The organism is Kitasatospora sp. NPDC008115 (genome assembly GCF_042957205.1).
Classification (GTDB): Bacteria; Actinomycetota; Actinomycetes; order Streptomycetales; family Streptomycetaceae; genus Kitasatospora.
Genome location: NZ_JBIBHU010000007.1, coordinates 167641 through 225311, shown reverse-complemented (window position 1 = coordinate 225311; position 57671 = coordinate 167641). Strand labels below are relative to the sequence as shown.

The following is a 57671-nucleotide window of genomic DNA, read 5'->3' as shown; positions in this document are numbered from 1 at the left end:
CTCTCCGGGGAGGGCAGCTCGGCGCCGACCATCAGCTCGGCGAGCTGGCGGGCGGTCACGCCCTTCGGGTCGGCGTCGCCGACGGTGGTGCCGCGGCGGATGACGCTGATCGCGTCGGCCACCGAGAGCACCTCGTGCAGCTTGTGCGAGATGAAGATGACGGTGACGCCCTCGGACTTCAGCTCCCGCAGGTTGTCGAACAGCGCGTCGACCTCCTGCGGGACGAGTACGGCCGTGGGCTCGTCGAGGATGAGGATCTTGGCCCCGCGGTAGAGCACCTTGAGGATCTCGACGCGCTGGCGGTCGGCCACCCCGAGGTCCTCGACCAGGGCGTCCGGGCGCACGCCCAGGCCGTACTGGTCGGAGATCTCCTTGATCTTCTCCCTGGCCTTGGCCCCGATCCCGTACAGGTGCTCGCCGCCGAGGACGACGTTCTCCAGGACGGTCAGGTTGTCGGCGAGCATGAAGTGCTGGTGCACCATGCCGATGCCGCGCGCGATGGCGTCGCCCGGGGTGTTGAACTCGCACTGCTCGCCGTTGATCGCGATGGTGCCCTCGTCCGGCTTCTGCATGCCGTAGAGGATCTTCATCAGCGTCGACTTGCCGGCGCCGTTCTCGCCCATCAGGGCGTGCACGGTGCCGGTGCGGACGGTGAGGTTGATGTCGTGGTTGGCCACGACGCCGGGGAAGCGCTTGGTGATTCCGCGCAGTTCGACGGCCGGTGTCGCCGTCCCCGCGCTGGGGTTACCGCCCGTATTCGGGGCGGGGTCGGATGCGGTGATGGCGGTCTCCTGGTGGTCTGGAGGCGCGTCGTTGCGCTGGAGGGCCAAAAGCGGGAAAAGGTTCGGGGACGGGTCGGGGCCCGGGGGTACGCACTGAGCGCACCCTTCCGGGCCCCTCCCTATGTTGCGTCCATCATGGCGCTGCCGGGCAGGCGGCAGCGGCAGCGACGTCCGGTCGAGCCCTGGAGCCTTACAGCTTCGACGGGTCGGTCGGGACGGTGGTCTGGCCGCTCTTGATGGCGGCGGCGGCCTCGTCGAGCTTGCCCTTGATGTCGTCGATCTTGCCGCCGGTGGTGGCGAGCGAGACACCGTCGGCCTTGAGGTCGAAGTTCTTCACACCGGTGAAGGGCTGGCCCTTCTTGATGGACTCGACGTACGCGAAGACGGCGTTGTCGACGTTCTTGACCATCGAGGTCATGATGCTGTTCTTGTACTTCGCCAGGGCGGGCTGGGCGGCCTGGTCGGAGTCGACGCCGATGGCCAGGGCGCCGGCGTTGGCGACGGCCTCGATGGCACCGTTGCCGGAGGAGCCGGCGGCGGTGTAGATGACGTCGGCCTTCTTGTCGAGCTGGCCCTGCGCGGCCTCCTTGCCCTTGTCGGGCGCGGCGAAGCCGGAGAAGTCCGGCGGGGTGGTCAGGTAGGTGACCTCGACCGGGATGTTCGGGTCGACGGACTTGACGCCCGCGCGGTAGCCGGCCTCGAACTTCTTGATCAGCTCGGACTGCACACCGCCGATGAAGCCGACGTGCTTGTTCTTGGACTTGAGGGCGGCGGCCACACCGGCCAGGTACGAGCCCTCCTGCTCCGAGAAGGTCAGCGAGGTGACGTTGGCCGGCTGGGTGTCGGAGGCCGAGTCGATGATCGCGAACTTGGTGTTCGGGTTGTCCTTGGCGACCTTCTCGACGGCGGCCTGGTAGACGAAGCCGACGGCGATGATCGGGTTGTAGCCCGCGGTGACCAGGTTCTTGAGGCGGGTCTCCTTGTCGGCCTCCGCCTCACCGGTCTTGGCGTCGGCCTCGGTGACCGCGACACCCAGCTCGCTCTTGGCCTTGTCCAGGCCGCGGGCCGCGGAGTCGTTGAAGGACTGGTCGCCACGGCCGCCGATGTCGTAGGCCATGCCGACCTTCATGCCACCGTCGGACGAGCCGGAGGAGGCGGTGGTGTCGTTGCTCTTTGCGCCGCAAGCGGCGAGCGAGGCGATGCCCAGGGAACCCGAGAGCACAACCGCAGCGAGCTTAGTAGAACGGCGCAAGGGAGTATCTCCTTCTCACACGCACCCGTTTAGCGTGGTCGGACGCCACCGTAACGCGCGTAGAACACGGTTGTGTTACGGGCCGCCGGAGCATTCGGGTTGTTATCAAACCGTGGTCTCACGGCCGCTCCGACGCTCCTTTCCCGTTCGCCAACGGTGCTGAAAACTGGCGCAGCCCAGTGTACGGAACCCCGAATAAACGGGGCATTCACGGCGAAACCGGACACCTTTGAGGAGTGTCCGGTTCCCGTGGCCACACACGGTGTGACGGTGTCAGAGCGTGCCGGGCTCCAGCGCCAGCGCGGTGAACAGCTCCACGCCGATCGCGATCGCCCGCTCGTCCACGTCGAAGCGGCCCTGGTGCAGATCGCGCACGGTGGTGTCGCCGGGGGCCCGCACGCCGAGCCGGGCCAGCGCGCCGGGGGCGTGCTCCAGGTACCAGGAGAAGTCCTCCCCGCCGAGCGACTGCTCGGTGTCCTCGACCACCTCGGCGCCGTCCTGCCCGAAGCGCGCGGTCATCGCGGCCTCCAGCAGCCCCACCGAGACCGCCTCGTTGACCACCGGCGGCACGCCCCGGTGGTAGTCGAGCGTCCACTTCGCGCGGTAGGTCTCGGCGAGCCGGGCGATCAGCTCGTGCAGCAGGTCCGGCGCCTCCCGCCAGCCGGCCAGCTCCAGGCAGCGGACGGTGCCCTCCAGCTCCGCGTGCTGCGGGATGACGTTGGGCGCGGAGCCGGCGGCGATCCGGCCCCAGACCAGCGAGACGCCCCAGCGCGGGTCCATCCGGCGGGCCAGCGCGGCCGGCAGCTCGGCGGCGGTGCGGGCGACCGCGGTGACCAGGTCGGTGGTCAGGTGCGGGCGGGCCGTGTGGCCGCCGGGGCCGTCCAGGTGGAGCACCAGGCGGTCGCAGGCCGAGGTGATCGCCCCGACCCGCAGGCCGACCCGGCCCACCTCGACCTTGGGGTCGCAGTGCACGGCGAAGATCCGGCCGACGCCCTCCATCCCGCCGGCCGCGATCACGTCCAGCGCGCCGCCGGGCATGACCTCCTCGGCGGGCTGGAAGACCATCCGGACCGGGCGGCGCAGCTCACCGGTGCGGGCCGACTCGGCGAGCACCAGCGCGGTGCCGAGCACCACCGAGGTGTGCACGTCGTGGCCGCAGGCGTGGGCCCGGCCGGGGACGCTCGAACGGTAGGGGACGTCGGTCTTGGCGTCGTCGATCGGCAGGGCGTCGATGTCGGCGCGGAAGGCGAGGAACTCCGCGCCGGGCGGGGCGGACTCGGGAACGATGTCGACGAGCATTCCGGTGCCGCCCGGGAGGACCCGGGGGGCGAGGCCGGCGGCGGCCAGGCGGTCGCGCAGCAGGCCGGTGGTTCGGAACTCCTGGCGGCCCAGCTCCGGGTGCCGGTGCAGGTCCCGCCGGAAGGCGATCAGCTCGGGCTCCAGCTCCCGTACCCGGTCGCGGAGACCGGCGGCGGGGCGGGCAGCGGTGAGGGTGACGGCCGACTGGGCGGACTCACGACGGTTCATCTCAACAAGGGTAGGCCTGTTGGGGGGATTTGGCCCGACTTCCCGCAAAGAAGTCCCCGGATGGGCGCATACCGGCCGCGCTGGTGGGTATGACATCTTGTTTCAGCCGCCTTCCCCGTGGTGCCTGCCCTGTGCAACGACCACCGACGATCAACGTCACGGCGCGCTCCACCGGCCGGTTGACGGTGGTGCGGACGGCCCCGTGCGCGTTCCGGACGCGCCGACAATGGCTCAAAAGCGTTCAACCGGGACGTGCCGGCCCCAGACCTCGCGCAGCGCGTCGCAGACCTCGCCGACCGTGGCCCGCGCGGCCAGCGCCTCGCGCATCGGGTACAGCACGTTGTCCCCGCCCCCGGCGGCCCGGCGCAGCGCGTCCAGCCCCCGGACCACCGCGGCGCCGTCCCGCTCCGCCCGCAGCCGGGCCAGCCGGCCGGCCTGCCGGGCCTCGACCGCCGGGTCCACCCGCAGCGGCCGGTACGGCTCCTCGGCCGCCGACTCCCCGGGCTCCAGCCGGAACCGGTTGACCCCGACCACCGTGCGCGCGCCCGATTCGGTCTCCCGCTGGATCCGGTAGGCGCTGCGCTCGATCTCCGCCTTCTGGTACCCGGCCTCGATCGCGGCCACCGCCCCGCCCAGCTCCTCGACCCTCGCCATCAGGCCGAGCGCGGCGGCCTCCACCTCGTCGGTCAGCGCCTCCACCGCGTACGAGCCGGCGAACGGGTCGACGGTGGCGGTCACATCGGTCTCGTGGGCCAGCACCTGCTGGGTGCGCAGGGCGAGCCGGGCGGCCTTCTCGGTGGGCAGCGCCAGCGCCTCGTCGAAGGAGTTGGTGTGCAGCGACTGGGTGCCGCCGAGCACCGCGGCGAGCGCCTGCACCGCGACCCGGACCAGGTTCACCTCGGGCTGCTGGGCGGTGAGCTGGACGCCGGCGGTCTGGGTGTGGAAGCGCAGCCGCTGGGAGCGCGGGTCGCGGGCGCCGAACTCCTCGCGCATCACCCGGGCCCAGATCCGGCGGGCGGCGCGGAACTTGGCGACCTCCTCCAGCAGGGTGCTGCGGGCGACGAAGAAGAAGGAGAGCCGGGGCGCGAAGTCGTCCACCGCGAGCCCGGCGGCCAGCGCGGCGCGTACGTAGGCGATGCCGTCGGCCAGGGTGAAGGCGATCTCCTGCGCGGGCGTGGCCCCGGCCTCGGCCATGTGGTAGCCGGAGATCGAGATGGTGTTCCAGCGCGGGATCTCGGCGCGGCAGTACCGGAAGAGGTCGGCGACCAGCCGCAGCGAGGGCTGCGGCGGGAAGATGTATGTGCCGCGGGCGATGTACTCCTTCAGCACGTCGTTCTGCACCGTGCCGGTGAGCCGGGCCGGCGGGACGCCCTGGGCCTCGCCGACCAGTTGGTAGAGCAGCAGCAGGACGGCGGCCGGGGCGTTGATGGTCATCGAGGTGGAGACCTCGCCGAGCGGGATGCCGGCGAACAGCTCGGCCATGTCCTCCACGCTGTCGACCGCCACCCCGACCCGGCCGACCTCGCCGGCGGCGAGCGGGGCGTCCGAGTCGTAGCCCATCTGGGTGGGCAGGTCGAAGGCGACCGAGAGGCCGGTGGAGCCGCCGGCGATCAGCCGCCGGTAGCGGGCGTTGGACTCGGCGGCGGTGCCGAAGCCGGCGTACTGGCGCACGGTCCACGGCCGGCCGGTGTACATGGTCGGGTGGATCCCCCGGGTGAACGGGTACTCCCCGGGGCGGCCGAGCCGCTCGGCCCGGTCCCGGCCGGCCAGGGACTCGGGGCCGTACACCGGTTCGAACGGGAAGCCGGACTCGGTGCGGCGCGGTCCGGCGGGCGGGTCGGCGGTCACGAGGTCCTCCGCGGGGGTCGGCGGGCGGGTCCACTCCCTTCGCAATGTAGCGCCGGAGGCCTTGAGATGATCGGCTGAACCGACCGGGATATCTCAGGAGTGGCTATGACCGAGCAGAAGGTGGCCGTCGTCACCGGTGCGAGCAGCGGGATCGGCGCGGCGACCGCCCGCCGGCTCGCGGCCGAGGGCTTCGAGGTGGTGCTGACCGCCCGCCGGACCGAGCGGATCGAGGAGCTGGCCGAGGAGACCGGCGGGCGGGCGTACACCCTGGACGTCACCGACCGGGCCGCCGTGGACGCCTTCGCGGCGCGGGTCGGCCGGGTGGACGTGCTGGTGAACAACGCCGGCGGGGCGATCGGCGCGGAGAGCGTCGAGACCGGCGACCCGGCCGACTGGCTGGCCATGTACCAGGTCAACGTGCTCGGCGTGCTGCACATGACCCAGGCGCTGCTGCCGGCCCTGCGGGCGAGCGGCGACGGCACCGTCCTGGTGCTCTCCTCGACGGCCGCGCTGGCCGCGTACGAGGGCGGCGGCGGCTACGTGGCGGCCAAGCACGCGGCGCACACCATCGCCGCGACGCTCCGGCTGGAGCTGTGCGGGGAGCCGATCCGGGTGATCGAGATCGCCCCGGGCATGGTGAAGTCCGAGGGCTTCGCGGTGACCCGGTTCCGCGGCGACGAGGAGAAGGCCGCCGCCGTCTACGCGGGCGTCGCCGAGCCGCTCACCTCCGAGGACATCGCCGACACCGTCGCCTGGGCGGTCACCCGGCCGTCGCACGTCAACATCGACCTCCTGGTGGTCCGCCCCCGCGCCCAGGCCGCCAACCACAAGGTGCACCGCGAGCAGCACTCCTGACGCTCCGTAGCGGCGGGAACGGGGAGGGCGCTGACACCGAGGCGTCAACGTCACAACTTGATAGCTCGTTCGGATGAAATCCGCGCGCGCCCTCCCCAACTGATGAGCGCTCAACTACCTTTGAGCCACAGCCGGACGGGCATTGGACGCCATTCCGCAGCCTCATACTTCACCTGGCTTCACCGCCGCGTCATCCACCGCTCCACCGCCCCCATCACCGGCACCTTCCCGCCCTCACGAGGAGGACCCGCTGGCCAGCGACATCCCGTCACCGCGGCTCGACCCCCGGGACGAACCGACCCTCCTCGGGTTGCACCGATTCAACGAGGCCGACGCCGGAGCCGCGGAAGAGGCCCTGCTGGCCTGCTGCGGCAGTCACCGGTGGGCCCTGCGGCTCACCGCGCACCGGCCCTACCCCGACATAGAGTCCCTGCTCGCCGCCGCCAGCGAGGCCTCGTACGACCTGCGTCCGGCCGACCTGGCCGAGGCGCTGGCGGACGAGAGCTGGATGCCGCAGCCGCTCCTCGGCATGCGCGCACCCGGCAGCCAGGCGGCGCACACCGCGCTTCGGGCGGCACACGCCGCGTACGAGGCCCGGTTCGGCCACGTCTTCGTGGTCTGCCTGGAGGGCATCGACGCCGAGGAGATGCTCGACGCCGTCCTCGGTTCCATCCGCACCCGTCTCGCCAACGACCCCGACGAGGAGCGCCTGGTCGCCGCCGACGAGCTGCGCCGGATCGCCCTCACCCGCCTGGAGCACCTGGTCGCCACCCATTCGGGGGCCGCGGCCCGCTGACACCGGGGCGCTCAGCCCCGCTGGGCCGCGCGCAGCCCGGCCACCTGTCGCCGGACGACCCGCTCGTCCGGCGCGGGGGCCGGCTCGGCGCCGACGCCCACCGTGCTGAACACCACCAGCGCCGGACCGACCCTGGCGAGGACGGCGCGCTGCGCGAGCACCACCCCGCCCGATTCATTCGTCAGGGTGAAACCCGTCACCTCGTCGGCTCCCTCGGGCGTGGGCGTTTCGTTCCGGCTCAGCCGGTGCGTGGTGCGGGTCACGCCCCGGCCCTTCTCCGCCGGGGGCGGCGGCGCCGTCGAGGCGAACTCCGCGCACGGGACGAACAGCCCCTCCAGCTCGTCCAGCAGCCGGGCCGCCCGGTCTCCCCGGTAGCCGAGCAGCCCGCCGTAGAGGCTGCCCGCCGGGTCGGCGGCCAGGGCCACGCTCAGATCCGTCTCCGCGTACGGCACCGCCGGGACCGGCCCCTCGGAGGCCGGGCCGTCCGCCCGGCCGGCGGCGGAGGCCGGGGCCACCGCGTCCAGCAGCGGCTGGCAGGCCGGCTTGTCGGCGGCCTCCCGGCCGCCGTCCGGGCCGGTCCCGCCACGCCCGGGCGTGATCACCGTCACGGTGAAGCCGGGGCCGAGGTCGGCGTCGGTCACCGCGGCGGCCCGCAGCTCGGCGGCGGACAGCTCGCGGGACGGGACCCCGGCGGGCGCCCGGTCGGCGGAGCCGCCCGCGGGGGCGGCGCAGCCGGCGGCGAGCAGCAGGGCGGCGGACAGCAGCAGGATTCGGGGAGGGCGCGGAGCGGGGTGCGGCACGGGGGCCTCGGCGGGGTGTCGGGGCGGACGGGGCCGCCCACGGTAGCGCGACTTTGCGCGACGGATTCGTCACCTTGTGTCGCAAATCGCTCTCCGGTTCCCGCCCAACTAGGCCAGAAGTGCCTGTTTGATCACACCTCGGGCCCCCGGAGGCGGTTCCCGACAGCGCGTCGATAGGATGCTCGCGGCCGGTGGACCGTACCCGGCCGGGCTGACCGACACCGAAGCCGGCCGAGCCCCCAATCGCTTCCGGAGGGTTTTTCCGTGCCGGCTGGAACGCTGTACCGCGGCCGGGAAGGCATGTGGAGCTGGGTGGCTCATCGAGTCACCGGCGTCCTCATCTTCTTCTTCCTGTTCGCCCATGTCCTGGACACCGCCCTGGTGCGGGTGTCGCCCGAGGCGTACGACACCGTCATCCAGACGTACAAGACGCCGCTCGTGAACCTGATGGAGTACGGCCTGGTGGCCGCCATCCTGTTCCACGCCCTGAACGGCCTGCGCGTCGTCGCCGTCGACTTCTGGTCGAAGGGCCCGAAGTACCAGAAGCAGATGCTCTGGTCCGTGGTCGGAGTCTGGGTCGTCCTCATGGCCGGCGCCTTCTACCCGATCCTGCAGCACACGCTGACCTCCTGGTTCGGGAAGTGATCTGAGACATGTCCACGGAAATCTCCGACGCTGTGGTGGTCCCCTCCGCGCAGGCGCACACCGGCAAGGGCCTCGGCACGGGCAACCCCGCCGACGCCTTCGTGATCGAGCCGGCCCGCCAGCGGACCAAGAAGACCCCGCGCCGCACCCGCACCAACTTCGAGATGCTGGCGTGGCTGTTCATGCGCCTGTCCGGCATCGTCCTGGTGGTGCTGATCCTCGGCCACCTGCTGATCATGCTGGTGCTCGACGGCGGCGTCTCCAAGATCGGCTTCGCCTTCGTGGCCGGCCGCTGGGCCTCGCCGTTCTGGCAGGTCTGGGACCTCACCATGCTCTGGCTCGCCATGCTGCACGGCGCCAACGGCATGCGCCAGGTCATCAACGACTACGCCGAGAAGGACTCCACCCGGCTCTGGCTGAAGGGCCTCATGGGTACCGCCACGGTCTTCACCGTGCTGCTGGGCACCCTGGTGATCTTCACCTTCGACCCCAACATCTGAGCCGGCAGCACCTAATCGGTCATCGGCAGAGGCCAGAGGCGAGTTAGAACCCCCATGCAGATTCATCAGTACGACACCGTCATCGTCGGCGCCGGCGGCGCCGGCATGCGCGCCGCCATCGAGTCGACGCAGCGCAGCCGCACCGCCGTCCTGACCAAGCTCTACCCCACCCGGTCCCACACCGGCGCGGCCCAGGGCGGCATGTGCGCCGCCCTCGCCAACGTCGAGGAGGACAACTGGGAGTGGCACACCTTCGACACGGTCAAGGGTGGTGACTACCTGGTCGACCAGGACGCCGCCGAGATCATGTGCAAGGAGGCCATCGACGCCGTCCTCGACCTGGAGAAGATGGGCCTGCCCTTCTCCCGCACCGAGCAGGGCCGGATCGACCAGCGCCGCTTCGGCGGCCACTCCCGCAACCACGGCGAGGCCCCGGTCCGCCGTTCCTGCTACGCGGCCGACCGCACCGGCCACATGATCCTGCAGACGCTGTTCCAGAACTGCGTCAAGCACGGCGTCGAGTTCTTCAACGAGTTCTACGTCCTCGACCTGCTGATCAACGAGGGCAGGACCGCGGGCGTCGTCGCGTACGAGCTGGCCACCGGCGAGATCCACGTCTTCCAGGCCAAGGCCGTCGTGTTCGCCTCCGGCGGCACCGGCAAGATGTTCAAGGTCTCCTCGAACGCCCACACCCTCACCGGTGACGGCCAGGCGGTGGCCTACCGCCGCGGCCTGCCGCTGGAGGACATGGAGTTCTTCCAGTTCCACCCGACGGGCATCTGGCGGATGGGCATCCTGCTCACCGAGGGCGCCCGCGGCGAGGGCGGCATCCTGCGCAACAAGGACGGCGAGCGCTTCATGGAGCGCTACGCCCCCGTCATGAAGGACCTCGCGTCCCGTGACGTCTGCTCCCGCGCGATCTACACCGAGATCCGCGAGGGCCGCGGCTGCGGTCCGGACGGCGACCACGTCTACCTGGACCTGACCCACCTGCCGCCGGAGCAGCTGGACGCCAAGCTCCCGGACATCACCGAGTTCGCCCGCACCTACCTCGGCATCGAGCCCTACACGGACCCGATCCCGATCCAGCCCACCGCGCACTACGCCATGGGCGGCATCCCGACCAACGTCGAGGGTGAGGTGCTGCGCAACAACACCGACGTCGTCCCGGGCCTGTACGCGGCTGGCGAGGTCGCCTGCGTGTCCGTGCACGGCGCCAACCGCCTGGGCACCAACTCGCTGCTGGACATCAACGTCTTCGGCCGCCGCGCCGGCCTCGCCGCCGCCGGGTTCGCCGAGGCGAACGAGTTCGTGCCGCTGCCGGAGAACCCGGAGCAGCTGGTCCAGTCCATGGTCGACGGCCTGCGCGAGGCCACCGGCACCGAGTCCGTGGCGCAGATCCGCAAGGAGCTGCAGGAGACCATGGACACCAACGCGATGGTGTACCGCACCGGCGCCACCCTGAAGCAGGCCGTCGAGGACGTCGCCGCGCTGAAGGAGCGCTACAAGAACGTCTCCATCCAGGACAAGGGCTTCCGTTACAACACGGACCTGCTGGAGGCCATCGAGCTGGGCAACCTGCTCGACCTGGCCGAGGTCCTGGCGGTCTCCGCGCTCGCCCGCGAGGAGTCGCGCGGCGGTCACTACCGCGAGGACTTCCCGACCCGTGACGACGTGAAGTTCATGCAGCACACCATGGCGTACCAGGAGGTCGCCGAGGACGGCAGCACCTCCATCCGCCTTGACTACAAGCCGGTCGTGCAGACCCGCTACCAGCCGATGGAGCGTAAGTACTGATGAGCACTCCGACCGTGGAGAAGCACTCGGCCGCTCTGGACGCGGTCGAGGCCGGTGGCACCAAGCTGATCACCGTCACCTTCCGGATCCGCCGGTTCAACCCGGAGGAGCTCCCGGAGCCGGTGTGGGTCGACTACCAGCTGGAGATGGACCCGAAGGAGCGCGTCCTGGACGCGCTCAACACGATCAAGTGGGAGCAGGACGGCACCCTCACCTACCGCCGTTCCTGCGCGCACGGCATCTGCGGCTCCGACGCGATGCGGATCAACGGCCGCAACCGGCTGGCGTGCAAGACCCTGATCAAGGACGTCAACCCGGAGAAGCCGATCACGATCGAGGCCATCAAGGGCCTGACGGTCCTCAAGGACCTGGTCGTGGACATGGACCCGTTCTTCCAGGCGTACAAGGACGTCATGCCGTTCCTCATCACCAAGGGGAACGATCCGACCCGTGAGCGCCTGCAGTCCGCCGAGGACCGCGAGCGGTTCGACGACACCACCAAGTGCATCCTGTGCGCCGCGTGCACGTCGTCCTGCCCGGTGTTCTGGAACGACGGCCAGTACTTCGGCCCGGCCGCGATCGTCAACGCGCACCGCTTCATCTTCGACTCGCGCGACGAGGGTGCGGAGCAGCGTCTGGAGATCCTGAACGACCGTGAGGGCGTCTGGCGCTGCCGGACCACCTTCAACTGCTCGGAGGCCTGCCCGCGTGGCATCGAGGTCACCAAGGCGATCCAGGAAGTGAAGCGCGCCCTGGTCACCCGCCGCTTCTGATCCCGGAGCGGCACCCCGTACGACGAAGGCCCCCGTCCGCTCCGGACGGGGGCCTTCGGGCTGGTCAGGCCAGGACGCCGAGGTCCTTGGGGTTGGTGAGGCCCCGGTAGGTCAGCAGGTGCCGGTCGGCGGTGACGGCCCACAGGTCGGGCACCGTGTCGCCGTCGCCGTCACCCGAGCTGCCGAGCAGCGGGTAGGCGTCCACGGTGAAACCGGTGGCGACCACGCCGGCCGTCGGGTCGGCGAGGGCGGTGAAGTCGAAGGTGCCGTTGGCCAGCTTGGGGATCGCGTAGGCGTGCAGCGCGCCGGTGGCCCGCTCGCGCGCCCAGAGGGCGAGGTCGCCGGCGCCGTCGCGGCCGGGGGCGACCAGGTCGTAGCCGGTCCAGGAGCCGCCGGAGGTGAGCTTGCGGGCGGTGGTGAGCGAGGAGTTGAGCCCGGGGTTGGGGAACAGCCAGAGGTCGCCGTTCTCGACCGTCAGCAGCGAGGGGTTGGGCTGGGTGTTGAGCGAGCCGAGCGCCACCAGCTGGTCGGCCCGGCTCCAGTCGCGCGCGAAGTCGGCGGGGCAGGTCATCGTGATGCCGGCGGCGTCCTTGCAGGAGAAGGGCCGGCGAACCGTGACCGGGGACTGCGAGAAGGCGCCGGAGTCGGTGTTGTTGTAGAAGTACAGCGCGGACGATCCGGGCTTGTGCATCAGCACGTCGTCCATCGGGGCGTGGCCGCGCCAGCCGCGGTGGGCCAGCTGGAAGCCCGTCCAGGAGGTCTGGTCGGGTGCGGCGTTCGCGGAGACCACCGAGGTCGGCGTGGCGGCGGCGGCCGCCGCGCTGATGATCTGGAGGTTTCCGGCGGTGTCCGGGAGCAGGATGTCCGGCACCCCGTCGGCGTCGACGTCCCCGAGCGCCTGCGGCGGGTTGGGGTTGGAGGGGGCGTAGAAGGTGTAGGTCGCGGTCTGGCTCACGTTGCCCGCGTTGTCGACGGCCTCGACGGTGAGGATGTTGGTGCCCCACTGCGGGACCTTCAGGGCGAGGGTGCCGGTGCCGTCCGGGCCGGGCACGACGGCGCCGGCGCAGCCGCCGCCGACCCCGATGGTGCTGTTGAGCGCGTAGCGGTAGCAGGCGATGCCCGAGGCCTCGCCGTCGGCCGGGACGGGGTCGGCGCCGGTGAGCAGGAAGGTGCCGGTCTCGCCGGCGTACTTGAGCGGGGTCTGGCCGGAGCCGGAGGCCGGGAAGTCGGTGGAGGAGACGCCGGCCCCGGGGCCGGCCAGGTCCAGCTTGAAGTGGCAGTCCGGGGAGGCCGCGGAGGTCTCGGCGCCCTGGAGGGCGCGGGCGTTCCAGGCGTAGGAGTGGCCGTCGGCGAGGCCGGGGACGGTGGTGGTCGCGGTGCCGCCGTAGGCCTGGCCGACGCCGTCGAACGCGGTGGTGCCGGTGGTCAGGTCGCGGACCGAGAAGGCGGCGGAGAGGCTGCCGGCGGTGTCCGAGGCGACGTCCGCCCGCAGCGTCGGGCCGCCGGAGGTCAGGCCGATCCAGCCGGGTGCGGTGGTCGTGTCGCAGGCGTCGGTGGTGGTGCCCGCGGAGAGGTTCCGGGGCTGCGGGGAGGCGGTGGTGCCGGTGACCCGCGGGCCGGTGGTGTCGGCGAGGGCGGCGGGCGCGGCGAACAGGCCGGCCGTCAGGGCGACGGCGACGGCGCCGCCGAGCGGGCGGAGACGGGCAGGCTTCATGGGACCCCCTTGCTTGCCGATCGAACGAATATTCGATCGTGGTCGAGCGAAGAGGATCCTGCCAGGGCGTCAGGTGCGCCGCAACCAGGTAAAACGCGTCAGCCGGCGGCGGCTTCCCGCCGCGTCGCGCGCAGGCCGCGGACGCCGAGGAGGCCGATCGCGACGCCGAGGACGAAGGAGGTCACGGCGAGGAGCAGGTGGATCCAGAAGAAGGCGGTGGGCTGGGAGTGGTCGCCACCGGTGAAGGCCTGGCCGCCGGAGTCCTTCCAGAGGTTCTTGACGAAGGTGGTCCAGATGATCATGGACCAGACGCCGAAAGCGGTCAGGAACCAGGAGGTGCGGCGGCTGAGCTTCATGGGTGGTCCTCGGTACGGCGGGGAGGTGAAGACGGTGTGCCCTCCCAGTATGCGGGGACCTCCGTTCGGCGTACGGTGGGGCCCTCCTTGCGGTCCGGCGGGGCAAGGGGCGGACGGCGGGGGCGCGGACTGGGTACCGTCTGGTGGTGCCCATTCGCTCGAAGCTCGCACGCCTGCTCGCCGCGTCCGCCGCGGCCCTCCCGCTCCTGACCGCCGCCCCGGCGGCCGTCGCGGCCCCGGCGGAGGCGCCGCCACCGCCGGCCGTGGTCGGCGGGGAGCGACTGGGGCTCCCCGGGGTCCAGGTGAGCCCGCTGGCGGGGGCCCCGGCGCTGCCGGCGGACCTCACCGGGCAGTCCTGGATCGTGGCCGACGCGGCGTCAGGGGAGGTGCTGGCGGCCAGCAGTCCGCATCTGCGGCTCGCCCCGGCGTCCACCCTGAAGATCCTGTTCGCGGACACCGTGCTGCCCAAGTTCGACCGCGAGACGGTGCACAAGGTGGCGCCCGAGGAGATCCAGGGGATCGGCCCGGGCAGCAGCCTGGTCGGCATCAAGGAGGACCTGGACTACAAGGTCGAGGACCTCTGGCGCGGGGTGTTCCTGAGCTCCGGGAACGACGCGGTGCACGTCCTCGCGCACATGAACGGCGGGGTGCAGCGGACCGTCGCCGAGATGCAGGACCGGGCCACCGCGCTCCAGGCCCTGGACACCAAGGTGGTCTCGCCGGACGGCTACGACGCGGAGGGCCAGGTCTCCTCGGCGTACGACCTCACGCTGTTCGCCCGGGCCGGGCTGCGCAACCCGGACTTCCGGGTGTACTGCGCGACCCGCGACGCGCAGTTCCCGGGGGCGGTGGACAGGAACACCGGGCAGCGCGGCAGCTTCGGGATCGCCAACACCGACCGGCTGCTCGGCAAGTACCCCGGCCTGATCGGGGTGAAGAACGGTTTCACCACCAACGCCGGCTCCACCTTCGTCGGCGCCGCCGAACGCGGCGGGCGCACCCTGCTGGTGACGGTCATGCACCCGTCCACGTACCAGAAGGTGTACGACGAGACGGCGGCGCTGCTGGACTGGGGGTTCGCGGCGGCCGGCAAGGTCACCCCGGTCGGCAGGCTGGTCGAGGAGGGCGAGGCCGTGGCGCCGACGCCGACCGGCCAGGCCGGCGGCACGGCCGGGGCGCCCGCCCCGCCGCCGCACCCCGCGCCGGGCGCCTCCGCCCCGGCGACGGCCGAGGCCGCCGCGCGCGCGGACGGCGGGGCCGCCGGGGCCGGCGGGAGCGGCGGCGCACTCGGGCCGACCGGCTGGGTCGCCGTCGGGCTGGCCCTGGCGGCGGGCGGCACGGGCGTCCTGCTGCTGCTCAGGCGGCGCGGCGCCGCCGGCGGCTGAGCCCCGCGCTCACTCCTCCCCGGAGCGGTCCCGCGCAGCCTCCCCGGCCTCCTTGTCGGCGGCCTCGACCAGGGCCCGGGCGCGCTCCCGGGCCCGCTCGCGGGCCGCTTCCGGGTCGGCGGTGGCGGTCCAGGCGACGCAGTACATCAGCAGCCGGCAGACGAAGTTGATCCAGAGCAGCAGCGCCACCGGCACGCCGAACGCGCCGTAGAGGCTCCGCCCGGCGACCGAGCCGAGGTACGAGGAGAGCAGGATCTTCAGCAGTTCGAAGCCGACCGCGCCGATCAGCGCGGCCTGGAGGACGTCCCGCCGGCGCTGGTGGCCGATCCTCGGGAACGGCGCCAGCAGATAGGCGAAGAGCAGCATGTCCGAGGCCACCGCGACCAGCAGGCCGGCCGCGGTGAGCAGGTAGCCGGCCGAGCCCAGGCCGGCCCAGTCGGCGATCCGGCCCGCCAGCGTGGTGCCGGCGGCCGAGGCGCCGAGCGAGACCAGCGAGACCGCGCCCAGGCCGCCGAGCACCACGAAGTCCCAGCCCTTGCGCAGCAGCGGGTTGCCCTCCTCGTCGGGCAGCTGCCACAGGTCCCGGATCGAGGTCCGCATGGTGTCCACCCAGCCGAGCCCGGACAGCACCAGCAGCACCCCGCTGACCAGGCCGACCGCGCCGGCGTTGGCGACCAGCGAGGGCAGGTTGAGGGCGTCCGAGATGCCGGGCAGCTGGTCGGAGATGCGGTGCTGGATGTCCTCCACCCGGCTGTCGCTGAGGGTGGCGACGGCGATCGCCAGCGCGACCGTCAGCAACGGGAAGAGCGCGAGGAAGCCGAAGAAGGTGACCGCGCCGGCCAGCCGGTTGCCGCGCAGCGCGGCGAAGTGCTGGTAGGCGCGGTACGGGCGGCTGCGCAGCACCCGCGCGACGAGCGGGCCGATCACCGGAAGGCGGGTCAGGAAGTCCACCGTCCGGTTATACCCGCGTGTCCCCCGAACGGGCGTCAGGCTCGGCGGGGCGGCCCGGCGGGACGGCTCAGCGGCGGACCATCCGGCGGGCCCGGGCCAGCGCCCGGACCGCCTGGTAGGCGGTGTAGCGGCCCTGGCCGAGCAGTTCGGTGCGCAGCCCGGCCACCCCGCCGGACGGCCGGTAGCCGGCCGGGCGCAGCCGGGCGCAGTGCCCGGCCGCGCGGCGGAAGAACTCCCGGCGGTCGCCGGGCGGCACCCGGCCGGGCCGGGAGACCACGGTGTTGAGGTGGTGCAGCATCCGGCCGTAGACCACCGGGCGCCAGCGCTCCAGGTCGGGGCGGCCGTCCAGGAACGCGAAGACCAGGTCGTACTGGCCGAAGACGTCGAAGTGCTTGCGGCTGGCGGTGGCGAGGATGTTGCCGCCCTCCTGGCGCTGGCGGTAGTGGACGCCGACCCGGTCGAGCAGGGTGATGCTCCGGGCGGCGAGCAGCGCCGGGTACGTCCAGGGGGTGTCCTCGTAGTAGCCCGCCGGGAAGGTCAGGCCCTGGGCGGTGACGAAGTCGCGGCGGTAGGCCTTGTTCCAGACCACCTGGAGCAGTTCCAGCAGGTCGGGGCGGTCGGCGAGGTCGAAGACGTCGCGGGAGGGGGCGCCGAAGACCCCGGCCGAGGCGGCCCGCACGATCCGGCCGTCGGCGTAGGTGCGGGCGTAGTCGTAGACCAGGACGTCCGGGTCGCCGCCGGACCTGAGCCGCTCCTCCACCGCTTCCAGCAGACCGGGGGTCAGGGTGTCGTCGCTGTCCAGGAAGAGCACGTAGTCGCCGGTGGCGGCCGCCAGGCCGGCGTTGCGGGCCCGGCCGAGGCCGACGTTCTCCGGCAGGTGCAGCACCCGCACCCGGGGGTCGCGGGCGGCGGCCTCGTCCAGCAGGGCGCCGCAGCCGTCCGGGGAGCGGTCGTCCACCGCGATCAGCTCGAAGTCCGGGCCGTCCTGGCCGAGCACCGAGGCGAGGCACTCGGGGAGGTACTCCTCGACGCGGTAGACCGGGACGATCACACTGAAGCGGGGCATGGCCCCAGGGTAGTGGGGGCGGCGGACCGGGTCCCCGGCGGGCCTTTTGGGCGGACGGTAGGATCGACGGGCACGTACGCACCGATCAAAGTGCGGTCAGACCCCGAACCGGGCTGCCACGCTCCTTCCCGAGAAAGGCCTGCGTAGCCGATGGCTCCCCGCCTCTCCATCGTCGTCCCGATCTACAACGTCGAGCGCTACCTCGTGGAGTGCCTCGACTCGATCGCCGCCCAGACGTTCACGGACTTCGAGTGCGTCATGGTCGACGACGGTTCGAAGGACACCAGTGCCGCCCTCGCCGAGGCGTACGCCGCCAAGGACTCCCGCTTCCGGCTGGTCCGCCAGGTCAACAAGGGCCTCGGCGCCGCCCGCAACACCGGCATCCGGCACATCGACCCGGACGCCGAGTTCCTCTGCTTCGTCGACAGCGACGACTCGATGCCGCCCAGCGCCTACGAGCTGATGATCAACACGCTGGACGAGACCGGCTCGGACTTCGCCACCGGCAACGTGCTGCGGTTCCGCGCGATCGGCTACTACCAGTCCGGCGGCCACAGCCGCCCGTTCGCCAAGACGGCGCTGAAGACCCACATCACCGAGATCCCGTCGCTGGTCACCGACCGCACCGCGTGGAACAAGGTGTACCGCCGCTCCTTCTTCGACGCGGCCGGCATCCTCTACCCCGAGGGCATCCTGTACGAGGACGCCCCGGTCAGCGTGCCGCACCACTACCTCGCCAAGAGCGTGGACGTGCTCTCCGAGCCGATCTACCACTGGCGCGAGCGCGAGGTCGGCGAGATGTCGATCACCCAGATGCGCACCAACCCGAAGGGCCTGATCGACCGCGTCACCTCGGTCGAGCTGGTCCGCGGCTGGCTGAAGAAGCAGACCGAGCCGCGCTTCGCCGAGTACCTGAAGTCCTACGACGAGAACACCCTCGTCGAGGAGATCCCGATGTTCTTCTGGTCCGTCGTGGACGGCGACAAGGAGTACCGGGAGGCCTACATCCGCTGCGTCAGCCGGCTGCTGCGCTCGATCGGCCCGGAGCAGGTCAAGAAGCTGCGCGCGCCGCTGCGCCTGAAGTACCACCTGACGCTGCAGGGCCGGATCGACGAGTTCGTCGAGCAGATCAAGTACGAGGGCGAGAGCAACGGCGGCGTCATCGCCAAGGGCCTGCTGCGCCCGTACGCCGACTACCCGTTCCTGCGCGGCGGCCGCAAGAGCGTGCCGCCGGGCCTGCTCAGCCTGCGCAACTCCACCGTCATCCGCAGCCGGCTCTACGAGTCGCACTGGGAGGGCGGCCGGCTGCGGCTGACCGGTCACGCGTACCCGGAGCAGCTGGGCGCGGCCAACAAGCACGACATGGTCCGCACCCTGGTGCTGCGCGAGGCCAAGGGCCGCCGGGTCATCGCGGTGCCGATGAAGACCCAGTACAGCCCCGAGGCCACCGCCACCAACCACCACGACCTCTACAACTGCGACTGGGCCGGCTTCACCGTCGCCATCGACCCGGAGAAGCTCAAGCACCGCGGCCAGTGGAAGGACGGCAACTGGCGCGTCCTGGTCGCCGGCGCCGGCAAGGGCGGCGTCTACAAGGGCCGGATCTGGGCCGGCTGGGCGGACAGCGCGATCTACCTCCCCTCGCACTGGGTCGAGCCGGACGTGCGGATCGTGCCGTTCGTCCGCGACGGCAGCGTCTACCTGCGGGTGGAGAACGTGCGGGTGCGGGTGACCGGGCTCGCCGCGCAGGGCGACACCGTCGAGGTGTCCGGCGCGGCCCGCTCGGGCGTCCGGCTGGCCGGGGCGAAGCTGCGGCTCACCCACGTCGAGTCCGAGCGCGAGCTGTTCTTCCCGGTGAACGCGGGCACCCCGGTCGGCGGCCTCCAGCAGTTCCGCGCCTCCTTCCCGGTCCCGGAGCTGACCGAGGTCCGCGAGAGCTGGGCGGAGCTGGACCCGCTCGCCGAGGAGCGCGCCCGCGACCGCTGGGACACCAGCCTGGTGCTGGCCGACGGCACCGCCGTGCCGCTCGCCTGGGACGACCGCAACGCGCCGGAGCAGCTCAACCTGGTCCTCGACGCGGACGCCGAGCCGGTGCTGCGGCGCGCCCTCTACACCAAGCCCTCCCCCGGCGGCTACCTGCAGTTCCTGGACCAGCTGCTCCAGCCGATAGTGCACCAGGTCACCGCGCGCGGCGCGGACGGCTTCCTGCTCAGCGGCACCTTCCCGCTGCCCGGCACCCACCGCTGGGAGCTGGTGGTCCGCCACCACTGGGGCGAGGAGCAGCACGTCTACCCGGTGGAGATCGCCGACGGCCGGTTCCGCACCACGCTGCCCGCCGTGCCGACCGCGTCCTTCGCGGGCAACGTGCCGCTGGCCCAGGGCGGCTGGAACGTCTCGTTCCGCCCGGTCGGCGTCACCTTCCACCCGGACATGGCCAACTACGCGCTGATCTCGCCCGAGTGCTGGGGCGCGCTGCCGCTGGAGGTGGAGGCCCGCGGCAAGCGGATCGTGCTGGAACGCCGCCACCACGACGGCCTTCAGCTGGAGTCGGAGAACATACTGCTTCCGGAGGAGCGCAGCGGCTGGCGCCAGCGCCAGCTGCGGACCGTCGACTACCCGGCCTCCCGCCGGCTGCCGCTGCGCGACACCGTGCTCTACAACGTCGCGCTCGGCGGCCTCTACGCGGACTCGCCGCGGGCGATCCACGAGGAGCTGGTGCGCCGCGGCCTGCCGCTGGAGCACCTGTGGGGCACCGACGACCTCCAGGCGGACCTGCCGCAGTCGGCCGGCGCCGTCCGGCTCTGGAGCCCGGAGTGGTTCGAGGCGCTGGCCACCGCGAAGTACGTGGTCACCAGCGCGCACCTGCCGGACTTCTTCGTCCGCCGGCCCGGCCAGATCGTCCTGCAGACCTGGCACGGCTCGCCGCTCAAGCAGCTCGGCCATGACTTCGAGAAGGTCTGGTTCACCGACGCGCACTACCTGAAGGGGCTCGTCAAGGAGGTTCCGAACTGGAGCATCCTGCTGGCCGGCAGCACCTGGGCGGCCCCGGTGCTGCGCCGCGCCTTCGACTTCAAGGGCGAGATCCTGGAGAGCGGCCTGCCGCGCAACGACGTGCTCTTCTCCCCGGACAAGGAGAAGACCGCCGAGCGGGTGCGCGAGCGGCTCGGCCTGCCCGAGGGCAAGAAGGTCGTGCTGTACGCGCCGACCTGGCGCGAGGACCGGCGCCGCCACTACGGCGGCTACCAGCTGAACCTCCAACTGGACCTGGCGGCGGCGCAGGCCGCGCTGGGCGAGGACCAGGTGCTGCTGGTCCGCCGGCACTCCAACGTCCGCGAGCAGATCGCCGAGGCCGGCAACGGCTACGTCTGGGACGTCAGCAGCTACCCGGACATGGCCGAGCTGCTGCTGGTCGCCGACGTGCTGGTGACCGACTACGCGGCGTCGACCTTCGACTTCGCCGCGACCGGCAAGCCGGTCCTGTTCTTCACCTACGACCTGGCGCACTACCGCGACAACCTGCGCGGCTTCTCGCTGGACTTCGAGGCGGACGCGCCCGGCCCGCTGCTGGCCACCTCCGAGGAGCTGGTCACGGCGCTCGGCCGGGTGGACGAGGTCGCCGCCGAGTACGCCGGGAAGTACGCGGCGTTCCGCGCCAAGTACTGCGACCTGGACGACGGCCGCGCCGCCGCCCGGGCCGTGGACGCGATGCTGAGCCGCGAGGCCTGACCGGCCGCCCGCCGGTGCCGGAGGCGCCCGACGCGAACACCGCGCCGGGCGCCTCCGGCGTTTTCCGGACCGGCCTCGCGCGACATTCCGGAATTTCGAACTGGCGTTTCCGGCGGGAACTTTTCAGCTAATTACAATGCCATTCCCAAATTGACCTCGGATGCTTTTCCGGGTGAGATGGAAATTCTCGCCGAGAAAGGTCCGTGGAAATGGCTGTCCTCACCCGGTTCGTCCTCCCGCACGCCGCGCCCCGCTTCGGCGACCCCCGCTTCGGCGCCCCGCTGCCGAGCGAGGAGGAGAACGCCGCCTTCGGACTGCTGCGCGCCCGCTGGAACGGCCGCGGCCTCGAACTCACCGGCTTCGCCCGCCCGGACGACCGGCCCACCGCGCACCCCGGCTCCGCCTGGACCTGGCTCACCCTGCGCCGCGGCGACCACGACGCGCCCGTCCACGTCCCCACCCGGCCCCGCCGGTTCCCGGAGATCACCGACGACAGCGCCCAGCCCGAGCACAACCACGACTGGGCCGGCTTCACCGCCCTCGTCGAACCGCGCCGGCTGCGCACCGCCGACGGCTGGCTGCTCGGCGACTGGAGCGTCGAGGCCACCCTGTTCACCATCGGCCGCCCCACCCGGCTGCGCCGCCAGTACGGCGGCCTCGCCCCCTACTGGTGCGGCTCCGGCGAGTACCCGCCCGCCCGCTGGGTGGACCACGACGTCCGCCTCCAGCCCCAGTTCACCGACGGCCGGCTCGTCCTGCGGCTCGAACGCCCCGCCATCCGCCTCCACCGGGCCGTACCCGCCCCCGACGGGATCGGCCTGCACCTCACCAGCGCCGACCCCGGCCAGGCCCGCACCGTGCTACGGCTGCGCCACCGCGAGAGCGGCACCGTCCTCACCGAGCCCGCGGTGCGCACCGGACGGACCGTCACCGCCCACCTTCCGTACGCGCTGTTCACCGCCGACGGCCGCGGCACCGGCGAACTGGAGCACTGGGACGCCGACCTGGTCGACCCGGACGGCGCCGTCGAACCGCTCGTCCTGGACGAGCGCACCGGGCCGGTCGCCGGCCAGCACCCGCTGCCCGGCGCCGAGGACCGGGTGCTGCACCTCAAGCACCTCGCCGACGGCCGGCTCCAACTGTGCGTGCGGCCCGCCGCCGGCTGGGTCGAACGGTTCGCCGCCCGGGCCGGCGGCTTCGAACTCACCGGCCGCTGCCCCGCCCCCGGCCCGCTCGAACTCGTGCTGCGGCACACCGGCAGCGGCACCGAGGTCCGCCACCCGGTGGAACTCGGCCCCGACGCGCGGTTCACCGTCCGGCTGCCCGTCACCCGCACCGGCTCCGACGGCGCCGCGCTGCCGCTGCGCAAGGGCCTGTGGGAGGCCGCACTGCACCCCGTCGACGGCTCCGGCCCGGCCCGCCCGCTGACCGCCCCCGCCGCCGTCCTGGCCGCGCTGCCCGCCGCCGCCCAGGCCGGCGGCAAGCGGATCGTGCTGGAGCGCCGCTGGCACGACACCCTGCTGCTGGACTCCACGCCCGTCCTCAGCGCCACCGAGCGCAGCGCCTGGACCCAGGCCCGCCAGCGCACCGCCGGCTACCCCGCCGCCCGCCGCGAGCCGCTGCGCGAGGCCGTGCTGTACGACGTCTTCGGCGGCCGCGGCTACGCCGACTCACCGCGCGCCGTGCACACCGAACTCGCCCGCCGCGGCACCCCGTTGGAGCACCTGTGGGTGGTCGACGACGCCCAGGCCGAGCTGCCCGCCGGGGTCCGCGCGGTCCGGGTCTGGAGCCCCGAGTGGTACCGGGCGCTGGCCACCAGCCGCTACCTCGTCGGCAACACCCACTTCCCGGACTTCCTGCAGCGCCGCCCCGGCCAGGTCGTCGTCCAGACCTGGCACGGCGCCCTGCTCAAGCGGATCGCCCACGACGTCGACAACGCCTGGCTCGCCGACCAGGGCTACCTCGCCGCGCTCGACCGGGAGACCCCGCATTGGAGCCTGCTGGTCTCCCCCAGCCCGTTCGCCACCCCGGTCCTGCGCCGGGCGTTCCGCTACGGCGGCGAGATCCTGGAGTCCGGCTACCCGCGCAACGACGTGCTGGCCCGCCCCGACCGGCGGCGGGCCGCCGCCGTCCGCCACCGGCTCGGCATCCCCGAGGGCCGGCGGGTGGTGCTCTACGCGCCGACCTGGCGGGAGGACCGGCCGCGCCCGGACGGCGACGGCTTCCGGCTCGACCTGCGGCTCGACCTCGACCGGGCCCGCAAGGCGCTCGGCGACGACCACGTCCTGCTGCTGCGCCCGCACGCGCACGTCCGCGAGCCGCTGACCGGCACCGGGGACGGCTTCGCCGTCGACTGCGCCGACTACCCGGACGTGCAGGAGCTGCTGCTGATCACCGACGTCCTGGTGACCGACTACTCGTCGATCGTGTTCGACTTCGCCATCACCGGCCGCCCGGTGCTGTTCTTCACCTACGACCTGGCGCACTACCGGGACAGCCTGCGCGGCTTCGCCTTCGACTTCGAGGCACAGGCCCCCGGCCCGCTGCTCGACGACTCGGCGGCGCTGGTCGAGGCGCTGCGCGAACTCGCCGACACCGGGGGCGCCGTGCCCGCCGGGTACGCCGAGCGCTACCGGCGCTTCCAGGAGGTGCACTGCGCGCTGGACGACGGCGGCGCCGCCCGGCGGGTGGTCGACCGGATGCTGGAGCTGGGCGGCCGGGCCGGGCGCGCCGGTCAGGAGAAGCCGTAGCTCCGCCAGGGCCGCCAGACCTCGTCCGCGTCGAACCGGGAGAGGCCGAACCCGGGCACCGGGAAGACCGCGTGGAAGGAGCGGGCCTGCTCGTGGGCCTGGTCCAGCACGTCGTCCGCGAGCCCGTGCGCCACCGTCACATGCGGGTGGTAGGGGAAGGCCAGCTCCCGGGCCAGCGGGCCGGAGCGGATGTCCGCCTCCAGCAGCCGGCACTCGCGCTCGCCCTCCTCGACCCGGACGAACACCACCGGGGAGACCGGGCGGAAGCTGCCGCCGCCGCGCAGCACCATCCGGAACGGCCGGTGCGCGGCGGCCACCGCCGCCAGGTGCTCCTCGATCTTCGGCAGCATCTCGGCCGGGACCTCGGTGGGCGGCAGCAGCGTGACGTGCGTGGGTATCGACCGGGCCAGCGGATCGCCGTGCCCGGCCCGCGCGTCCTGGATCGCCGCGCCGTACGGATCCGGGACGCTGACGGACACGCCGATGGTGAGGGTCTCCGGGAGACCCTCACCACCGGGCAGGCTCGTCAGCGGAGTCACCGCTTGGCGGCCGGGAGGAAGCCGATCCGGTCGTACACCGCGGCCAGCGTCTCGGCCGCCACCTCACGGGCCTTCTCGGCGCCCAGCGCGAGGACGCGGTCCAGCTCGGCCGGGTCGTCCAGGAAGACCCTGGTGCGCTCCTGGAAGGGCGTCACCCACTCGCTGAACAGATCGGCCAGCTCGGTCTTCAGGGCCCCGTACATCTTGCCCTCGAAGTGCGCGACCAGCTGCTCGATCGACTGCCCGCTCAGGGCGGAGTGGATCCGCAGCAGGTTGGAGACGCCGGCCTTCTCCTGCTCGTCGTAGGAGACCACGGTACCGGTGTCGGTGACGGCGCTCTTGAACTTCTTGGCGCTGGCCTTCGGCTCGTCCAGCAGGCTGACCAGGCCCTTGGCGGAGGACGCCGACTTGCTCATCTTGATGGCCGGGTCCTGGAGGTCCTGGATCTTGGCCGTCTCCTTGAGGATGTACGGCTTGGGGACCGTGAAGGTCGGGCTGTAGCGGGTGTTGAAGCGCTCCGCGAGGTCGCGGGTGAGCTCCACGTGCTGGCGCTGGTCCTCGCCGACCGGGACGGCGTCCGCCTGGTAGAGCAGGATGTCGGCGACCTGGAGGATCGGGTAGGTGAACAGGCCCACCGAGGTGCCGGCGGCGCCCTGCTTGGCCGACTTGTCCTTGAACTGGGTCATCCGGGACGCCTCGCCGAAGCCGGTGAGGCAGTTCATCACCCAGCCGAGCTGCGCGTGCTCGGGCACGTGCGACTGGACGAACAGGGTGCAGTGCTCCGGCTCCAGGCCCGCGCCGAGCAGCTGGGCGGCGGAGATCCGGGTGTTCTGGCGCAGCGTCGCCGGGTCCTGCTCGACGGTGATCGCGTGCAGGTCGACGACCATGTAGAAGGCGTCGTTCTCCTTCTGCAGGTCGACCCACTGGCGCACCGCGCCCAGGTAGTTGCCGAGGTGGAACGACCCCGAGGTGGGCTGGATCCCGGAGAGCACCCGGGGACGGTCCTTGACCGGACCAGTGACCGCTGCGTTGACCATGCGGGCCATTGTTCCAGTTCCACCGACCGGTCAGGAAACCTCCGGCCCCGGCGGTCGCGCCAGTGTGACCGCACTCACCCCGACCCGGGCGATCCGCCGGCCCTCCAGCTTGGCCACCGTCAGCAGCACCTCCTCGCCCGGGCCGGCCGGGATCCGCACCAGGTCGCCGTCGGCGGGCAGCCGGCCGAGCGCGGCCACCAGGCAGCCGGCCACCGTCTCGTAGGGGCCCTCGGGAAGGGTGACGCCGGTCTCCTCGGCGAAGTCGGCCAGGTTGAGCAGGCCGTCGAGTTCCACGCCGCCGCCGGCCAGCCGCCGGGTCGGGGCGGGCTCGGGCGTGTCGTACTCGTCGCGGATCTCGCCGATCACCTCCTCGACGAGGTCCTCCAGGGTGACGATGCCGGCGGTGCCGCCGTACTCGTCGACCACGATCGCCAGGTGGTGGCCCTCGCGGCGCATCTCGCCCATCGCCTCCAGCACCCGCTTGGTGCCGGGCAGCAGCTTGACCGGGCGGGCCAGGTCGCGGACCCTGGCGGCCCGTTCGCCGCGCGCGCCGTACAGGTCGCGGACGTGCACGAAGCCGGTCACCGCGTCGTAGCTGCCCTCGATCACGGGATAGCGCGAGTGCGGCGAGGAGTCCGCCTGGGCGCGGACCTCGTTGAGCGGACGCTCGGCGTCCAGGAAGGTCACCTCGGTGCGCGGGACCATCACCTCGCGCAACTGACGCTCCCCGGCGGCGAACACGTCGGCGATCAACGTCCGTTCGTCACTGCCGAGTTCAGTATTGGCGGCGACCAGGCCGCGGAGTTCCTCGGAGCTCATCGAGCCGCGTCCGGCGGCGGGGTCGCCGCCGAGCAGCCGGACCATCAGGTCGGTGGAGCGGCCGAGCAGCCAGATCACCGGGCGCAGCACCACGGACATGACGTCGACCACCGGCGCGGCCAGCACCGCGATGGTGTCGGCCCGCTGGAGGCCGATCCGCTTGGGGGTGAGCTCGCCGAGCACCAGCGAGGCGTAGCTGATCACCAGGGTGAGGCCGACCAGCGCGGTGGCGTCGGCGACGCCCTCGGAGAGGCCGGCCCGGACGAACAACGGGGCGACCTTGCCGGCCAGCGTGTCGGCGCCGAGGGCGGCGGAGAGGAAGCCCATGCAGGTGACGCCGACCTGGACGGCCGCCAGGAAGCGGTTGGGGTCCGCCGCGAGGTGCGCGGCCCGGGCGGCCCGCCGGGTGCCGCGCGCCTCCAGCGTCCGGATCTGGCCCTCGCGCAGCGAGATCAGCGAGATCTCGGCGACGTTGAACAGCCCGCCCAGGACGATGAAGACGAGGACGAGCGCGGCGTCCTGGAGGGTTTCGTTCACAGCGGGAGTGTAGGGCGACGGCCCGCCGTCCCCGGGGAGGGACGACGGGCCGTCGGTGAGGTGCTGCGGGCCGGGCTCAGATGAGGCCGAGCTCCTGGACCGCGTCGCGCTCCTCGGTCAGCTCCTTGACCGAGGCGTCGATGCGGGCGCGCGAGAAGTCGGAGATCTCCAGGCCCTGGACGATCTCGAACCGGCCGTCCTTGGTGGTGACCGGGAAGGAGGAGATCAGGCCGGCCGGGACGCCGTAGGAGCCGTCGGAGACGACACCCATGGAGGTCCAGTTGCCCTCGGCGGTGCCGTTGACCCAGGTGTGGACGTGGTCGATGGCGGCGTTGGCGGCCGAGGCGGCCGAGGAGGCGCCGCGGGCGTCGATGATGGCGGCGCCGCGCTTGGCCACGGTCGGGATGAAGTCGTTCTCCAGCCAGGCCTGGTCGCTGCCGACGGCCTCGAAGGCCGGCTTGCCGGCGACCTCGGCCTGGAAGATGTCCGGGTACTGGGTGGCGGAGTGGTTGCCCCAGATGGTGACGCGCTTGATGTCGGAGACCAGGGCGCCGGTCTTGGCGGAGAGCTGGCCGAGGGCGCGGTTGTGGTCCAGGCGGGTCATCGCGGTGAAGCGCTCGGCCGGCACGTCCGGGGCGTTGCGCTGGGCGATCAGGGCGTTGGTGTTGGCCGGGTTGCCGACGACCAGGACCTTGATGTCGTCCGCGGCGTGGGCGTTGATGGCCTTGCCCTGCGGGCCGAAGATGCCGCCGTTGGCCTGCAGCAGGTCACCGCGCTCCATGCCCGCGGTGCGCGGACGGGCGCCGACCAGCAGCGCGACGTTGGCGCCGTCGAAGGCCACGTTCGGCTGGTCGGTGATGGTGATGTCGCGCAGCAGCGGGAACGCGCAGTCGACGAGCTCCATGGCGGTGCCCTCGGCGGCCTTGAGGCCCTGCGGGATCTCCAGGAGGCGCAGGTTCACCGGGACGTCGGCGCCGAGCAGGTGGCCCGAGGCGATGCGGAAGAGCAGCGCGTAGCCGATCTGGCCGGCGGCTCCGGTGATGGTGACGTTGACGGGGGTGCGGGTCATTTCTACCTTCTCCAGCAAATCGCCAGGTGCCCCAGGCACGTCGGCGCGCTGGAGCCGAGGACGGTCTCTCGACATCGAGAGAACCGGCGTCAGGGTATCGCAAAGGGAAGCGTAACCCTCGGGCGAGGTCGTGACTGGTTGGTCACAGACGATGACGGCCCCCGCCCGGAACGCGGGCGGGGGCCGTTCGGCGACCTGCGGGGACTACCGGCGCGGCCGGCCGATCAGCTGGCCGATGTTGTCCAGCACCGAGAACTCCAGCCACGGGTTGGGCTGGGCCATCAGGGTCAGCAGCACGATCGCCACGCCCAGGAAGGTCAGCACGATGACGTCGGTGAACCGGCTGCGCACGGCCAGCATGCCGACCTCCGGCAGCAGCAGCCGCAGCAGCGCGCCGAGCAGCACCCCGCCGCCGACGATCAGCAGCCCGTACTTGAAGCCGTCCTGGAAGTCCGCGAACCAGGTGACCGCGAGACCGGCGCCGACCACCAGCAGGACCACCGTTATCGGCCACTGCCGGACCGGCAGCGCGTGGTCGCGCCCCAGCGCGGCCGACGAGCCCTCGGGCGGCAGGGTGCCGGTGGTCTTGACCGGCCTGCGCCGGGTCCGCCGCGGTTCGGTCATGGCTTCCCGTCCTTGGGGATCGTCGTCGAGCGGGGGTGCGGCCGGGTGCCGGGTCAGATGCCGGCGCGGCGCTCGGCCGCCACCACGATGTTGTTCAGCAGCATGGCGCGGGTCATCGGGCCGACGCCGCCGGGGTTCGGGGAGATCCAGCCGGCCACCTCGGCCACGCCCGGGTGGACGTCGCCGACGATCTTGCCCTCGCTGCGGCTGACGCCGACGTCGAGCACGGCCGCGCCGGGCTTGACGTCCTCCGGCTTGACCAGGTGCGGCACGCCGGCGGCGGCCACGATGATGTCGGCCTGGCGCAGGTGGTGGGCGAGGTCACGGGTGCCGGTGTGGCAGAGGGTGACGGTGGAGTTCTCGCTGCGGCGGGTGAGCAGCAGGCCGATCGAGCGGCCGACGGTGACGCCGCGGCCGACCACGACCACCTCGGCGCCGTCGAGCGGCACGTCGTGGCGGCGCAGCAGCTCGACGATGCCGAGCGGGGTGCAGGGCAGCGGGCCCTCGATGCCCAGCGCGAGGCGGCCGAGCGAGGTCGGGTGCAGGCCGTCCGCGTCCTTGTCCGGGTCCATCAGCTCCAGGACCGGGTTCTGGTCGAGGCCCTTGGGCAGCGGCAGCTGGACGATGTAACCGGTGCAGGTCGGGTCGGCGTTGAGTTCGCGGACGACGTTCTCGACGTCCTCCTGGGTGGCGGTGGCGGGCAGCTCGCGCTGGATCGAGGCGATGCCGATCTCGGCGCAGTCCCGGTGCTTGCCGTTGACGTACCAGCGGCTGCCCGGGTCGTCGCCGACCAGAACGGTGCCGAGGCCGGGCACGACGCCCTTCGCCTGGAGGGCCGCCACCCGGGCGGCGAGTTCGGACTTGATCGCGGCCGCGGTGGCCTTGCCATCGAGAATCTGGGCAGTCATGACCCCATTCTCCCGGATCGGGGGCGTCGTCCGCGCCACCGGTCCCCGGGCCGGAGGGGGCCCGCGGCGGGACGGTGTCGGGGTGGCGACGGGACGGCGTCGGCGCGGCGTCGGGGGGTGGACGAACGAGTACGGAGCGTCCGGGTCGTATTGCGGTTGCGCCACAGTCCGGTCCGACGCGCGGGCGCGGCTGGACAGGGCGCCGCCGGGCGTTCGACGATAAGCGGGCATTCCCCGCCGCATCCGGCCCGGTGACGGGCCGACGGACGAACCCGGCGGGGCGTACCCGGGGGAAGAACGAAGTGAGCCGACCAGACCGCACCGCGCCGACCACCGACCGCCGACGCGGCGCGTTCCGTGCCGACGGACCGTCCCGGCTCCCGTCCACCCGCTTCCCACGGCCCTGAGCGGGGCGCGCACCCGGCCGTCACCCCCCGGTGTCAGTGCGCTCCGCTAACGTCCCGTCCGACCGGCCGCCCGACCCGCCGGTCCGTTCCGGGTCCTCTGTCCCGTCCCCACTGTCCCCATCTGCCCGGAGGCACCGATGAGCTACCCGCCCGACCCGAACAACCCGTACGACAAGTCCCAGCAGCCCCAGCAGCCGCCGCAGCAGGCGTACGGCTACCCGCAGCAGGCCCCGCCGGCCGCCGGCTACGGCTACCCCCAGCAGCCGCCGGCGGATCCCGGCTACGGCTACCCGCAGCAGCAGCCGCCGGCGTACGGCGTGCCGCCGCAGCAGCAGGCGGCGTACGGGTACCAGCCGATGCCGGGCACCATCCAGGCGAACAACGGCTACATCAACATCGCCCACCTGGGCACGGTGAAGATCGCCTCGATGGGCCAGCGCTTCCTGGCCCGGCTGATCGACGGCCTGGCCGTCGGCGCGGTCATCGCCCTGGTCATGGCGCTCGGCCTGGCCGGCACGCTCGGCCTCGTCAAGGAGACCGACGACTGCACCCAGTACTCCTACGGGACCATCAGCTACAACGACTGCATCCAGCAGCAGACCGACGCCGCGGCCGGCATCGTCGCCACCATGATGATCATGGTCGGCGTGCTGGCGGTGTTCAACCTGCTCTACGAGTGGCTGATGGTCGCCTTCGTCGGCGCCACCCTGGGCAAGATGGCCATGGGCCTGCGCGTGGTCAAGGAGAGCAACGGCCAGACCCCGGGCCTGGGCGGCGGCTTCATCCGCTTCATCATCCCGATCGTCGGCGCCTTCCTCTGCTACATCGGGGCGCTGCTGGTCTACCTGTCGCCGTTCTTCGACAACTCCGGGAAGCTGCAGGGCTGGCACGACCGTGCCGCCGGCACCCTGGTGATCAAGAAGTAACGCGGCACGGCGGAAACGACGGAGCGGCCCGGCCCCCTCGGTGGAGGGAGCCGGGCCGCTCCGTCGTTCCGTCGTTCCGTCAGACGTTCAGACGTTCAGACGTTCAGGCGATCAGCTGATCAGTGGAAGAAGTGACGGGTGCCGGTGAAGTACATGGTCACCCCGGCCTCGGCGGCGGCCGCGATCACCTCTTCGTCGCGGATCGAGCCGCCCGGCTGGACGATCGCCCGGACACCGGCGGCGATCAGGATCGCCGGGCCGTCCGCGAACGGGAAGAAGGCGTCGGAGGCCGCGAACGCGCCCTTGGCCCGCTCGCCGGCCCGCTCGACCGCGAGCTTGCAGGAGTCGACCCGGTTGACCTGGCCCATGCCGACGCCCACCGAGGCGCCGTCCTTGGCCAGCAGGATCGCGTTGGACTTGACGGCCCGGCAGGCCCGCCAGGCGAAGGACAGCTCGGCCAGCTCGGCCTCGGAGAGCGCCTCACCGGTGGCCAGCGTCCAGGTCGCCGGGTCGTCGCCCTCGGCGTGCACCCGGTCGGCGTCCTGGAGCAGCACGCCGCCGGAGATCGGGCGCACCTCCTGGCGGTTGGCCGGGGCCTCGGGGGCCAGCAGCACCCGCAGGTTCTTCTTGCGGGCCAGCACCTCGACGGCGCCGTCCTCGTAACCGGGCGCCACCACGACCTCGGTGAAGATCGGGGCGATCTGCTCGGCCAGCTCCACGGTGACCGGACGGTTGACGGCAATCACGCCGCCGTACGCGGAGACCGGGTCGCACTCGTGCGCCTTGCGGTGCGCCTCGGCGACGTCGGCGCCGGTCGCGATGCCGCACGGGTTGGCGTGCTTGATGATCGCGACGGCCGGCTCGGCGTGGTCGTACGCGGCGCGGCGGGCGGCGTCGGTGTCGACGTAGTTGTTGTACGACATCTCCTTGCCGTGCAGCTGCCGCGCACCCGCCAGGCCGCCGGTGCCGTCGGTGTACAGCGCGGCGCCCTGGTGCGGGTTCTCGCCGTAGCGCAGCACGTTCTGGCGCTCGAAGGCCGAGCCCAGGAAGGCCGGGAAAGCGTCCTCGGTCTCGGTGTAGCCGGACTCGTCGAACCAGTTGGCCACCGCGACGTCGTAGGCGGCGGTGTGCGCGAAGGCCTGGCCGGCCAGCCGCTTGCGGGTCAGCAGGTCGAAGCCGCCCTGCTGGACGGCGGCGAGCACGTCCTGGTAGCGGGACGGGTCGACCACGACGGCCACCGAGGGGTGGTTCTTGGCGGCGGCGCGGACCATGCTCGGGCCGCCGATGTCGATCTGCTCGACGCACTCGTCCGGGGTGGCGCCGGAGGCCACGGTGGCCTTGAACGGGTAGAGGTTCACCACGACCAGGTCGAAGGGCTCGACGCCCAGCTCGGCCAGCTGCGCGCGGTGCGACTCCAGGCGCAGGTCGGCCAGCACGCCGGCGTGCACGCGGGGGTGCAGCGTCTTCACACGCCCGTCCAGGCACTCGGGGAAGCCGGTCAGCTCGGAGACCTCGGTCACCGGGACGCCCGCGGCGGCGATCCGGCCGGCGGTGGAGCCGGTGGACACGATGGCGACCCCGGCGGCGTGCAGGCCCTGGGCCAGCTCCTCCAGGCCGGTCTTGTCGTACACGCTGATCAGGGCGCGGCGGATAGGCCGGACGTTCTCGGAGACAACAGGGGACGTGGTGGGGGCGGCGCTCATGCCGGAATCCATACCTTTCGGTCCTCGATGCGGTGACCTTCGCGGGCCAGCCGGCCCACGACGTCGACGAGCAGCTTGCGCTCGACAGTCTTGATGCGCTCGTGCAGCGCGTCGCCGCCATCGGCGTGGTCGGCGTCGAGGACCTCCACGACGCCCTGCGCGATGATCGGCCCGGTGTCGACGCCGGCGTCGACGAGGTGGACGGTGCAGCCGGTGACCCGCACCCCGTACGCCAGCGCGTCGGTGACGCCGTGGGCGCCGGGGAAGGCGGGCAGCAGCGCGGGATGGGTGTTGACGATCCGTCCGGCGAAGGCCGCGATGAACTCGGGGCCGAGGATCTTCATGAAGCCGGCCGTGACGACCAGGTCCGGCTGGTACCCGGCCACGGAGGCGGTCAGCGCGCGGTCCCAGTCCGCCCGGTCCGCGTGGTCCTTCACCCGCTGCACGAACACCGGCAGGCCGGCGCGCTCGGCGCGCTCCAGGCCGGCGATGCCGTCGCGGTCCGCGCCGACCGCGAGGATCTGCGCGCCGTACGCGGGGTCGGCGGCGGCGTCGATCAGCGCCTGGAGGTTGGTGCCGGAACCGGAGACCAGCACCACCAGACGGGCCGGTCCGGGCGTGCGGGGCGGGAAGAGCTGAGCGGGGGCGGCGGCCACTGCGCGATTCTCCGTAGGTCGGGCGCCGTGCGCTGGTACGTCCACCGGCGGTGGGGCCACTACGAACGGCAGGTCGAGCGAGGGGGAACTCCTGGAGAACCCGCCGCGACGCGGGCGCCCGGGGAACCCGTGGGAGCTGCTGACCGTCACCACCATAACGGCTGGTCGGACGGCCCCCGAAACACCGTCGAGGGCTACGCGCGTAGCTGAGACGGGGATCTCGCCGGTCCGTCCACGGGCCGCCGCCGGCCCCGACCGGACCCGGCGGCGCCCGACGACCGGCCCACCCCGGACGCGCCCGGAGCCCCCACAGGGGCCTGCGGGATCATAGGGTGGCGCGGGCACCCGCCCCACCGACCGAGAAGGAATGGCTGAACCATGAGCAGCGGTGACGACACCGGCGAGCGCAACCCCTTCGCGCCGCCGCCGGCGGATGCCCCGGAGCAGCCGTGGCGACCGCGCGCTCCCCACCCCTCCGGCGGCTCCGACCGCCCCGAGGGCCAGGACGGCGACCAGGAGGAGCGCCCGCTCGTCCCGCCGCCGCACCCCTGGAGCCCCGGTTACCAGGGCGGCCGGCACCGCCCGTCCGGGCCGCAGCCGCCCCGGCTCGACCCGGCCGACCCCGCCCAGCGCAAGGCCCGCAACGCCGCGCTGGCCGGCATGGGCGCGCTGGTCTGCGCGTTCGCCGCGCTGCACTACGTCGCCCTGTTCGTCGGCGCGCTCGCCATCGCGTGGGGCGTCTCCGCGATGCGGGCGCCCAGGTCGACGGGCTCCGACGCCGGGGCGGGCAGGGCCAGCGGGACCGGGACCGGGGCGGGCCGGACGGCCGGGCCCGCCGGGGGCACCGCTCAGAACCCGCTCACCCCGGCCGCGCTGGCCGGCATCCTCACCGGGGCCATGACGGTGGTCTTCGTCTCCTCCGTCCTCGGTCTGGCGTTGTACTACAACGACTACGTCACCTGTGTGCAGGACTCGCTGACCGCCAGTGCCGTCGACGGCTGCGAGCGGCTCGCGCCGCAGTGGTACGTGGACATCACCAGGGCCGGCAAGTAGGAACGGCGGTCAGCGGGCCCGGACCGGGCCGGCGTCGACCGGGCCGGCGTCGGAGGCGCTCTCGGAGGCGCCGCCCGACAGGCGGCTGACGACTCCGTACGCGCGGGCGCGCAGCCGGAGCGCACCCCGGCGTGCGGTCAGGGCGAGCGCTCCGGGTGGCGCGAGCGGCGCGCGGCCGTCGGCCGTGCGCCGGAGCCGGACCCCGCGGCGGACGCGGAAACGGACGCGGAAGCGCGCCAGCAGGGCGGTCGGGGCGGCGACCGCCGCCACCCAGGCCGCCGCGGCCAGGCCCGTCCGCCACGGCACCGGCCCCAGCCAGGCCATCCGGCCCCCCGCCAGCGCCCCACCGGAGAGCCCGCCGAGCACGGCCGCCCAGGCCCCGACCAGCAACGCCACCGCCAGTGCCGCCACCACGGTGGCCGGCACCGACCACGGAGCACGCGGGCCGGCCCGTCCGCCGGGCCGCGCGCCGCCGACGGCCGCGGTCCGCCCCAGGATCAGCCCCGGCACCACACCCGCCAACGCCGGAAGCGCGAACACCGCCACCCGCCAGCCGCCCGCACCCGGCTCCGGGAGCAGCGCGAACAACGGGAACTCCGGCACCGGCCCCAGCACCGCCCGCACCGGCGACACCACCGTCCCCTCGCCCGCCGCGAACCCCGGCCCGAGCGCGTACGCCGCACCCCACAGCACCGCGTTCGGCAGCAGCACCAGCGTCACCAGCAGCACCCCCACCACCGCCGCCGGCCCGCCCGCGAACACCTCCGGCGCACCGCTCACGGACACCGCCGCCAGCACCGCCGCCCCCGCCACCACCAGCCCGCCGGCCGCCAGCAGCCCGGCCCCGGCCGCCAGCGCGGCCACCCGGACCACCACCGCGCCGCCCGTCGGCCGGACCGCCGCCGGCAGCCGCGCCGACGTCCGCTCAAGCCATCCCGTCACCACCGCGCCGTGCGCCCGCGCCCCGGCCGCCACCGCCACCCCCGTCACCAGCGCGACCACGGCGAGGTCCGGCAGCACCCGGGCCCGGAACTCCCCCGCCCCCGCGCACTGCGCCACCACCCCGCACGTCACCGCGAAGTACCCCGCCCACACCGCCCGCGCACCCCCGCGCCCCGGCCGTCCCGCACCGCTCGCCGCAACCCGGCCCGCCGCCCGGTACAGCCGGCCCACCGCCAGCAGACCGAGCAGCAGCGGCGTGACCGTCAACGGCGCCTCCGCCGCCCCGCGCAGCACCGGCGCACCGTGCCCGAGCAGCCACAGCGCCGCCACCAGCCGCAGCGCCCCGGACGCGCCGCCGTCCGCGTACGGCGTCACCACCCAGAGCCCGAGCACCGGAACGGTGATCACGCAGAGCCCGGTCAGGGCCGTCCGGACCCCGACGAGCAGGGCGGACAGCACGGGCCTGGCCCCCAGTTCGCCCGGCGCTCCCAGAATCGGACGACCCGTCAGCTGCGTCATGGCCCACATCGTGCCAAGGCGACTCGCCATGCTCCGTGAAGAGGCAAACGGCCGGGGTGTCCCAGATTATTGGCTTATGCGCATTTTCAGACCATGCCCGCCCGCTGGCGCGACCGACCCGGCCAGGAGCGTCTGATGACCAAGCCCCCGACCGCCGCACACCCCGGCAACCAGCCCGCGCCCGCGACGCAGCGCCGCAGCGGGAAGGGGCGCCCCGGCAGGACCGGGAACGGACGCGGCCGGGCCGACGGCCCCCCTGCCGCTCCCGCGACCGGGGACGGCGAGGGTGCGGCGCTGTTGCGCCGACTGACGGAACGTGAGGCACAGGCCTTCGCCCACCTCGCGGCCGGCCGGGACCTCACCGAGACCGCCGCCGCCCTCGGCGTCACCCCCACCACCGCCCGCAGCTACCAGCACCGGGCCCTGCGCAAACTCGGCACCCGCACCCAGGCCGAGATCACCGCCCTCGCCGCCCTCCTCCCCACCGACCAGCACCCGCCGGCCGGGACGAGAGCCTCGCGGCCGGCCGCGACGGCGGCCGGCTCGGCCGGCGGCGGGCACTCCGATCACGTGAACGCTTCGGCCTCGCCGTCCCGGCAGGAGGACGCCCGCCGACCGGTGAGCGGCGCCATCGTCAGGAACCGGCCGCAGGGCGTACGTGCAGGCCACCCTGCCGACGCCTTGACGTCGCCGACCGGGCGGCCGCCGATCGCGGCGCACGTCGGCAACCCGGTGGCAGCTCAGGCCGCCGGAAGCGACGCCGCGAGGGAGTCGGCGGGACTCGATGACAGGCCGGCGGCGAAGCAGCCGACCGCGAGCGAAGCCACCCGAACGTCACCGGGGCCTGAGAGTCGGCGCGCAGCGGAGCGGACGGCCGAGCCGGCCGCCCCCAACAGCCGAAGGACACCTGACGGCCGAGCGACCGCGCTCGCCGACGGAAGTACGACACCACCCGGGCCCGACGACCGGGCGACCGCGCCGGCCGCAGCAGAGTCCAACGGCAACGCCGATCGACTGTCGGCGGCCCCCGGCAACGGACAGGCCACCGCGCCGGCCGCCCCAGGGCCCGAGAGCGACCAGGCGGCAGAACGGCCCACGGGACGCAACGTCAAGCAGCTGTCCGCCGGGCCCGACGGGCGGCGGACCTCCAAGAGGCGGGCGGCGGCAGCGCGCGCAAGCGGAGCCACCGGCAGACGGCCGGTGGCCCCGGGACCCGACGGCGGGCGGCCCCCCAGCGGGCAGCCGACGGCGCAGATGGCCAAGGCCATCGACGGCGGACGGGCCTCCGAAGGCGCCGACCACCGACAGGCAGCAGATCTGGTGAGCGAAGCCGTCGACGGCAAACAGGCAGCTGAGGCAGACGGTAGACAGGCAGCGGGTCGGGCGCCCGAGGCAACCGGCCCACAGGCGGAGGGTCGGGCAAGCGGCAGGCCGAAAGCCACCGACCACCGACCGACGGCCGCACCGGGCTGTGGGCGACCAACGACGCAAACGGCCACAGGCACCAATGGCGGGCAGGCGGCCAAGGCGAACAGTGGACGGGCGGCCGAAGGCGCCGACGACCGACGGGCGGCAGCGGTGGCCGAGGCAACCGACCCACAGGCAGCAGGTCGGGCGAACGGCAGGCCGACGGGCGAAGCCACCGACCGCCAACGGGCGGCTGCGGCGGACAGCGAGCCGGCCGGCCAAGCCGCCGACGGCCGGGCGGTGGTCGGGGCGGGCGGTGGGTCCGGGGTGGGGTTCGAAGAGGTGTACGAGGCGGCGCACACGCGGTTGGTGCAGCAGGTGTTCCTGCTCACCGCGTGCAAGCACCGGGCCGTGCACTGTGTGGGGCGGGCGTTCGGGGAGGCGCGGCGGCGGTGGACGGAGGTGGTCGCGGGGGGTGAGCCGGAGGCGTGGGTGCGGGCGCGGGCGTTCGAGCTGGCGCTGTCGCCGTGGCACCGGGGCGGCCCGCGCCGCACGCACGTGTGGCGGCTCCCGCACCGCCGGATCAAGGTGCGGCCGGCGGACGAGACCCAGGCGGTGCTGCCGGACCACGACCGCCTCACCGACCGGGACCGAGCGCTGCTCAAGGCGCTCCGGCGGCTCTCCCGGCCACAGCGCCGGGCACTGGTGCTGCACGACGGGCTGGGGATGCCGGCCGCCGCGGTGGCGTTGGAGGTGGAGTCGACGGTGGCGGCCGCCGAGGGGCGGGTGTGGACGGCGCGGACGACGCTGGCGCAGTGGGTGCCGGAGCTGGTCGGGTCGGATCCGGCGGCGGACGGGTTCGCCGACCGGCTGTGCGCGCTGATGCACCGGGCGGCGGTGCGCGGGGCCCCGGAGCCGCACCGGCTGCCGGTGCCGCTGCTGCGGGCCCGGCACGGGCTGGCGAACGCGGGCCGGACGGGAGCGGCGGCGCTGCTGACGGCCGCGGTCGGCGGCGCGGTGGTGGCGACGCTCGCGGGCGGGGGGCCGGGCGAGCTGTTCCGGCCCCCCGGTCCGCCGTCGCCCGCGCTCTGCGCACCGGTCCCGACCCTGGCGACCGCGTCGGACGCGCTGCTCCCGCTGCTGGTGGAGGGGCCGCCGTCGGGAATCCTGAGCCTCTGGTGCTCGCCGACGCCGGGGCTGGAGCCGGTGGTGGTGGATCCGCCGCCACCGCGCGAGGACGGGCCGTACCGGCCGCCGACGGCCGGGCGGGCCGCCGAGGCGCTGCCCCCGCCGGGCGCGGTGGCCGCCGAACGGCCGCGCGGCTGCGTGCCCTGGGCCCTGCACCCGTGCGCGGTGGCGGACGGCTGAGCCGCACGGCCCGCCCCGGAGGCGATCGGGCGGGCGAGCGGGCGGCAAGCACGGCGCCCCCGTCCCGGAGGTCCGGGCGGGGGCGCTGTGGGGTGCGAGCGGGGAGGGTGTCAGCCCTTGATCAGCTCACGGGCCAGGCGGGCGGTCTCGGACGGCGTCTTGCCGACCTTGACGCCGGCGGCCTCAAGGGCCTCCTTCTTGGCCTGCGCGGTGCCCGAGGAGCCGGAGACGATGGCGCCGGCGTGGCCCATGGTCTTGCCCTCGGGGGCGGTGAAGCCCGCGACGTAGCCGACGACCGGCTTGGTCACGTTCTCCTTGATGAAGGCCGCGGCCCGCTCCTCGGCGTCGCCGCCGATCTCACCGATCATGACGATGAGCTCGGTCTCCGGGTCCTCCTGGAACGCCTTGAGGGCGTCGATGTGGGTGGTGCCGATGACCGGGTCACCGCCGATGCCCACGGCCGAGGTGAAGCCGATGTCCCGCAGCTCGTACATGAGCTGGTAGGTCAGGGTGCCGGACTTCGAGACCAGGCCGATCTTGCCGGCCTTGGTGATGTCGGCCGGGATGATGCCGGCGTTCGACTGTCCGGGGCTGATCAGGCCGGGGCAGTTCGGGCCGATGATCCGGGTCTTGTTGCCCTTGGAGCCGGCGTAGGCCCAGAAGGCGGCGGTGTCGTGCACCGGGACGCCCTCGGTGATGACGACGGCCAGGCCGATCTCGGCGTCGATGGCCTCGACGACGGCGCTCTTGGTGTGCGCCGGCGGCACGAAGATGACGGTGACGTCGGCACCGGTCTTCTCGATGGCCTCGGCGACGGAGCCGAAGACGGGCACCTCGGTGCCGTCGACGTCGACCGTGGTGCCGGCCTTGCGCGGGTTGACACCGCCGACGATCTGGGTGCCGGAGGCGAGCATGCGGCGGGTGTGCTTCATGCCCTCGGAGCCGGTCATGCCCTGGACGATGACCTTGCTGTCCTTGGTAAGGAAGATAGCCATGGTGTGAAGTCCCTTCCTTACTTGTTGGCCAGCTCGGCGGCGCGGTCGGCCGCACCGTCCATGGTGTCCACCTGCTCGACGAGCGGGTGGTTGGCGTCGGTCAGGATCTGCCGGCCCAGCTCGGCGTTGTTGCCGTCGAGGCGGACGACCAGCGGCTTGGTGACCGCCTCGCCCTTCTCCTCGAGCAGGGCGAGGGCCTGCACGATGCCGTTGGCGACCGCGTCGCACGCGGTGATGCCGCCGAAGACGTTGACGAAGACCGACTTGACGTCGGTGTCGCCGAGGATGATCTCCAGGCCGTTCGCCATGACCTCGGCGGAGGCGCCGCCACCGATGTCGAGGAAGTTGGCGGGCTTGACGTTGCCGTGCTTCTCACCGGCGTAGGCGACCACGTCGAGGGTGCTCATGACGAGACCCGCGCCGTTGCCGATGATGCCGACCTCGCCCTCGAGCTTCACGTAGTTGAGGCCCTTGGCCTTGGCCGCGGCCTCCAGCGGGTTGGCGGCGGCCTTGTCCTCGAGCGCCTCGTGCTCCGGCTGGCGGAAGTCGGCGTTCTCGTCCAGGGAGACCTTGCCGTCGAGCGCGACGATCTTGCCTTCACCGGTCTTGACCAGCGGGTTGACCTCGACCAGGAGGGCGTCCTCCTTGATGAAGACGGTCCACAGGGTCTGCAGGACGTCGACGATCTGGTCGGCGAGCTCGGCCGGGAACTTCGCGGCCTCGACGATCTCGCGGGCCTTGGCCTCGGTCACGCCCTCGTTGGCGTCGACGGCGATCTTCGCGAGGGCCTCGGGCTTGGTGGCCGCGACCTCCTCGATGTCCATGCCGCCCTCGACGCTGGCCATGGCCAGGAAGGTGCGGTTGGCGCGGTCGAGCAGGTAGGAGACGTAGTACTCCTCCTTGATGTCCGCGGTCTGGGCCAGCATCACCTTGTGCACGGTGTGGCCCTTGATGTCCATGCCGAGGATCTGCCCGGCCTTGGCGACGGCGTCCGCCGGGTCGGCGGCGAGCTTCACGCCGCCGGCCTTGCCTCGGCCACCCACCTTCACCTGAGCCTTGACGACGGCGCGGCCGCCGAAGCGCTCCGCGATGGCGGCAGCGTCTGCGGCGGTCTCGATGACATCGCCGTCAAGCACGGGAACACCGTGCTTGGCGAAGAGGTCCCTCGCCTGGTACTCGAACAGGTCCACGTGTTTGTCCTTGTTCGTGGTCGCGGATTGTGTCTCTACGAGCGTGCCACGGCAGGATCTTCGCTGCGGGTCGTCGGGGCGGTGCGGGTACGCAGAAGTACGGCCTTGCGGCCCACACAGCCACGGGCGCACACGTCAATCAACACGCGCGTCACGTCCGTCTGGCAGGTTATCCCCGGACGACGGGCGTGTTTCGCCCGGGGCCTGCCCGTCTTTGGTGAGAACCGTCACAGACCAGCCTAGGGGGCGTACGCCGGGCTCCCGGTCCGGCGGCTCCGCCCGACCCCGCCCCGGGTTCCGCTGTTCGGGTGAGTCCGGCGGCACAGCGTTGACGGCCGCGCCGACAGCTCCATTCACACCCCCTGTTCCGGGACCGGGATCGGGCGCTTCTCGATCGCCGCCGCCATGATCTCGGGGAAGACGTCGGGGGTGCAGGCGAAGGCCGGGGCGCCGAGCGCGGCCAGCGCGGCGGCGTGCGCGTGGTCGTACGAGGGCGCGCCCTCGTCGGAGAGCGCCAGCAGGGCGATGAACTGGACGCCGGCCGCCTTCATGGCGGCCACCCGCTTGAGCATCTCGTCGCGGATGCCGCCCTCGTAGAGGTCGCTGATCAGGACGACGATCGTTTCGGCCGGCCGGGTGATCCGGGACTGGCAGTACGCGAGTGCCCGGTTGATGTCGGTGCCGCCGCCGAGCTGGGTGGCGAAGAGCACGTCGACCGGGTCGGTGAGCTGCTCGGTGAGGTCGACCACCGAGGTGTCGAAGACGACCAACCGGGTGTCCAGGCTCTTCATCGAGGCGAGCACCGCACCGAACACCGCCGAGTGCACCACGGACGGCGCCATCGAGCCGGACTGGTCGATGCAGAGGATGACGTCCTTCTTCACCGCCCGCTGGGCGCGGGCGTAGCCGATCAGCCGCTCGGGGACGACCGTGCCGTGCTCGGGCAGGTAGTTCTTCAGATTGGCCCGGATGGTGCGGTCCCAGTCGATGTCGCGGTGGCGCGGGCGGTTGACCCGGGCGCTGCGGTCCAGCGCGCCGCCCAGCGTGGCCCGGGTGCGGTCGGCGAGCCGGCGCTCAAGGTCGGCGACCACCCGGCCGACGACCGCGCGGGCGGTCTCCCTGGTGGTCTCGGGCAGCGCGTGCTTGAGCGAGAGCAGGGTGCCGACCAGGTGGACGTCCGGCTCGACGGCCTCCAGCATCTCGGGCTCCAGCAGCAGCTGCTCCAGGCCGAGCCGGGTGATGGCGTCGTGCTGCATCAGCTGGACGACGGTGGCCGGGAAGTACTCGCGGATGTCGCCCAGCCAGCGGGCCACCTGCGGGGCCGAGCCGCCGAGGCCGGCGCTGCGGCGGCCGGAGCGCGGCTGCCCGGCCCGGCCGTCCTCGGCGGCGCCCCGGTAGAGCGCGGCGAGCGCGCCGTCCATCGCGGCGTCCCGGCCGTGCAGGGGACGGCCGGTGCCGTCCGCCTCGCCGCCGAGGACCAGCCGCCAGCGGCGCAGCCGCTCGTCGGCGGAGGTACCGGGGGCGGCGGCGGGCGCGGTGCCGGGGGTGCTGACTGCCATCGGGGGCTCCTCTGCGTGCGGTCTGCGGTCGGGGCGGGGAGAAGGACGGGGACGGGGACGGGAACGGCGGGCGCCGTCAGGTGTCGCGTCCCCCGGCCTGCCGGGGGATCCGCGGGTGCTCGCCGGGCTCCCCGGCGCCGGTCGGCAGCCCGAGCAGGAGGGCGACCACGGGCAGCGCGGCGTCGGCCCGCGCACGGTCCAACTCGGCGACGTCCCCGACCGGTTCGGCGCTCCCGGGGCCGAGCGGGCCGGCCGCCACCCGGCTGCCGACGGTGTGCCTGACCCCGGCCTCCAGGGTGGCGAAGGTGCGCCGCAGCAGCGGCAGCACATCGGTGAAGACCTCCGCCGGGACACCGGTCAGCCAGCCGTCGAGCAGGCCCAGCAGTCGCGGGTCGTGGAGCAGCAGCGCGCCGCCCCCGGTCAGGAAGCCCTCGATCCAGCCGGCGGCGTCCGCCGGGCTGTTGGCGGCGGAGAGCACCAGCCCGAGGCGCCGCCCGGCCTCCGCGGAGTCGAGCCGGCCGTCGTCCAGCAGCAGCCGGACGGCGCGCCCGCGCAGCAGGCCGGGGACGCCGGTGGCCGGTCCGCCGGACGGCTCGCGCCGGGCGAGCGCCCGCAGGGCGGCGGCCCAGCGGTCGGCGAGTCCGGTGGCGGGGCCGTCCGCCCGGTCCTGGTCCAGCAGGCCGATCGCGCCGTGCACCTCGTCGAGGTGGCCGCGCATCGCGGCGGCGCCGGCGGCGTCCAGACCGGTGCAGGCGGGCGGCATGCCGACGCAGATCCGGTCGGCGAGACCGGCGGCGACGTCGCCGAGCGCGCCGTCGTCGGTGCCCCGGACGTCGCCGTAGCGCAGCGCGCGCACCAGGGCGGGCAGCGCACCGGCCAGGTGGGCGACGTCGGTGTCCAGGGCGGCGCAGTCGGCGAGCACCCGCATCACGGCGGGCAGCGCCTCGGCCAGCCCGGCCACCAGGCAGGTCTCCACCAGCCCGGTGAGCTCGGCGAGTTCGACGGCGCTCCGGGCGGTGCCGACCGCCTTGCCGACGGCGGCCCGCTCGACCGTGGTGCCCCACTGGGCGGCCTCGGCGATCCGGACGGCGAACTCGGGCTGCCAGCACAGCCGCCAGCTCTCCCGGAAGGTGCCGGTGGAGGCGACCGAGGAGCGGGCCGGCACGCCCCAGTCGACACCGAGCAGGCGCAGCCGGTGCAGCAGCCGGGAGCGGGCCGCGTCGGTCTCCTTGCGCAGGTCGAGGTCGAGGTCGCGCGGGGTGGGCTCGGGCTTGAGCCGCAGGGTGCGCTGGATCCGGGTGAGGTCGCGCTGGAGCGGGACGGCGGGCGCGGCGTCCGGCACCTCGCCGAGCGCGTCGCCGATCACCAGCCGGTCCTGGACGAGGGCGAGGGCGACGTCCGAGCCGTCGCACATCACCGCGCGGACGGCGTCCAGCGTCTCGGTGAGCCCGGCGAGCGGACGACCGCGCAGCACGGCGAGGGTGCGGGCCAGCCGGACGGCCTCGATGACGTGCGCGGAGGAGACCGGGTGGTCCTCGGAACGCAGCAGGTCGGCGGCCCGGGTGAGCCAGCCGGGCAGCGGGTCGCCGTCGGTGCGGTACAGGTGGTGGTACCAGCCCGGGGAGACGATCCCGGCGCCGTAGCCGGTGAGTTGGGAGAGCCTGCGGTGCGTCCAGGGCACCCAGGTGACCTCGGTGCGCACCTTCTTCGGCAGCTCGGCGAGCAGTGCCCTGTCGTGCGCGACGGTCGGCATGGCGGCCAGGGCGGGGACGTGGAAGGCCCCGCAGACGACGGCGATCCGGCGGTGGCCGGCCCGGCGGGCGGCGCGGATCTGCTGGCGCATGTACGCCTCGCGCCGCTCGTCGCGCCGGCCGGCGCCGCCGCCGTCCTCGCGCAGTGCCGTCATCGCCTCGGCGACGGCCGCGAAGGGCGCGAGCGCGTCCTCGTCGTCGCCGGGACGGCGGTGTTCGACGACGTCCTCCCACCAGCGTTCCGGGTCGTCGTGGCCGGCGGCCTCGGCGAGCCGGGCGATCGGGTCGCGCGGCAGGCCGGCGTCGTCCTCGTCCTGGTCCCCGCCCTCGTCCCCCTCCTCGTCGCCGGTGTCCGCGAAGGCGTAGCCGGCCGGCAGGTCGATGAAGCGGAGCGGGACGCCGACCTCGCCGGCGTAGCGGATCGCCACCCACTCCGGCGAGAACTCGGCGTACGGCCAGAACGCGGCGCGGGCCGGGTCGTCGGCCGCATGGGCCAGCAGGGCGACCGGCGGCACCATGTCCTTCTCCGCGGCCAGCCCGAGGACGGGGTCGGCCTCCGGCGGCCCCTCCACCAGGACCGCGTCCGGTCGCAACTGCTCCAGCGCGGCGGCCACCGAGCGGGCCGAGCCGGGGCCGTGGTGCCGGACGCCGAGCAGCGTCACCTCTGCGCTCATCGCGCTCTCCCTCCCGGGTCTTCCGAGGTTGCGGTCATTTGGTGCACGGTCGTGCGGTGCACGGTCGTGCGGTGCACGGTCGTGCCGTTCAGTGGGCGTTCTCACGGGCGGCGCGGTAGAAGTCCTTCCAGCCGTCGCGCTCACGGACCACGCCCTCGACGTACTCGCGCCAGACCTGCTGGTCGGCGGCCGGGTCGCGGACCACCGCGCCGATCACGCCGGCCGCGACGTCGCCGGCCCGCAGCACGCCGTCGCCGAAGTGGGCGGCCAGCGCCAGGCCGTTGGTGACCACCGAGATGGCCTCGGCGGTGGAGAGGGTGCCGCTGGGGGTCTTCACCTTGGTCCGGCCGTCGGTGGTGATGCCGGCCCGCAGCTCCCGGAAGACGGTCACCACGCGCCTGATCTCCTCGGCGCCGCCGGGCAGTTCGGGCAGCTGGAGGGAGCGGCCGAGCTGCTCGACCCGGCGGGTGACGATCTCGACCTCCTCCTCCAGCGAGGCGGGCAGCGGCAGCACCACGGTGTTGAAGCGGCGGCGCAGGGCGCTGGAGAGCTCGTTGACGCCGCGGTCGCGGTCGTTGGCGGTGGCGATGACGTTGAAACCGCGCACGGCCTGGGTCTCGGTGCCCAGTTCGGGGACCGGGAGGGTCTTCTCGGACAGGATGGTGATCAGACTGTCCTGCACATCGGCCGGGATGCGGGTCAGTTCCTCGACCCGGGCGATCCGGCCGTCCGCCATCGCCCGCATCAGCGGCGAGGGGACGAGCGCCTCCCGGCTGGGCCCGTTGGTGAGCAGCTGCGCGTAGTTCCAGCCGTAGCGGACGGCCTCCTCGGGGGTGCCGGCGGTGCCCTGCACCAGCAGCGTGGAGTCGCCGCTGATCGCCGCGGCGAGGTGCTCGGAGACCCAGGTCTTGGCGGTGCCGGGCACACCGAGCAGCAGCAGCGCGCGGTCGGTGGCCAGCGTGGTGACGGCGACCTCCACCACCCGGCGCGGGCCGATGTACTTGGGGGTGATCACGGTGCCGTCGGGCAGCTCGCCGCCCAGCAGGTAGGTGGCGACGGCCCACGGGGAGAGCTTCCAGCGCTCCGGGCGCGGCCGGTCGTCCTGGGCGGCCAGCGCGGACAGCTCGGCGGCGAACGCGTCCTCGGCGTGCTGCCGCAGGACGTCGGTCACGACGTCGGTCATCGGGGCTCCTTCGGGTCGGCCGCCGGGCGCACGGATGCCCGGGCGGCGGGGTGATCGGGGGGAGCCAGGTCGGCGTCCCGGCCTGCGAGAACCACCATGCACCGGACCACTGACAATCCTGACCGGACCTCAGTTCGGCCCGTCCGGCCCGCGGGTCGACTGTCAGTGCCGCCGCCTACCGTCGTGGTCATGGAGGAACGCTGGAGCACCGAACACGTCCTGTCCCTGGCGCCCGACGCCGCCTCGAAGAAGGCCGCGGGCAAGCTCTCCGCGCCCGCCCCCTGGTCCGGCGCGGGCACCGACGGCGACGCCGTCTGGGGCGAGTGCAAGGGCAGCGGCAGCACGCCCTACCGCACGGTCGTCGAACTCGCCACGCCCGCCTACCAGTGCAGCTGCCCGAGCCGCAAGTTCCCCTGCAAGCACGCCCTGGGGCTGCTGCTGCTCTGGAGCGGCTCGCCCCGCTCCGTGCCCGACGGTGCCGAGCCCGCGGACTGGGCCGCCGAGTGGCTGAAGGGCCGCCAGGAGCGCGCCGAGCAGCGGGCCGCGCGGGTGGAGGCGCCGGCCGACCCGGCCGCCGCCCGCCGCCGCGCCGAGAAGCGCTCCGCCCGGGTCGCGGCCGGCGCCGCCGAGCTGCGGCTGCGGCTCGCCGACCGGGTCCGGCACGGCCTGGCCGACCAGTCCACCGCCGGCCCCTGGGAGGAGGTCGCGGCCCGCATGGTCGACGCCCAGGCGCCCGGCCTGGCCACCCGGGTCCGCGAACTCGACGCGGTGCCGCAGCAGGGGCTGCTGGCGGAGTACGCGATGCTCCACCTGCTCGCCACCGCCGCGACCCGCCTGGACGAGCTGCCCGCGCCGCTCGCCGCGACCGTGCGTGCCCGGGTCGGCTACACCACCGAGACCGCCGAGCTGCTGGCAGGACCGACCGTCCGGGACCGCTGGCAGGTCCTCGGCACCCGCACCTCGCCGATGGAGGGGGGCTCGGACGAGCGGCTGACCACCCGCCGGCTCTGGCTGCGCGGCGCCAAGACCGGCCGTCAGGCCCTGCTGATCGCCTTCGGCCGCCCCGGGCAGGCCCCCGAACTCGCCCTGCCCACCGGTCAGGTGGTGGAGGCCGAGCTGGCCTTCCACCCCGGCGCCCGCCCGCTGCGGGCCGTCCTCGGCACCCGCCACGGCGCCCCGGCGGCGGCGGCGCCCGACGGCCCGCCGCCCGGCCTGTCCGTCGCCGAGGCGGTGGCCGGCTACGGCACCGCGGTGGCCGACGACCCGTGGCTGGACGCCTGGCCGACGGTCCTCACCGAGGTCGTCCCGGTGCTCTCCGAGGAGGGCTGGCACCTCACCGACGGCCGGCACACCGTGCCCGTGCACCGCGCCGCCGTCCCGGAGGCCGCGCTCTGGCGGCTCGCCGCCGTCTCCACCGGCCGCCCGCTCACCGTCTTCGGCGAGTACGGCCACCGCGGCTTCGCCCCGGTCACCGCCTGGGGACTGGACGGCCGCCCGATCGGCCTCACCACGACCTGAGCGGGCCCCGCCGCGCCCCGGGCGCGGCCACGCCCGCCGACCCGACGTCCACCCGCACCCGTTCCACCGGAGGAGGAGGCCCCGTGCCCGACCCCTGGGAGTCCCTGCAGACCACCGCCCTGCTGGGCACCGACCGCCGCCCGCTCCCCGCGCCCGGCCCGGCCGCCCCGTACGACGGCGCCGTCGACCGCACCGACCCGGCCGCCGCACTGCTCGAACTCGCCGCCCTGGAGACGGTCCGCCGCCGGGCCGGCGCGCTGCCCGTCCCGGCCACCGCCCCCGCCGGCCGCCCGGCCGCCGAGGACCCCCGCCCCGAGCTGCCGGCCGCCGCCGCCCGCCGGCTCTCGCTGCTGCTCTCCGCCCGGGGCGGCGGCGTGCTCGCCAACGTCGGCGAACTGCTGCCGCAGTGGCTCACCACCGCCCGCGAACGCGGTTACCGCGCACCCGCCGCCAGCGTCCCGGCCCTGCTGGACGCCGCCCGCGCCCGCAGCGAACTGCGACCCGACGCGGTCGCGCTGGCCGGCCCGCTCGGCCGCTGGCTCGCCGAGCGCAACGCGGACTGGCGGTTCGTCCAGCGCGCCGCCACGGAGCCCCCGCCCGCCGCGGACGCCGCGCCCGCCGAGGGCCACCAGGTGTGGCACGAGGGCCTGTTCGCCGAGCGGGTCACCCACCTCGCACTGCTCCGCCGCCACGATCCCGCGGCCGGCCTCGCACTGCTGCACGGCACCTGGTCCACCGAGCGGGCCGAGGACCGGCTGCTGTTCCTGGACGCCCTCCAGCAGGGCCTCTCGCTCGCCGACGAGCCCTTCCTGGAGGCCGCCCTCGGCGACCGCAGCAAGAACGTCCGGGCCACCGCCGCCGAACTGCTCTCCACCCTGCCCGGCTCCGCGCTGGCCGCCCGGATGGCGGAGCGCGCCCGCGCCGCCGTGCGCCTCTCCGACCATGGCACGCATCTGCTGGTCACCCCGCCCACCGCGTGCGACCCGGCCATGCAGCGCGACGGCATACCGCCCAAGTCGCCCACCGGACGCGGCGAACGGGCCTGGTGGTTCGGCGAGGTGATCGCCGCCGCTCCGCTCTCGCTCTGGACCGGGCACACCGGCCTGACGCCCGAGCGGCTGCTCGCCCTGCGGGTCGGCGACGCCATCGACGAGACCAGCAGTACCTGGGCCGACGACCTGCGCGAGGCCTGGGCCCGGGCCGCCGTCCGCCAGCAGGACGCCGCCTGGGCGCGCGCCCTCCTGGGACCCGCGCCGGTCCCCGGCCCCGGGCGCCCCGCCCGCACCACCGGCGCCCCCGCCAAGCTGCTCGCGGTGCTCCCGCCCGCCGAACGGGCCGCCTGGACGGCCGCCTTCATCGAGGCGCACGGCCTCGGCGACGCCTTCCAGCTGCTCGGCGCCTGCGCCACCCCGTGGACGCCGCCGCTGTCCACCGCGGTGGTCGAGGCGCTGGCCCGGGCCGCCGCCTCCGGCGCCTACCCGTGGAGCCACAGCGGGGTGCTCGGCATGACCGAGCGCGCGCTCTCCCCGGAGAGCGCCGCGGCGGTCGAGGCGCTGGCCGCCGGGGCCGCGCCCGCCACCGCCTGGGGCGAGACCTTCGCCCGGCTGGCCGGGACACTGCGCTTCCGCGAGGCGATGCTCGCCGAACTGGCGGCCTGAACGGCCGCGTGAACGGCCGGGTGAACGGCCGGGTGAACGGCCACCGGAAGGACGGCCGGACGCGAACGGGGCCGGCGCCGGACGCGTCGTCCGGCACCGGCCCCGTCGGCGGCTGTCAGCCCGCGGCCCGCAGATTGGCCTCGACCCAGGCGACCACGTCGCTGGTCGGCGTGCCCGGGGTGAAGATGTCGGCGACGCCCATCGCCTTCAGTTCGACGATGTCCTCGTCCGGGATGATCCCCCCGCAGAAGACCTTGATGTCCTCGGCGTCGCGCTCCTTCAGCAGCTCCAGCACCCGCGCGCAGAGCGTCATGTGCGCCCCGGAGAGGATCGACAGGCCGATGCCGTCCGCGTCCTCCTGGATCGCGGTGTCGACCACCTGCTCCGGCGTCTGGTGCAGGCCGGTGTAGATGACCTCCATGCCGGCGTCGCGCAGGGCGCGCGCGATGACCTTGGCACCGCGGTCGTGGCCGTCCAGCCCCGGCTTGGCGACCACCACGCGGATCGGTCCTGACACACCCATCACTGCCTCCCGGACCTCGTCGTCCATCCCCCACCGGACCTTGTGGGCACGGGCGAGGTTAACGATCAATAACCAACCTGAGGGGAGGGTAGCGCCACCCGTCCGGCTTGGCCGCACCACCCCTCAAGACGAGGGGAAAATCACAGACGGCCCACCGCCCCTCCCTGTTCTACCCCGCAACCGCACACCCCCAGCCCCTTGACATACGGACTTTTGTCCGGATGTCCGGCTTCCGGCTACAGTCTCGTCGTTTACCCCGCCCGACGACGCGCCGAGGCCACCGAGGAGGCAGCCGCGATGGCTCCCGAAGCAGCCGCCCGCCCGACCCGTGCGGAAATGCGCCTCGCCGCCCGCGAGCAGTCCCGGTCCCAGCGCCGCGACGCCGCCAAGGCCGCCACCCGCACCGCGCTGCTGCGGGTCGCGCTGCCCTCGGTGGCCGCGCTCGGCGTCGCCGCCGCGGCGGCCGTCACCGTCCAGGGCGAGGCCGACCAGCAGCGCGCCCAGGCCGCCGGCCGGGTCTCCGAGCAGGCCACCGCCGCCGACGCGCCGGACAACGCGCGGACCGAGGCCGCGCAGGCCGCCCAGCAGGCGCTGGCCGCAGGCGAGGCCGAGCAGGCCTCCCGCGGCGACGCCCGCCAGCCGCTCGCCGGCACCCAGGGCACCTCCGACACCGCCGGGCAGCCGGGCGCGGAGGCAGCAGCACAGGCCGCGCAGGCCGCACAGACCGCGCAGGCCGCCGCCACCGAGCAACCGGCCCCCGTGCCGGAGCGCCCCAGGATCGCCATGCCGGTCGCCCAGCACGGCATCGGCGAGGCCTTCGGCGCGGCCGGCACCCATTGGGCCAAGCGCCACACCGGCATCGACTTCCCGGTGGACGGCGGCACCCAGGTGATGGCCGTCGCCGACGGGACCATCCGCACGCAGTGGAACGCGTCGTACGGCTACATGACCATCCTCAAGACCGCCGACGGCACCGAGGTCTGGTACTGCCACCTGCGCTCGTACAAGATCCGCAAGGGCACGGTGAAGGCCGGCGACGTCATCGCCTTCGTCGGCAGCAGCGGCAACAGCACCGGTCCGCACCTGCACCTGGAAATCCGCCCGGCCGGCGGAGGCTCCCCCGTCGACCCGCTGCCCTGGTTCCTCGCCCAGGGCCTCGACCCGCGCTGAGCCCCCGGCCCGCGCCGGGCCGACGGCCCGGCGCGGATGTCACGGGACCTACAGCTTCTCGACCGGCGCGTAGCGCAGCAGCAACTGCTTGCGCCCCTCCGTGCCGAAGTCCACCGTGGCCTGCGCCTTGTCGCCGACGCCGGTGGTGGCCACCACGGTGCCCAGCCCGAAGGTGTCGTGGGTGACCCGGTCGCCGACCGCCAGCGCGACCACCTCCCGCTCCGCCGCCGCGCCCGAACGCCGCGCCGACTGCCCCCAGCCCGCCTTCGGCGAGGCCCCGGCCGACGACCCGCGCGAGGATCCGCCCGCGCCGCCCGAGGACCTCCCGCCCCAGGACGACCCCGAGGAGAAGCCCCGGGAGGCCGGCGCCGGCGCCGCCCCCGTGCGCTTCCACTCCACCAGCGTCTCCGGGATCTCCTCCAGGAACCGCGAGGCCGGGTTGTACGACGGCTGCCCCCAGGCGCTGCGCAGCACCGACCTGGTCAGGTAGAGCCGCTGCCGGGCACGGGTCAGCCCGACGTACGCCAGGCGCCGCTCCTCCTCCAGCTCCTTGACCTGGTTGAGCGCCCGCATGTGCGGGAAGATGCCGTCCTCCATGCCGGTCAGGAAGACCACCGGGAACTCCAGGCCCTTGGCGGTGTGCAGGGTCATCATCGTGATGACGCCCTGCCCCTCCTCGTCGTCCGGGATCTGGTCCGAGTCGGCGACCAGCGCCACCCGCTCCAGGAAGTCGGCCAGCGAGCCGACCGGCGGCGCGCCGTCCTCCCCCGCGTCCGGGCGCTCGCCCGGGTCCTGCTCGTACTCCAGGGCGACCGAGGCCAGCTCCTGGAGGTTCTCCACCCGGGTCTCGTCCTGCGGGTCGGTGGAGGCCTGGAGCTCGGCCAGGTAGCCGGTCTCCTCCAGCACCGCCTCCAGCACCGCCGCCGGGCCCGCGCCGGAGGCGACGACCTGGCGCAGCCCGGCCATCAGCGCGTTGAACTTCTTCACCGCGTTCGCCGAGCGCGCGGCCATGCCGTACGCCTCGTCGACCCGCTGCAGCGCCTGCGCGAAGGAGATCCGCTCGCGCGCGGCCAGCGCGTCGACCATCGCCTCGGCCCGCTCGCCGATGCCGCGCTTGGGCACGTTGAGGATCCGGCGCAGCGGCACGGTGTCCTCCGGGTTGGAGAGCACCCGCAGATAGGCCAGGACGTCCTTGACCTCCTTGCGCTCGTAGAAGCGCACCCCGCCGACCACCTTGTACGGCAGGCCGACCCGGATGAACACCTCCTCGAAGACACGGGACTGCGCGTTGGTGCGGTAGAAGATCGCGACGTCGCCGGGCCTGGCCGCGCCGGCGTCGGTGAGCCGGTCGATCTCGTCGGCGATGAACTGGGCCTCGCCGTGCTCGTCGTCCGCGACGTAGCCGACGACCTTCTCGCCGTCCTCGCCGGCCGTCCAGAGCTTCTTCTTCCGCCGGTTGGCGTTGCGCTCGATGACGGCGTTGGCCGCGCTCAGGATGGTCTGGGTGGAGCGGTAGTTCTGCTCCAGCAGGATCGTGGTGGCGTTCGGGTAGTCCTCCTCGAACTGGAGGATGTTGCGGATCGTCGCGCCGCGGAAGGCGTAGATCGACTGGTCCGCGTCACCGACCACGCACAGCTCGGCGGGCGGCACCTCGGCGAGCCGGCCGGCCGCCGGGTCGACCCAGTCGCCGTCGACGGTGCGCTTCGGGGCGTCCGCGACCGCGCCGCCGCTGAGCTCGCGGACCAGCGTGTACTGGGCGTGGTTGGTGTCCTGGTACTCGTCGACCAGGATGTGGCGGAACCGGCGCCGGTAGTGCTCCGCGACGTCGGGGAAGGCCTGGAGCAGGTTCACCGTCGTCATGATGATGTCGTCGAAGTCGAGGGCGTTGGCCTCGCGCAGCCGCCGCTGGTAGAGGAAGTACGCCTCGGCGAGCTTCTTCTCCATCGGGTTGGCGGCCTGGTCGGCGTAGGTCTCCTCGTCGATCAGCTCGTTCTTGAGGTTGCTGACCTTCGCGGTGAAGGACTTCGGCGGGAACTGCTTGGGGTCCAGGTCGAGGTCGCGGCAGACCAGGGCCATCAGCCGCTGCGAGTCGGCCGCGTCGTAGATCGAGAACGACGAGGTGAAGCCGAGCAGCTTGGACTCGCGGCGCAGGATCCGCACGCAGGCGCTGTGGAAGGTGGAGACCCACATCGCCCGGGCGCGCGGGCCGACCAGCTGCTCGACGCGCTCGCGCATCTCGCCGGCCGCCTTGTTGGTGAAGGTGATCGCCAGGATCTCGCCCGGCTGCACGCCGCGCGCGGCCAGCAGGTACGCGATCCGGTGGGTGAGCACCCGGGTCTTGCCGGAGCCGGCGCCGGCCACGATCAGCAGCGGCGAGCCGGCGTGCAGCACGGCCTCGCGCTGCGGGTCGTTCATGCCCTCCAGCAGGGAGGCCGGGTCGATCACCGGGCGGGCGGCGCCGTTGCGGTACCAGGCGTCCCGCTCCGCCTCGGCGGAGCCCCCCGGCTCGCTGAAAGCGGCGGTGTGGAACAGCCCGTCCGGGATCGCCTCCTCGAAGGCGTCGTACGGAACGTCGTCCTCGTACGGCGGCGGCTCCTCGTCGATCGGCGGCGCGGGCTGCTTCGACCCGGCGGCGGGGGCCTCGAAACCGGGGAGCGGGAGGTCGTCAAAGAGGCTACTCATGGCAATGACGAGTCTATGGCCCCGCGCCGACAAGCCGGTCCGGTCCGGCGGGCGCCCGCCGGACCGGACCGGAAACGCCTAGGCGGACCGGTCCGGAGCCGCCCGGCGGCGGCCGGAGGGCCCGGAGGCGGCGCGCATCGCCTCGATCGACCCCGACAGCCGGCGCTTCAGCAGGTCACCGAGGGGCCGCTCCACCAGCCGGTGCAGCAGCCAGGCCGCCGCCAGGGCCGCGACCAGGGCCACCCCGAGCGCCACCGACGACCGCAGCCCCAGGGTCCGCAGCCAGTGGATCATGGTCCAGCCCGCCTCCTGGTGGATCAGGTAGAGCGGGTAGGTCAGGGCGCCGGCCACGGTCAGCCACTTCCACCGGGCCCAGCCGAAGTAGCCGAGGGCCACCGCGATGATCAGCGCGTAGGAGACGGTGATCACCAGGACCACCACGTTCCAGGAGAGCGGGTGGCCCGCCGCGGCCTCGAAGCCCTTCTTCAGATCGTCGGCCCGGGTCACCGAGACCAGCCAGGTGAAGCCGACGATCCCCCAGAGCATCAGGTTCGGGCCGAAGCGGTACATCAGGTAGATCGCCACGCCCGCGATGAAGTACGGGGCCTCCAGCGGCATCACGAAGGCGGTCAGCAGCGGGTTCCCGGCCTGCGGCACCAGCAGCGACGCCACCAGCCAGATGCCGCAGAACGCCGTCACCCGGCGGTAGCTGAGGCCCATTCGGACGATCACTGCGAAGAGCAGGTAGAACTGGAGCTCCATCCAGAGCGTCCAGTAGACGCCGTCCACGTACTTGGTGCCCAGCGGCCCCTGGAACATCGTGAAGTTGGCCAGCAGGGTCCGCATGTCGATGCCGTCCCTGGCCGCGGCCCGCCCGAGGGTGGGGACGAGGACCAGCACGGCGGTGGTGAACAGGACCGCCGCCCAGTACGCCGGCATCAGCCGCACCACCCGGGAGACGAAGAAGTCCCCGGGCCGCCTGCCCCAGCAGCTCATGCAGATGACGAAGCCGCTGATGATGAAGAACAGCTGCACGCCGAGCCAGCCGTAGGAGGTGAACCGGGATATCTCCGGCATGAAGTCCGCGGGGACGCGGCCTCCCCAGATCTCCGGGACCTCGCTGTCCGCCGTCCAGTGGAAGGACAGGACGCTGAGCGCGGCGACCAGCCGCAGGCCGTCCAGGGCGAACAGCCGGGGCCTGCGGGGGGCCGGACGGGGCGTCTCCTCCCGCGGCGGGGCCGCGCCGTCGCCGAGCAGCGGTCTGGAGGGTTCCGTCACAAACGCGGACATCGGACTCACCGGGGGCTAGCGGCCCCACCGTGGGACTGGTGCGGGCACGACGGAACGGTCCCGCGGAGAATATCGGGACATCCGGTGAATCCGAAAGTACGGCACCGTGCGGCACCCGGACCGCCGCGCCCCGCCCCGGCCACGCGGTCGGGGCGGGGCGCGGCGGGCATCAGACCAGGCGGCGGGCGGTGGCCCAGCGGGTCAGCTCGTGCCGGTTGCTCAGCTGGAGCTTGCGCAGCACCGCCGAAACGTGGCTTTCCACGGTCTTGACCGAGATGAACAGCTGTTTGGCGATCTCCTTGTACGCGTAGCCGCGGGCGATCAGCCGCAGCACCTCGCGCTCGCGCTGGGTCAGCCGGTCCAGGTCCTCGTCCACCGGCGGGGTGTCGGTGGCGGCGAAGGCGTCCAGCACGAAGCCGGCCAGCCGGGGCGAGAAGACGGCGTCTCCGTCACCGATCCGGAAGATCGCGTCGACCAGGTCGGTCCCGGTGATCGTCTTGGTGACGTAGCCGCGGGCGCCGCCGCGGATCACGCCGATCACGTCCTCCGCCGCGTCCGACACCGACAGCGCCAGGAACTTCACTCCCCCCTGCTCCCCCATCAGCCCGGCCGAGCGGCGCAGCACCTCGACGCCGCCGCCCCCGGGCAGGTGGACGTCCAGCAGCACCACGTCGGGCCGCGTCTCGGCCACCACCCGGACTGCGGACTCCACGTCGTCGGCCTCGCCGACCACGTCGATGCCGGTCACCTCGGTGCGCCCGATCTCCGCCCGCACCCCCGTCCGGAACATCCGGTGATCGTCGACCAGCACGACCCGCGCACGACGCTCCGGCGCTGCCTCAGTCATTCGCTCTCTCCATCTCCAGCTCGACCTCGGTCCCGCCGTCCGGCGCGGGCCGCACCCGTGCGGTGCCGCCGTTGCGCTTCATGCGGCCGAGGATCGACTCGCGTACGCCCATCCGGTCCTCGGGCACCGTGTCCGGGTCGAAGCCGGGGCCGTGGTCGCGGACGAACACCATCACGGTCCTCCCCTCGACCTCGGCGTAGACCTGGACCGGTCCCCCGCCACCGTACTTGGCCGCGTTGACGGTCGCCTCCCTCGCGGCCTGCATCTGCGCCGCGATCCGCTCGTCCATCGGGCAGTCTCCGACGATCACCACCTCGACCGGGACGCCGTGCCGGTCCTCGACCTCGGCGACCACCGCGCGCAGGCTCTCCGCCATGGTGTCCGGCGCCTGCTCGGCCACCGCCTCCGGCCGGTAGAGCCACAGCCGCAGCTCGCGCTCCTGGGCGCGGGCGAGCCGCAGCACCTCCTTGGGGTCCTCGGCGCGGCGCTGGATCAGGGTCAGCGTGTGCAGCACCGAGTCGTGGACGTGGGCGGCGATCTCGGCGCGCTCCTGGGCCCGGATGCGGGCGGTGCGCTCGGCACCGAGGTCCTGCCACATCCGCAGCGCGTACGGGCCCAGCAGCACCAGCACACCGGCCAGCACCGCGAGCGAGGCCTCGATCACCGAGCCGATCGTCGAGCCGCTGCCCTGGGTGGCGAGGAAGGCGATGATGCCCGCCACCACCAGCAGCACGCCCACGCCGACCCGGGTGTAGGCGCCGCGCCGCTTGTCGCCCTCCTCCAGGCCGAACCAGCGCTGCCAGCGCGAGTCGTCGGCCTGCCGCCAGACCAGCGCCACACCGACGCCGATCGCCAGCAGCGGCCAGGTGTACGGCTTGGCGGTCTGCACGTTGAGCGCGTTGAGCAGGGCGATCACGCCGATCACCAGCATCACCAGCGCGGCCAGCTGGCCCAGCCCGCCCTGCCGCTGCCCGGCGGGCGCGGCGCCGGACGCGTCGGCCCCCTCGCCCACCTCGGCCGGCTCGCCCCGCAGGGCGTGCTGGAGCACCTCGCGCAGCCGGCCGATCCACCCGCCGCGCCGGCCGTCGTCCTTGCTCAGCTCCCCGCCGCCACCCGGCTGCCAGGAGCCGACCGGGACGAAGGCGCCGTTCACGTACGCCCAGTGCGCGCCGGGCCGCCGGGCGGGCTCGCCGATGCCGATCGGCACCACGAACCAGAACGCCGCGTACAGCAGCCCGCCGAGGCCCTGGGCGAAGAACAGCACCACGAAGGCGATCCGCACCCAGCTGACGGACAGTCCGAGGTGCACGGCGAGCCCGTGCGCGACGCCGCCGAGCATCCGCCCCTGCGGGCTGCGGTACAGCCGGCGGTACGGCGGCCGGCCGCCGTCGGCCGCGGACGGGTCGCCGCCCCCGGGCGGCGCGGGCTCGGGGGCGAGGGGGCGGGATTCGGAACCGGGTGCTGCCACGGCACCGATGGTTCCACGCGGGCGGACCCGGACGCATCAGGGTGTGCCCACGTGGGGACCCTGATGCTTATCAGGGACAAGTCAGGGTCCGAGCAGGGGCGGGACCGGTTGGGCGGGGGGTACGGCACCCACCAGGATGGTGGGCATGACCGAAGACCACCGCGCAGGGGAGCACCACGAGACCGGGACGACCGCCCCGCCCGCGCCGGACCGGCCCCCGCTGACCCGCGCCGAGCACCACCGTGTGGTGGCCGGCGTCTGCGGCGGCCTCGGCCGGCACCTGGACATCGACCCGGTGGTGTTCCGCGTCGTGACGGTCGTGCTCTGCCTCTCCGGCGGCCTCGGCCTCTTCCTGTACGGCCTGGCCTGGCTGATCGTGCCGACCGAGAAGGGCGCGGACGGCAAGGGCTCCGGCCGCTCCGGGCGCACCGAGCTCCAGCGGGTGCTCACCGGCCGGGTGGACGGCCAGTCGGTCGGCGCGGTGCTGCTGACCGTGATCGGCACCGGCGTCTTCTTCTCCTCGATGGGCGACGGCGACCAGCTGTTCCCGCTGCTGCTGCTCGCCGGGCTGGTCTTCCTCGCCGTCCGCTACGACCCCGAGCGCCGCCGCGGCGGCCGGGTCCGCGGCCGCCGCCACCGGCACCACCACACCCACGGCCACGGGGAGCGCGAACGGCAGGGCGGCCCGTACGACCGGTACTTCCCTGCCGCCGACCCCGCCGCCGGGGGCACCGCCGCAGCCGCCGGCGCCGCCCCGGGCTACCGCTGGCCGCCCGAGGAGCCGGCCGCGGACGACGAGGCCCGCGCCCGGCACGCCGCCGCCCGCGAGGCCGGCACCGTCCCCGCCGACACCCCGCACGCCGGCCCGTCCGGCTACCTGTGGGACCCGCGCCACCCCGAGCGCAACCCGTACGGCGGCAGCACGCCGACCCCGCCGCCCGGCGCCCCGACCCGCCCCTGGTGGCAGCGGACCGACCTGCCGCAGGGCGACCCGCTGCGCAAGGAGGCCGGACCCGTCCCGCCGCGCCCGCCCGTGGTGGTGCACCGGCGCGAGCGCTCCCCGCTCGGCCTGATCGGCCTGCTGCTGGCGGTGGGCGCCGCCAGCGCCGTCTGGTCGGCCTCGACC

The 57671-nt window shown here is 73.6% G+C and carries 44 protein-coding genes and 1 pseudogene (2 of these 45 only partly in view); 17 read left to right on the top strand and 28 right to left on the bottom strand.

Annotated features, from left to right (window positions below; translation table 11 throughout):
* From ACFZBX_RS12210 to ACFZBX_RS12195, 4 genes are all read right to left on the bottom strand, one after another.
* A protein-coding gene (locus ACFZBX_RS12210; protein ID WP_391533396.1) for an ABC transporter ATP-binding protein crosses the window boundary here: on the bottom strand, nt 1–623 show its 5' portion. The gene continues 904 nt to the left of window position 1, outside the view; only the first 623 of its 1527 coding nucleotides appear in the window; it begins with the start codon at nt 621–623; the stop codon falls past the left edge of the window.
* A gap of 349 nt (nt 624–972) precedes the next feature.
* Entirely contained in the window at nt 973–2034 is a 1062-nt protein-coding gene (locus ACFZBX_RS12205; RefSeq protein WP_391533321.1) for a BMP family protein, read from the bottom strand.
* A gap of 273 nt (nt 2035–2307) precedes the next feature.
* Entirely contained in the window at nt 2308–3561 is a 1254-nt protein-coding gene (locus ACFZBX_RS12200; RefSeq protein ID WP_391533319.1) for an amidohydrolase, read from the bottom strand.
* A 231-nt stretch (nt 3562–3792) separates the two neighbouring features.
* Entirely contained in the window at nt 3793–5409 is a 1617-nt protein-coding gene (locus ACFZBX_RS12195) for a methylmalonyl-CoA mutase (RefSeq protein WP_391533317.1), read from the bottom strand.
* A gap of 105 nt (nt 5410–5514) precedes the next feature.
* Here ACFZBX_RS12195 and ACFZBX_RS12190 point away from each other — a divergent pair, with 105 nt between their 5' ends.
* Both ACFZBX_RS12190 and ACFZBX_RS12185 read left to right on the top strand, forming a co-directional pair.
* Nucleotides 5515–6264: an SDR family oxidoreductase gene (locus ACFZBX_RS12190; RefSeq protein ID WP_391533315.1), complete on the top strand. Its 750-nt coding sequence runs from the start codon at nt 5515–5517 to the stop codon at nt 6262–6264.
* Nucleotides 6265–6574: 310 nt separating this feature from the next.
* Entirely contained in the window at nt 6575–7060 is a 486-nt protein-coding gene (locus tag ACFZBX_RS12185; RefSeq protein ID WP_391533314.1) for a 2-oxo-4-hydroxy-4-carboxy-5-ureidoimidazoline decarboxylase, read from the top strand.
* Nucleotides 7061–7071: 11 nt separating this feature from the next.
* Here the strand turns inward: ACFZBX_RS12185 and ACFZBX_RS12180 are convergent, their stop codons facing one another.
* Entirely contained in the window at nt 7072–7860 is a 789-nt protein-coding gene (locus tag ACFZBX_RS12180; RefSeq protein ID WP_391533313.1) for a hypothetical protein, read from the bottom strand.
* A gap of 264 nt (nt 7861–8124) precedes the next feature.
* Between ACFZBX_RS12180 and sdhC the strand changes: the two genes are divergently transcribed.
* The 4 genes from sdhC to ACFZBX_RS12160 are packed head-to-tail and all read left to right on the top strand — an operon-like array spanning nt 8125 to nt 11575.
* On the top strand, nt 8125–8505 hold the full coding sequence (gene sdhC / locus ACFZBX_RS12175; protein ID WP_093861779.1) for a succinate dehydrogenase, cytochrome b556 subunit: 381 nt from the start codon (nt 8125–8127) through the stop codon (nt 8503–8505).
* Nucleotides 8506–8513: 8 nt separating this feature from the next.
* Entirely contained in the window at nt 8514–9005 is a 492-nt protein-coding gene (locus ACFZBX_RS12170; protein ID WP_030300556.1) for a succinate dehydrogenase hydrophobic membrane anchor subunit, read from the top strand.
* A gap of 54 nt (nt 9006–9059) precedes the next feature.
* Entirely contained in the window at nt 9060–10802 is a 1743-nt protein-coding gene (gene sdhA / locus ACFZBX_RS12165) for a succinate dehydrogenase flavoprotein subunit (RefSeq protein WP_391533311.1), read from the top strand.
* Nucleotides 10802–11575, top strand: coding sequence for a succinate dehydrogenase iron-sulfur subunit (locus ACFZBX_RS12160; protein ID WP_391533309.1), 774 nt, complete (start codon nt 10802–10804; stop codon nt 11573–11575). The genes sdhA and ACFZBX_RS12160 overlap by 1 nt, the downstream gene beginning before the upstream one ends.
* Nucleotides 11576–11639: 64 nt before the next feature.
* Here the strand turns inward: ACFZBX_RS12160 and ACFZBX_RS12155 are convergent, their stop codons facing one another.
* Together ACFZBX_RS12155 and ACFZBX_RS12150 are read right to left on the bottom strand one after the other, a co-directional pair.
* Nucleotides 11640–13289, bottom strand: coding sequence for a hypothetical protein (locus tag ACFZBX_RS12155; protein WP_391533307.1), 1650 nt, complete (start codon nt 13287–13289; stop codon nt 11640–11642).
* Between the two features lie 98 nt (nt 13290–13387).
* A complete protein-coding gene (locus ACFZBX_RS12150; protein ID WP_391533306.1) occupies nt 13388–13645 on the bottom strand; it encodes an SCO4848 family membrane protein in 258 nt (85 codons plus the stop codon).
* 146 nt (nt 13646–13791) lie between these two features.
* Between ACFZBX_RS12150 and ACFZBX_RS12145 the strand changes: the two genes are divergently transcribed.
* On the top strand, nt 13792–15030 hold the full coding sequence (locus ACFZBX_RS12145) for a D-alanyl-D-alanine carboxypeptidase family protein (protein ID WP_391533304.1): 1239 nt from the start codon (nt 13792–13794) through the stop codon (nt 15028–15030).
* 9 nt (nt 15031–15039) lie between these two features.
* On the opposite strand, the gene ACFZBX_RS12140 is transcribed toward ACFZBX_RS12145, so the two are convergent.
* On the bottom strand, nt 15040–15981 hold the full coding sequence (locus ACFZBX_RS12140; RefSeq protein WP_391533302.1) for a YihY/virulence factor BrkB family protein: 942 nt from the start codon (nt 15979–15981) through the stop codon (nt 15040–15042).
* A gap of 67 nt (nt 15982–16048) precedes the next feature.
* Nucleotides 16049–17047 (bottom strand): glycosyltransferase family 2 protein, encoded by a 999-nt coding sequence (locus ACFZBX_RS12135; protein ID WP_391533300.1) that lies wholly within the window; start codon nt 17045–17047, stop codon nt 16049–16051.
* 150 nt (nt 17048–17197) lie between these two features.
* On the opposite strand from ACFZBX_RS12135, the gene ACFZBX_RS12130 reads away from it, so the two are divergent.
* Complete coding sequence (locus ACFZBX_RS12130) at nt 17198–20773, top strand: CDP-glycerol glycerophosphotransferase family protein (RefSeq protein ID WP_391533298.1); 3576 nt, start codon at nt 17198–17200, stop codon at nt 20771–20773.
* A 209-nt stretch (nt 20774–20982) separates the two neighbouring features.
* The gene (locus ACFZBX_RS12125; RefSeq protein WP_391533297.1) at nt 20983–23523 is read left to right on the top strand and encodes a CDP-glycerol glycerophosphotransferase family protein; all 2541 of its coding nucleotides are present in this window, start codon (nt 20983–20985) and stop codon (nt 23521–23523) included.
* On the opposite strand, the gene ACFZBX_RS12120 is transcribed toward ACFZBX_RS12125, so the two are convergent.
* From ACFZBX_RS12120 to ACFZBX_RS12095, 6 genes are all read right to left on the bottom strand, one after another.
* Nucleotides 23508–24002: a 2'-5' RNA ligase family protein gene (locus ACFZBX_RS12120; protein ID WP_391533296.1), complete on the bottom strand. Its 495-nt coding sequence runs from the start codon at nt 24000–24002 to the stop codon at nt 23508–23510. The two genes, ACFZBX_RS12125 and ACFZBX_RS12120, sit on opposite strands and share 16 nt — an antisense overlap.
* 56 nt (nt 24003–24058) lie before the next feature.
* Nucleotides 24059–25054, bottom strand: a complete 996-nt coding sequence (gene trpS, locus ACFZBX_RS12115) for a tryptophan--tRNA ligase (protein ID WP_391533395.1) — start codon at nt 25052–25054, stop codon at nt 24059–24061.
* Nucleotides 25055–25129: 75 nt separating this feature from the next.
* Entirely contained in the window at nt 25130–26455 is a 1326-nt protein-coding gene (locus ACFZBX_RS12110) for a hemolysin family protein (RefSeq protein WP_391533295.1), read from the bottom strand.
* Nucleotides 26456–26531: 76 nt separating this feature from the next.
* Nucleotides 26532–27524, bottom strand: a complete 993-nt coding sequence (locus ACFZBX_RS12105; protein ID WP_391533293.1) for a malate dehydrogenase — start codon at nt 27522–27524, stop codon at nt 26532–26534.
* A gap of 204 nt (nt 27525–27728) precedes the next feature.
* Nucleotides 27729–28148 carry a DUF3017 domain-containing protein gene (locus ACFZBX_RS12100; RefSeq protein WP_344344292.1) on the bottom strand — a complete coding sequence of 140 codons (420 nt, stop codon included), beginning with the start codon at nt 28146–28148 and terminating at the stop codon, nt 27729–27731.
* Nucleotides 28149–28201: 53 nt separating this feature from the next.
* Complete coding sequence (locus ACFZBX_RS12095; RefSeq protein WP_380763767.1) at nt 28202–29056, bottom strand: bifunctional methylenetetrahydrofolate dehydrogenase/methenyltetrahydrofolate cyclohydrolase; 855 nt, start codon at nt 29054–29056, stop codon at nt 28202–28204.
* Nucleotides 29057–29600: 544 nt separating this feature from the next.
* Between ACFZBX_RS12095 and ACFZBX_RS12090 the strand changes: the two genes are divergently transcribed.
* Entirely contained in the window at nt 29601–30389 is a 789-nt protein-coding gene (locus tag ACFZBX_RS12090) for an RDD family protein (RefSeq protein ID WP_391533290.1), read from the top strand.
* A gap of 119 nt (nt 30390–30508) precedes the next feature.
* Here the strand turns inward: ACFZBX_RS12090 and purH are convergent, their stop codons facing one another.
* Together purH and purN are read right to left on the bottom strand one after the other, a co-directional pair.
* Nucleotides 30509–32092, bottom strand: a complete 1584-nt coding sequence (gene purH / locus ACFZBX_RS12085; protein ID WP_391533289.1) for a bifunctional phosphoribosylaminoimidazolecarboxamide formyltransferase/IMP cyclohydrolase — start codon at nt 32090–32092, stop codon at nt 30509–30511.
* A complete protein-coding gene (purN, locus tag ACFZBX_RS12080; protein WP_391533287.1) occupies nt 32089–32748 on the bottom strand; it encodes a phosphoribosylglycinamide formyltransferase in 660 nt (219 codons plus the stop codon). The genes purH and purN overlap by 4 nt, the downstream gene beginning before the upstream one ends.
* A 378-nt stretch (nt 32749–33126) precedes the next feature.
* Between purN and ACFZBX_RS12075 the strand changes: the two genes are divergently transcribed.
* The gene (locus tag ACFZBX_RS12075; protein ID WP_391533286.1) at nt 33127–33801 is read left to right on the top strand and encodes a hypothetical protein; all 675 of its coding nucleotides are present in this window, start codon (nt 33127–33129) and stop codon (nt 33799–33801) included.
* A 9-nt stretch (nt 33802–33810) separates the two neighbouring features.
* Here the strand turns inward: ACFZBX_RS12075 and ACFZBX_RS12070 are convergent, their stop codons facing one another.
* Complete coding sequence (locus ACFZBX_RS12070; RefSeq protein WP_391533285.1) at nt 33811–35262, bottom strand: DUF6350 family protein; 1452 nt, start codon at nt 35260–35262, stop codon at nt 33811–33813.
* 93 nt (nt 35263–35355) lie between these two features.
* Between ACFZBX_RS12070 and ACFZBX_RS12065 the strand changes: the two are divergent.
* A pseudogene (locus ACFZBX_RS12065) lies at nt 35356–35718 on the top strand (response regulator transcription factor); the annotation flags it as partial.
* Between the two features lie 1278 nt (nt 35719–36996).
* On the top strand, nt 36997–38037 hold the full coding sequence (locus ACFZBX_RS12060; protein ID WP_391533401.1) for a hypothetical protein: 1041 nt from the start codon (nt 36997–36999) through the stop codon (nt 38035–38037).
* Nucleotides 38038–38147: 110 nt separating this feature from the next.
* Here the strand turns inward: ACFZBX_RS12060 and sucD are convergent, their stop codons facing one another.
* The 5 genes from sucD to ACFZBX_RS12035 form a co-directional block, all read right to left on the bottom strand.
* On the bottom strand, nt 38148–39032 hold the full coding sequence (gene sucD / locus ACFZBX_RS12055; RefSeq protein ID WP_391499353.1) for a succinate--CoA ligase subunit alpha: 885 nt from the start codon (nt 39030–39032) through the stop codon (nt 38148–38150).
* A gap of 17 nt (nt 39033–39049) precedes the next feature.
* Nucleotides 39050–40222, bottom strand: coding sequence for an ADP-forming succinate--CoA ligase subunit beta (sucC, locus tag ACFZBX_RS12050; RefSeq protein WP_391533284.1), 1173 nt, complete (start codon nt 40220–40222; stop codon nt 39050–39052).
* Nucleotides 40223–40575: 353 nt separating this feature from the next.
* Nucleotides 40576–41781 carry a VWA domain-containing protein gene (locus ACFZBX_RS12045; protein ID WP_391533283.1) on the bottom strand — a complete coding sequence of 402 codons (1206 nt, stop codon included), beginning with the start codon at nt 41779–41781 and terminating at the stop codon, nt 40576–40578.
* A gap of 76 nt (nt 41782–41857) precedes the next feature.
* Nucleotides 41858–44206, bottom strand: coding sequence for a DUF5682 family protein (locus tag ACFZBX_RS12040; RefSeq protein WP_391533281.1), 2349 nt, complete (start codon nt 44204–44206; stop codon nt 41858–41860).
* A gap of 88 nt (nt 44207–44294) precedes the next feature.
* Nucleotides 44295–45389: an AAA family ATPase gene (locus ACFZBX_RS12035; RefSeq protein ID WP_391533279.1), complete on the bottom strand. Its 1095-nt coding sequence runs from the start codon at nt 45387–45389 to the stop codon at nt 44295–44297.
* A 189-nt stretch (nt 45390–45578) separates the two neighbouring features.
* Here ACFZBX_RS12035 and ACFZBX_RS12030 point away from each other — a divergent pair, with 189 nt between their 5' ends.
* Together ACFZBX_RS12030 and ACFZBX_RS12025 are read left to right on the top strand one after the other, a co-directional pair.
* Nucleotides 45579–46907, top strand: coding sequence for an SWIM zinc finger family protein (locus ACFZBX_RS12030; protein WP_391533278.1), 1329 nt, complete (start codon nt 45579–45581; stop codon nt 46905–46907).
* Nucleotides 46908–46990: 83 nt separating this feature from the next.
* A complete protein-coding gene (locus ACFZBX_RS12025; RefSeq protein ID WP_391533277.1) occupies nt 46991–48565 on the top strand; it encodes a DUF5691 domain-containing protein in 1575 nt (524 codons plus the stop codon).
* A gap of 115 nt (nt 48566–48680) precedes the next feature.
* Here ACFZBX_RS12025 and ACFZBX_RS12020 read toward each other — a convergent pair whose 3' ends face one another.
* Nucleotides 48681–49088, bottom strand: coding sequence for a cobalamin B12-binding domain-containing protein (locus ACFZBX_RS12020; RefSeq protein ID WP_350542253.1), 408 nt, complete (start codon nt 49086–49088; stop codon nt 48681–48683).
* A 297-nt stretch (nt 49089–49385) separates the two neighbouring features.
* Between ACFZBX_RS12020 and ACFZBX_RS12015 the strand changes: the two genes are divergently transcribed.
* Nucleotides 49386–50258, top strand: a complete 873-nt coding sequence (locus ACFZBX_RS12015; RefSeq protein WP_391533276.1) for a M23 family metallopeptidase — start codon at nt 49386–49388, stop codon at nt 50256–50258.
* A 48-nt stretch (nt 50259–50306) separates the two neighbouring features.
* On the opposite strand, the gene pcrA is transcribed toward ACFZBX_RS12015, so the two are convergent.
* From pcrA to ACFZBX_RS11995, 4 genes are all read right to left on the bottom strand, one after another.
* On the bottom strand, nt 50307–52940 hold the full coding sequence (pcrA, locus tag ACFZBX_RS12010) for a DNA helicase PcrA (RefSeq protein WP_391533274.1): 2634 nt from the start codon (nt 52938–52940) through the stop codon (nt 50307–50309).
* A gap of 78 nt (nt 52941–53018) precedes the next feature.
* Nucleotides 53019–54230 carry an acyltransferase family protein gene (locus ACFZBX_RS12005; RefSeq protein ID WP_391533273.1) on the bottom strand — a complete coding sequence of 404 codons (1212 nt, stop codon included), beginning with the start codon at nt 54228–54230 and terminating at the stop codon, nt 53019–53021.
* A gap of 169 nt (nt 54231–54399) precedes the next feature.
* A complete protein-coding gene (locus ACFZBX_RS12000; protein WP_344345562.1) occupies nt 54400–55077 on the bottom strand; it encodes a response regulator transcription factor in 678 nt (225 codons plus the stop codon).
* The gene (locus ACFZBX_RS11995; RefSeq protein ID WP_391533394.1) at nt 55070–56416 is read right to left on the bottom strand and encodes a PspC domain-containing protein; all 1347 of its coding nucleotides are present in this window, start codon (nt 56414–56416) and stop codon (nt 55070–55072) included. Before ACFZBX_RS11995 ends, ACFZBX_RS12000 begins: the two co-directional genes overlap by 8 nt.
* A 274-nt stretch (nt 56417–56690) precedes the next feature.
* Between ACFZBX_RS11995 and ACFZBX_RS11990 the strand changes: the two genes are divergently transcribed.
* Nucleotides 56691–57671, top strand: partial view of a PspC domain-containing protein gene (locus ACFZBX_RS11990; protein ID WP_391533272.1) — the 5' portion only. Its footprint extends 534 nt past the window's final position; only the first 981 of its 1515 coding nucleotides appear in the window; it begins with the start codon at nt 56691–56693; its stop codon lies off the right edge, out of view.

Excerpts from the sequence above, each read along its gene's own strand:
- ACFZBX_RS12200 (WP_391533319.1), bottom strand. The coding sequence starts at position 3,561 with ATGAACCGTCGTGAGTCCGCCCAGTCGGCCGTCACCCTCACCGCTGCC.
- ACFZBX_RS12190 (WP_391533315.1), top strand. The coding sequence starts at position 5,515 with ATGACCGAGCAGAAGGTGGCCGTCGTCACCGGTGCGAGCAGCGGGATC.
- ACFZBX_RS12170 (WP_030300556.1), top strand. The coding sequence starts at position 8,514 with ATGTCCACGGAAATCTCCGACGCTGTGGTGGTCCCCTCCGCGCAGGCG.
- sdhA (WP_391533311.1), top strand. The coding sequence starts at position 9,060 with ATGCAGATTCATCAGTACGACACCGTCATCGTCGGCGCCGGCGGCGCC.
- ACFZBX_RS12160 (WP_391533309.1), top strand. The coding sequence starts at position 10,802 with ATGAGCACTCCGACCGTGGAGAAGCACTCGGCCGCTCTGGACGCGGTC.
- ACFZBX_RS12155 (WP_391533307.1), bottom strand. The coding sequence starts at position 13,289 with ATGAAGCCTGCCCGTCTCCGCCCGCTCGGCGGCGCCGTCGCCGTCGCC.
- ACFZBX_RS12150 (WP_391533306.1), bottom strand. The coding sequence starts at position 13,645 with ATGAAGCTCAGCCGCCGCACCTCCTGGTTCCTGACCGCTTTCGGCGTC.
- ACFZBX_RS12135 (WP_391533300.1), bottom strand. The coding sequence starts at position 17,047 with ATGCCCCGCTTCAGTGTGATCGTCCCGGTCTACCGCGTCGAGGAGTAC.
- ACFZBX_RS12130 (WP_391533298.1), top strand. The coding sequence starts at position 17,198 with ATGGCTCCCCGCCTCTCCATCGTCGTCCCGATCTACAACGTCGAGCGC.
- ACFZBX_RS12125 (WP_391533297.1), top strand. The coding sequence starts at position 20,983 with ATGGCTGTCCTCACCCGGTTCGTCCTCCCGCACGCCGCGCCCCGCTTC.
- ACFZBX_RS12105 (WP_391533293.1), bottom strand. The coding sequence starts at position 27,524 with ATGACCCGCACCCCCGTCAACGTCACCATCACCGGAGCCGCCGGCCAG.
- ACFZBX_RS12100 (WP_344344292.1), bottom strand. The coding sequence starts at position 28,148 with ATGACCGAACCGCGGCGGACCCGGCGCAGGCCGGTCAAGACCACCGGC.
- ACFZBX_RS12095 (WP_380763767.1), bottom strand. The coding sequence starts at position 29,056 with ATGACTGCCCAGATTCTCGATGGCAAGGCCACCGCGGCCGCGATCAAG.
- ACFZBX_RS12090 (WP_391533290.1), top strand. The coding sequence starts at position 29,601 with ATGAGCTACCCGCCCGACCCGAACAACCCGTACGACAAGTCCCAGCAG.
- purH (WP_391533289.1), bottom strand. The coding sequence starts at position 32,092 with ATGAGCGCCGCCCCCACCACGTCCCCTGTTGTCTCCGAGAACGTCCGG.
- ACFZBX_RS12075 (WP_391533286.1), top strand. The coding sequence starts at position 33,127 with ATGAGCAGCGGTGACGACACCGGCGAGCGCAACCCCTTCGCGCCGCCG.
- ACFZBX_RS12070 (WP_391533285.1), bottom strand. The coding sequence starts at position 35,262 with ATGACGCAGCTGACGGGTCGTCCGATTCTGGGAGCGCCGGGCGAACTG.
- sucD (WP_391499353.1), bottom strand. The coding sequence starts at position 39,032 with ATGGCTATCTTCCTTACCAAGGACAGCAAGGTCATCGTCCAGGGCATG.
- ACFZBX_RS12045 (WP_391533283.1), bottom strand. The coding sequence starts at position 41,781 with ATGGCAGTCAGCACCCCCGGCACCGCGCCCGCCGCCGCCCCCGGTACC.
- ACFZBX_RS12040 (WP_391533281.1), bottom strand. The coding sequence starts at position 44,206 with ATGAGCGCAGAGGTGACGCTGCTCGGCGTCCGGCACCACGGCCCCGGC.
- ACFZBX_RS12035 (WP_391533279.1), bottom strand. The coding sequence starts at position 45,389 with ATGACCGACGTCGTGACCGACGTCCTGCGGCAGCACGCCGAGGACGCG.
- ACFZBX_RS12030 (WP_391533278.1), top strand. The coding sequence starts at position 45,579 with ATGGAGGAACGCTGGAGCACCGAACACGTCCTGTCCCTGGCGCCCGAC.
- ACFZBX_RS12020 (WP_350542253.1), bottom strand. The coding sequence starts at position 49,088 with ATGGGTGTGTCAGGACCGATCCGCGTGGTGGTCGCCAAGCCGGGGCTG.
- ACFZBX_RS12015 (WP_391533276.1), top strand. The coding sequence starts at position 49,386 with ATGGCTCCCGAAGCAGCCGCCCGCCCGACCCGTGCGGAAATGCGCCTC.
- pcrA (WP_391533274.1), bottom strand. The coding sequence starts at position 52,940 with ATGAGTAGCCTCTTTGACGACCTCCCGCTCCCCGGTTTCGAGGCCCCC.
- ACFZBX_RS12005 (WP_391533273.1), bottom strand. The coding sequence starts at position 54,230 with ATGTCCGCGTTTGTGACGGAACCCTCCAGACCGCTGCTCGGCGACGGC.
- ACFZBX_RS12000 (WP_344345562.1), bottom strand. The coding sequence starts at position 55,077 with ATGACTGAGGCAGCGCCGGAGCGTCGTGCGCGGGTCGTGCTGGTCGAC.
- ACFZBX_RS11995 (WP_391533394.1), bottom strand. The coding sequence starts at position 56,416 with ATGCTCGGCGGCGTCGCGCACGGGCTCGCCGTGCACCTCGGACTGTCC.